The following is a 57,671-nucleotide window of genomic DNA, read 5'->3' as shown; positions in this document are numbered from 1 at the left end:
TCCGGGTTCTGCTCGTAGGTCACTGCGAGCGGATCCGTGCCGCCACCACTGCGCTGGGCCAACGCATTGAGTGCATCGCCCACGTTGTGATAGGTCGAACCGTCGACGGTGTAAGTCGGATTCACGATGGACCCGTCCGCGCCGACCGCCGCGTTGCCGCCGAATGCCGCCACCGCGTCCTTCAACTGGCTCACGTTCACCGCATCGGTGTCGGCCGTACCGCGCGACACGTAAATGATCTGGCGCTGCTGGGCCGTCGAACCGACCGCGATCGAGTTCAGGCGATCCGCGACCGAGTTCGCGCCCAGCGCGACCGAGTTCTGCGCCGCGCCCGTTACGCTGGCCGCACGGCCAATCGCGACGCCGTTGGTCGCACCCGCGTCGACGCGCGCCAGCGTGCCGAACGCCAGTGAATCCGCTGCGGCTGCCGATGCCGTGTTACCCAGTGCGACCGCGTTCGCTGCCAGCGCACGGGCGTTGAAGCCCATCGCAACGGCATTGTTCTGCGATGCGACGGTGCCCGCGCCAAGGCCGATTGCGTTGGCGCCAGAAGCGCTGCTGTTACCGCCCAGCGCGACGGCATTCGAATTCGTCGCGGCCGCGCCTGCGCCCAACGCGACGGACGACGTGCCCGTCGAGGTTGCCTGCGCCCCCATCGCAATCGCGGTCGTACCGCTCGCGTTCGCGTCCGCGCCGATCGCCACGCCGAACGATCCAGCCGCAACGCGCGCGTCGTCGCTGCCATCGTGCTGGCCGTCCACCTTCACGTACGGATTGTCGACGGCGGCAATGGCCGCATTCAGCTGACCGAGGTTGACTGCATCCGTAGTCTGGGTGCCGGCGGCCAGGTTCGTGATCTGGCGCTGCAGCGTGTCGCTGCCGACCGATACCGCGTTACCCCGGTTTGCAATGCTGTTCGCACCCAGCGCCAGCGAGTTGGCCCCGCTAGCCGTGGCACCGCTGCCGAAAGCCGAAGCCCCGCCACCTGAAACCAAGGTATTGGCACCGACAGCCGTTGTGTTGGAGTTGGCGTTCTTGCTGTTCGTACCGATCGTGATTGCGTTGGATCCGGACGCGCTCGCGGAACTGCCGATCGCGATCGCGCCTGAAGCGCCAGCGACGTCGCCGTCGGTCACCGATGCATTCTGTCCGATTGCGAGACCATTGGTCGGGTTGTACCGACCAGTCTGACTCACGGAAGAGCCAGTCCCCACTGCAATGTTGGTACCCGATGCGGTACCGCCGTCCAGCCCACCCATCAGTCCGATGTCCGACGTCGAGCCCCCGATTCCATTGCCGAGTGCGGAGATACGGTTATTGACATCGTCGATCGCAGCCGACATGGTCGACGTCGCGCCACCGACCAGGCTGTTCACCTGGCCGATCGTCGCCGCATCATTGTCGTTCTGGCCATCGGCCACGTTCGTGATCCGGCGTTGCAGGCCGGTCGTGCTGTTACCCACCGAGATCGTGTTGATTTCGTTCGCGAGCGAGCCGAGGCCCAACGCCACTGCGTTGATGCCCGTCGCTTGCGCGGCGACGCCCGTGCCGCGGCCGCCGATATACGGGTTCGGACCGCTACTGTTCGCAACGGCCGCGTTCAGCTGGTCGACGTTCACCGCATCGGTGCCCGCAACACCTTGCGCGACGTTCGACAGCACCACCGGGTTCGATGCACCCGTGCCGCCCAGCGTCACGTGGTTCTTTGCCGCGCTGTCGTACACCACCGCCAGCGATTCGCCTGTGATCGGATCGATTGCGCCGCCGTTCTTGAGCGAGTCTTCCAGCGAACCGACGCGCGTGTTCGTCGCAAACAATTGCGAACCGTTCACAGCATCCGTGCTCGTCGCCGACAGATTGCCCGCAGCCACGTTGTGGATTGCCACCGGCGTTGCCGCGCCCTCGCCGCCCAGCGTCACCGAGCCGTAGTTCGGCGTGCCGTCCGCATTCTGATCATAGGTCACCGCAGCCAGCGTATTGCCATCGCCACCGACGAGCCCGGTGTCCGCCAGCTTGTCCTGAAGGTCGGAGATATCGCCCGTGTTCTGCGACGTACGACTGTCCAGGTTCGTCAGCGCATCGCCGACGTTGTTGTAGTTGACCCTGCCCGGGCCACCAGCCGGGTTGGCCAGCGAGTAGGTCGGCCCGGTCACGGCACCGGTAGTCGCGTTGATCGTCGCGCCACCGCCAAGTGCGTTCACGACGGGCGTGAGCTGGGACACGTTCACCGCGTCAGTCGCTTGTGAGCCAGCCGCCATGTTGGTGATCTGGCGTCGCAGAGTCGTGGAACCGACCGAAACCGTATTGGTACGGTCGGCGACGGCACCATCTCCCAGTGCAACCGACTCATTGGCCGAAGCGACCGCGTAAGTTCCCAGTGCAGTTGCACCTGCCGCGGACGAAGTCGCGCCGCGACCCAGCGCAATTGCATTGTTGGCCAATGCGCCGGCCCCCACACCGACGGCCACAGTCTCTTGGCCCGCCGCTCTCGAAATCGTACCGAGCGCCATTGCGTTTTGATTGCTCGCGACCGCCCCACCGCCGAATGCGACGGAAGACAGTGCGCCGGCGGTAGCGGCAGCGCCGATCGCGGTCGCGCCGTCCCCCACTACAGCTGGCGTTGCAGGCGCGTATACACCGGATCGAATCCCGATATACGGATTATCCGCTGCTGCGATCGCGGCATTCATCTGCGACAGGTTAACGGCGTCATTCGCCTGCGTGCCGGCCGCCACGTTCGTGATTTGCCGCTGCAAAGTCGCGCTGCCGACCGAAACCGTATTGGTACGGTTGGCCACGGAGAAACTGCCGATCGCGGCCGAATTAGCAACACTGGCAGCGGCTCCATCGCCAACGGCAACGGAACTGTTACCCGACGCACTGGCGCCCACCCCCATTGCAACAGCACTGGTACCGCTGGAATTTGCGGTATAGCCCACTGCAACCCCGTACGCGCCCGAAGTCGCTGCCCCACGCCCCAGTGCGGTTGAAGCGTTACCTGAAGCCGCGGCCCCAACGCCTGCTGCCAAGGTGTTGAAATTCGTTGCGCTAGCAAGCGCACCGAGCGCCGTTGCGTTTTGCCCGGTTGCCGATGCGTTACCGCCGAGTGCAACGGCAGATTGAGCACTAGCGTCGGCGGAAGCACCGATCGCAACTGAACCATCTCCAGCGACCGCGGCAGTACCGGGTGCGTAGTGACCGACTCGAACCTTAATATACGCATCATCAAGCGCCGCCATCGTCCCGACCGAATCCGTGCTTAACGTACCCGTCGTGCCCATCGGCATCAGCGACTTCGTGCCCGTGATCGGTACCTGAATCACGCTGTCGTCATCGGTCTTGCCATCCGCGCTTTCCGACGCACCGACGACATCCGCCGCCGATGCGCCGCCGATTGCCATGCCGCCCAACGCGACGGCGACGAACGCCTTGCTCGCCGCGCGCGACGATCCCTTCGATTTCGAGCGCGCCGTTTCTTCGGCTGCAGCCCACGTACCCGTCGTCGCATTCCAGACGGTCCGATAAGTCTTGTTCATGTTGATTGCCTCTGTGTGCAAAAGAGTGAGACGAAGCTTTTGTTACATCAGGCAATATATTTTTCGCGGGCGCTTTCGATAATCAGACGTCGGGACAGGCCCAAACTATTTTTGTAGGACCCGTCCGAATATGACGAAGCCTGACAATTCCGCGAGGAAAACGCGACACGCACGCTGCTCCGCATCGTCGTTTCGTTTGACATGCGCCCGCTTCGGACCGTATAAACGCAGCTCTCGATGACTTTAAAAAAATAGGACTGGTCCTAGCTATCTCCGTCAATTGTTTCGGACTGCCCTACATACCGATGGCATTGCCATCTCGATAATTGGCTCGTTCCCCGAGCCGGCAGCGCAATCGCCTGCCTTCCCACACGGCTTACGGATATCGCTGCGCGTCACGGATCGCACCCGGCCTCCGCCGGACGAACCGCGTGCGTCACCCGATTTGTGCATTGATTTCACGGTATTCGTCCCATGCCCATCCGAAAACTCTTTGCGTCCGTCACGGACGCCGGCGCGCCGTTCGCGTCGGCCGATGGCGAAGCGCGCGACCTGAGCCTGCTGAACCGTTACCAGCGCTTCACGCTGTACGGCGGGGCCGCGGTGCTGTCGTGCGTGATCCTGTTCGCGACGAGCATCCTCGTCGCCGGATCGGTGCGCGACTACATCTCGAAACGGCGCGAACTGTTCGAGACGCACAAGGCGCTCGTGCAGCTCGAGATCGACGCGAAGCAGGCGTCGATGCGGCGCGCGGTCATCAATGCGGAACTGCTGTGGAACAGCCACCCGCGCCATGCGCGCAGCGCCGTGGACGCGATCGTGCGCGACGGGCACGTCGTGCTGTCGCCGCTGAGCAACGTGAGCGAGATCTTCGCGGCCGCGACACCGGCCGCCGCGGCCAGCGGCGAAATCGAAGCGTACGTGCAGCTGATGGAGCGGCTGACGATCTCGGTGGCCGCCGCCGAGCGGCAATCCGGCCGGCCGATGTCCGGCTACGCGTATAGCCCCGATCGCGGTGTGATCGCGATCACGCCGCCGCCATCCGTGCCCTATCGCGACGTGCTGGCCCGCATCGGGGTGCGCGACACGCAAGCGCTGATCGACCGCCTCGCGTTCGACGTCGCCGATTGGTCGAACCCGACCGTCGCGCGCTACTGGCGCGACACGCGCCGCATCGCATGGCAAGCGCCCGCGATCGATCCGTTGACGGGCAAGACGGTATTCCGCCTCGTCGAGCCGGCCTTCGAAGGCCAGCGGCATTTCATGACGTTCGTGAGCGACCTCGACGTCGACGTGATCGACGACCGGTTGAAGCAGGCGCCCGAGGACGCCGTCGTGATGCTGGTCGATCATGCGGGCCACATGCTGCTGAACGAAGATCGCACCCGCGCGTCGATCGACGGCGGCGCGCTGATGCGCCACGCGCTCGCCGAGAACGCGTGGCGGCGCGGCTTCGACCGCTTCGACGAAAGTTACCTGCACGGCGTGTTCACGATCAGCGACCGGCTTTCCGGTTCGGGCCTCGCGATCGTCTACGCGTATTCGTGGCGCACGATCGCGATCGCGATCTGGCCGACGATCGTGCGCGAGTTCGGCGTGGCCGCGCTGATCCTCGCCGTGCTGTGGACGCTCGTGGTGGCGTTCGACGTGAAGGTGCTCGCGCCGCTGTTTCGCCGCTCGCGCCGCGTGTTCGACAGCGAGCAGATGAGCCGCGCGATCATCGCGACGTCGCCGTTCGGCATCGCGCTCGTGTCGCTCGGCACGCGCGACGTGCTGCTGCGCAACCGGATGCTGGAGCTGTACGAGCGCGAGGCCGGCCTGCCGCCGCTGCACGAGCGCCTGCTCGCGTGCTACCAGGCGCGCGCCAACGGCGCGCCGGTGCTCCTCGACATCGAGCTGCCCGTGACGCTGGGCGACGGCCGCACGCGCGATCTCGTCGTCAATTTTGTGCGCGGGCGCTACCGGGGCAAGGACACGCTGCTGTGCAGCTTCTCCGACATCACGACGCGCGCTGACGCCGAGCGCGCGCTCGACAGCGCGAACCGCGCGAAATCGACGTTCCTCGCGACGATCAGCCACGAGATCCGCACGCCGCTCAACGCGATGCTCGGCAATCTCGAACTGCTCGACAAGGCGCCCGATCCGAGCCGGCAGAAGCTGCGGCTGCATGCGGTCACGTCGGCCGCGCGCATGCTGCTCGACATGCTAAACAACGTGCTCGACATGACCAAGATCGAGGCGAACCGGATGATGCTCGAGGCGACGAGCTTCCGCATCGACGAACTGGTGCGCGACATCGTCGACCTGTTCGAGCCGATCGCCGCCGCGAAGGGCGTCGCGCTGCATGCGGAGGTCGATCCGCGCATCGCTCGCCCGTACGTCGGCGACCCGATGCGGGTGCGGCAGATCGTCGTCAATCTCGTCAGCAACGCGATCAAGTTCACGGATCGCGGCTCGATTGCGTTGTCCGTTTCCGCGCCGGGCGCCGACGCGACGCCAGTGACGATCCGCGTCAGCGACTCGGGCATCGGCATGACGGCCGCGCAGCTCGAACACGTGTTCGAACCGTTCGCACAGGCCGACGCATCGACCGCACGCCGCTTCGGCGGCACCGGCATCGGCCTCGCGCTGAGCTGCAAGCTCGCCGAGTCGATGGGCGGCAGCATCGCCGCCGACAGCGTGCCGAACGTCGGCTCGACATTCGTCGTCACGCTGCCGCTGCCGTGCGACGACGCGCCCGGCGCCACGCAGGCCGGCGCCGAGGCCGAGGCCCCGAACGTGCGCGTGCTGTTCGTCGACGACAACCCCGTCAACCGCGCACTGGTGCACGATCAGCTCGACGTGCTCGGCTACCGCGCCGATCTCGCCGCGAACGTCGCGGATGCGCTGGAGCTGATCGGGCGCAACGACTACGCGGTGGTGATGACGGACCTGAACATGCCGGGCCTCGACGGCTATACGTTCGCGCGGGTGCTGCGCGGACGTGGCCACCGCGCGCCGATCCTCGCGGTCACGGCCCATGTCGAGCCGGACGAGCAGCATCTGGCGCTGGAAGCCGGCATCGACGAAATCGTCACGAAGCCGACTTCGCTGCGCTCGCTCGAACAGGCGATCGCCCGATACACCGGGGCGCGGCGCGATACGCGGCCGGCGGCGAATGCGCTGTCGTCGGCAAACGGGCCGCTGCCGGGCGAATTGCACGCGGTGCTGTCCGACGCGATGCGGCGCGCGAACGCGGCGATCGTACGTGCGCTCGAACACCGCGATCTCAAGCTGGCCCGCACCGAAATCCACAGCATGCGCGGTGCGTTCGCGATGATCGGCGAACGCGATATCGCGGCGTGCTGCGCGACGCTGGAGCAGTATGCGATCGCCGGCGACGCCGCTGCGTTCGCGCGGGAATTCGAGCGCTATCGACGGGAAGCCGGCGACGCGCTGGCGCGGCGGGCTTCGGCAAGAATCGAAGCGATGTGACGTCGTGCGGCCGGCAATCGCGCCGGCCGCGCGCCATTACGACTCGGTCTTGCCGTAAAGGTCGGCGATGAAATCGATGAACGCGCGCAGCTTCGGCGCGACATGACGTGCTTTGGGATAGAGCGCGTAGTACTTGCGTTGCGCCAGCGTGTAATCGGGCAGCACGTGCACGAGACGACCGCGCTCGAGGTCGCCCCGCACGGTGAGATGCGTGAACGCGCCGATCCCCAGGCCGGCAACCGCCGACGCGTGAATCGCCGTGATCGCGTCGAGCCTCAGATAGCCGTCGAGCTTGACGGAAACGGCCGCGCCGCGTGACGGCGTGAGCTGCCATGCGCCGCCGTCCTCACGCCCGCTGTAGGGCAACAGCGCGTGTGCGTCGAGGTGCGCGGGCGTTCTCGGCAAGCCATGGCGCGCGATATAGGCGGGAGAGGTGACGAGAATTTCGTCGGAGACGGCGAGCGTTCTCGCCACCAGGTCGGAATCGGGGAGATCGCTGCTGATGCGCAGCGCGACGTCGAAGCCTTCGCCAATCAGATTCGAGAAGCGGTCGCTGCACGACACATCGAGACGAATGTCGGGAAAGCGCCGATGGAAGGCAGGCAACCAGTCGGGCATCTCCAGCGTGCCGATCGACAGCGGCATGCTGACGCGCAACGTGCCCGAGGGCTTGCGCGGGCTCTCGGCGACGGCGTCCGCCGCCGCGTCGACCCGTTCGAGGATTTCCACGCAGGCTGCGTAGTAGCGTTCGCCGGCCGCCGTCAGCGCGACGTTCCGGGTATTGCGATTGACCAATTGCACGCCGAGCGACGCTTCGAGCAGCTTCAACTGACGCGAGACCGTCGAATGGGTCGTGTCGAGACGCGCGGCGGCCGCGGAAAACCCCCGGGCTTCCACGAGACACCGATAAACGCGCATTGCGAACAATTGATCCATGGCGAAGCGCAGCGTGTTGGCGGAACCGGCGCAGGGTCCGGCCGTGCCCGCATGCGGGCGCGGCCCCTTGCGCTTATTGAGTCCGCAGCGCGACGATCTTCGCAGTGGACATCACATCGCCGAAGGTGTCTTCGATTTCCGCGAGCGCCGCGCGATGCAGCGTGTCCTTGTCGACCGTCTCGCCGTTTGCCCGGACGATGCTCCGGGTGGCGGAGGCGTCCGATGCTACCACGACCTGATAGCCGAGCGGCACCGCGTCCCGCGCGGCGCCGGCGACACAGGCGTGCGTCATCAGGCCGGCGATCACGATCGTCTTGATGCCGTCCGCCTTCAGGCGACGGTCGAGATCCGTGCTGGCGAACACGCTGACCGTCTCCTTCTGCAGCACGGTGTCGGTGGCGCGCGGCGCCATTTGCGGGATGAACTTGACCGTCTCGCCGTCGCGCGCGAACACCGCCGAGCCGGCCGGCGTCACGTGCTGCACCTGGAAAACGCGGATGCCGTTCCGGTCGGCGAATTCGATCAGCTTGCGGGTATTGGCCATCGCGCGCTGCACGTCCGGAATGGGCATCTTGCCGTTCAGGTATTCGTTCTGGAAATCGATGACGACGAGCGCGGTCGATTTCGGATCGAGGTGATCGATCGGCTGCGCGCCCGCCATCGCGCGGATCGTCGGCGTGGCCGGGAGCGCCGGCGCGGCTTCGCTCACGGGCACGATGGTGGCTGCCGAGGCAAGGAGGAGGGTGCGGGTAAGCGTGCGAAGGGAAAAGGCAAACATGAGACGTTTCTCCGAAAGTGAACAAGGTATGCAGCGAATTTAACGTCGATTGCGCCGCGCCACGAGTCCGTCCGGACGACATATCTTGTGCATTCGATGCACAAATATGCCGTGCATCATCACGGCCGACGCGGTCGTGTGAAGTTGCCATGCGTTGACGCGCCGGCAACGGCCGCGCCTGCGCAGCTGCGCTCATGCGAGCCGCGGATATGGCGGAAAGAAAGGTGCGTGGCGCTCGAAGGACAGCCATCGACGCTCGCATAAGGCAGCGTGAGGAGTAGTGCTACGTAGAGGTAGCGGGGAATGCGACCGCGCCCACCGGCCGCCGTCGATTTGGCTTCGATGCCACGCATGACGAGCATAGCGGCGATCGCGCCCCGAACCAATCGGACTGGACTGATTCGGCAAGTGGCGCCGCGCATGCGTGTGCGCGCGGCGGGCCTCGCCGCCGCGTGCTGACTGCGTTACTGCTCGATCTTCGCCTGCGAAGCCAGCTTGTCGACCAGCGAGCCGAGCGCACGCTCGGTCGCCTGCGCGTCGAGCTGCTGACGCAACACGCCCTTCGCCTGGTCGAAGGTCGGCACGGTCGTTTTCCGCTTCTCGTCGAGCTTCACGATGACGAATGCGTTGCCGACCTGGATCGGGCCGGCCGTCGCGCCGGCCTGCATCGACGCGATCGTCTGTGCCAGCGGCAGCGGCAGGCCGCCGGTGTTGCCTTGCGCAAGCGGCGTCTTCAGCGAGACCCATTGCGCGACGCCGCCGTTGGCCGTCGTGTTGAACGCCTTCGCGACGTCGGCGAACGCGGCGCCCTGCTTGAGCTGCGCCTGCGCGGCGTTCGCCTTGGCCGCATCGCCGACGGCGATGACTTCCGCGCGATATTCGAACTGGCCGGCGGTCGCGACGATCGCGTCGTAACGCGCCTTCACCTGCGCATCGGTGACCGGCTGCGGGCGCAGCGATTCACGCACATAGAGGTCGGTCGCGGCGTCGTCGCGCACGCGCTTGACGATGCCGAGCACTTCGGGGCGGCTGGTGTAATTCGCCTTGTCGGCGGCCTGGCCGAGCAGTTGCTTGACGATCAGGTCGCGCTTCACCTGCGCACGCAGCGCGGGCGAATCCGGCTGACCGGTTGCCTTGAGCACGGCGTCGAACTGGCTTTGCGGGATCGGCACGCCGTTCACGACGGCGACGACGCCGGCCGGCAGCGGCGTTTCCGCGGCGATTGCATGTGTTGCGCCGGCCGCACAGGCCAACACGATCAGGGCGCCCATGGCGCGAAGTCGGGTTTTCATTTGAACTCCTTGACGATGAGAAATCCGGAGCACCGAACAAAAACGGCACGATGCGTCCGCAGACAGGAAGGAATGCCCTACGCTCGCATATGGCAGCGTGATTCCGTCAATCAACCGGAAAGTCGTCAGTCGATAAGCGGCCGCGCCCACCGGCCGCCGCAGGGCATTCGTTCGTGCCGAATCCGAATCGCGATTCGGGTCGCGCCGATGCGCGACAGGCAACCGGAAAAAAGACGCCGCCCACGCAGGGCGGCGCATCGAACGAAGACTAGCTTCGGATACGAGGTATCGAACGGAAAAACCATACACCCGTTCGACCCCGCCATTGTCCGGCCGCCGCTGTCGCTCGCACAATCAGCCTGGTCCGATTTCGTTCGATGTCTTGCCGCGCCGGATGCAGCGTCCATCCGACCGACGCGGCGCGCCGCCGCGTCAGGTCTGGATCGTCGACGTACGATGGTCGTTCATCGTGATCGCCAACGGTGGAAACGACGCCACGCTGCGCATCTCGCCATAACATTTGTTCATCGCCACATCGATGCCGAAGTTCGATATGGGTCGGTCGAGCCCGTGCGAAAACAGTACCTCCGGCTTCAGCGGAAAACAGCGGTCGAGCAGAAAACGCGCACCCGCCGGTGAAACGGTATAGGCGCAAATCCCGTAGAACTCGAGCAGGTTCATCATGAGCACCGCGCTGCGGTCGCTTCTAAAAGCGTCGACGGACCGGGTCAGCGCGACTTCGTCGAAGCGCATCGTCACGGGCGTCCTGGAATTGAAGATCGAGCCGCGCAGAATCGAATCGAAGTTGTAACCCCACGCGATGAAATCGTGGCAACCGGCGTTCGCATGCAGGAACCGCGCAGTGATCTCGTGAAAATCCGGCCGGAAGATCGCGTCGTCCTCGGCAATCGTCACCAACTCGTCGCCGGACGCGATCTCGGTCCACAGGCGATGCGCGGTCATCGCGATGCCGTATGCGCCGCGGGTATACGGCAGCCCGGGCGCGAACAGGCCGCAGTTCGAGATGTCGGCGTCCGACAGCGCGGCCCCGTCGACCGCATCGACGAATTCGACATCGAGACCGGGATTGCCGGCGAGAAATGACGCCCTGCGCGAGCGGCTGCCCGTCAGCGAAATGACGCTTACCGCACGCCGCACCGCGGGGGGATGAATCCGGGGTGCCGCGGCGATGGACTGGCCTGCGCGTCGGGCAGGCATCCGAACGGAATTCATCACCAACCCGCCACGACCGAGATGCCGAACACGACACCGAGCACGATGCCGATCGCGCGCCCCTGCAGTATCGGCTTCAATGCGTCGGGATCGAAGAATGGATCGGCCACCGCCGTTCGGTTGCGCCAGGCATTGACGGTCGGTGGCACGAGCAGCCCGACAGCCATCAGCAGTACCGCCGCGATCGTCACGACGACGCCGTCGGCAGGCCATCGCATGGCGACGTTTATTACGAAATGGACCAGCGCGACGGTCGCCGAACTCGCAATCATGCCGGTTATCGCGCCTTTCACCAGAAAATCCGCGTTGCTCATCGCCAGTACTCCACATAGTCAGATTCATGCCGAGCGATATCGGCCGGGATGTCTGGTATTAGAGACGGACTCGACGCCGGTCTCTATCGGACAGGTCCGATTCCTGAGTCGCAATGCACGGAAGGCGGAACTGGCGCTGCACGAAACCCGCCATGAGAAGGCGGCGGTCCAAGTCATACCGGAGCTGGAGGACACGCGCGTCTGGCGGCAGACTCACGGAATCAGACCGGGCTGATTCCACGTGCGCCCCGCGTTCGCCACAATGGCGGTGCTGGATGGCTAAACCCTGTCGCCCGGCTTTCGCGAGCATTACCGCGATGTCTCCGTTTCGCGCCGCCCGTCTCGGGCGGCGTTTTTTTGCGTGCCGTCATCGCAAAGCGCCTGCCCCGCACGCGCCGTTCGATCCAAAGGTCAGATTTGGTCAAGCCCGCTTGCCGCTAAGCCCAGTCCGATCCGAATACGCTCAGGACTGCCTGCTGTCCGATGGTTTCGACGCGACATCGCTCATAGACTCGTTTCATACCCGGATGCACGCCGAGATCGTCCGGGCGAAACGCCGCGCATGCGATCACGGGCACGAAGCGTGCACTCCGCGGTATCGCACGTGCGCTCGACAGGCACGGATAGGTAAATGACATGAAGAAGAACAAGGTCCCCGGCAACGAGATCGTCGTATGTGCGATCGACGTCGCCGTGATCGTCGCGGTCGCGGCGCTGGCCCACCAAGGATCGATCGGCGATTTCGCGACACTTCGAATCGAAGCGATCCTGACCGGCGTCAGCGCCCTGCTTGCCGCGTTCCTGCTTCGGCTGGCAGGCATCGGCCTCGACGGCCGCAAGCTGCCGGCGACGCGTCATGCGCTGCGCACGCTCGCGCTATGGCTCGTCGTGCAGGGTTTCGTCTTCGTCAAGATGGTTGCGCTGACAACCGTCACGATGGTTCTGACGAAATGGTTTCTCGACTGGACGATCGGTGTCGCGGTCGCGCTCGTGGTGTTCCGGATCGCGCTCTGTGTGGCGCGCCGCCGCAGCCTGCGCGCGCCGGCCAGGCCCGCCACGGTCGCGATCGTCGGCAGCGGAGCGCGCATCGCGCAGATCCGCGCCGAACTCAGTGCGAGCGCGGCGGCCCGCTACCGGGTCGTCGGCGTCTATCGCACGACCGGCGAGGCGGCAACGCTCGGCGACGATGTGCCGGTGCTGAACGAGCTTGCCGCGTTCGCCGCATGCGTGCGTCGCGAGCATGCGGACGAAGTGTGGATCGCGCTGCCGCTGGACGACGACGCGACGGCCCGCACGGTCGACGAATTCCGCAGCGATTTCGTCGAGCTGCGCCTGATGCCCGACGTCAGCAAGCATGCGCTGTTCGGCAGCCACGTCGGCGAGATTCTCGGCGAGCCGGCCATCTCGCTGGCGGCGCCGCCGCTGTCGCGCGGCGCGCTGGCGCTGAAGGCCGTGTTCGACCGCGTGTTCGCCGCCGTCGCGCTGATCCTGCTGATGCCGGTGCTGCTCGCGATCGCCGTCGCGGTCAAGCTGTCGTCGCCGGGGCCGGTGCTGTTCACGCAACGGCGGCGTGGCGCCGACGGCCGCACGTTCGACATCTACAAGTTCCGCACGATGCGCGCGCACGTCGAACAGGCGGGCACGGTCGTGCAGGCGACGCGCGGCGACCCGCGCGTCACGCGAGTCGGCGCGCTGCTGCGCCGAACCAGCCTCGACGAATTGCCGCAGTTCATCAACGTGCTGCTCGGCGACATGTCGGTGGTCGGCCCGCGCCCACATGCGGTGGAACACGACGCGCAATACCGGACGCTCGTCGACGGCTATATCCACCGTTACCGGATCAAGCCGGGCATCACCGGCTGGGCGCAGGTCAACGGCCTGCGCGGCGCGACCGAGCGGGTCGAAAGCATGCAGTCGCGCATCGAGTATGACCTGTACTACCTGCGCAACTGGTCGTTCGCGCTCGACCTGCGAATCATCTGCGCGACCGTGCTGAAAGGGATCGTGCACCCGAACGCGTACTGAGAGGCGCGCCGCTCGCCGGCATGGCGAGGCGGCCGCCGCATTTTCGATTGACCCCAGGCGAGCCCGCGCGAGCGGGCCCGCCGCGCTGCCGTGTCGAACCGCGCCGCGCAACAGGAAGGAATCCATGAACATCCCGATCGCATCGACGAGCGCGAGCCGTCGCCGTGCGCTCGCGCTCGTTCTGACGGCCTGCATAGGGCCGTCCGGATGCGTGCTGGCGCCCGGCATGAAAATGAACCCGAACGCCCCCGGCGCGCCCGTGGGTCACCCGCCCGCTGCCGCAACGCCGGTCGCAGGCGCTCCAGCGACCGCGACGGCGGGCGCCGCATCACCCACGGCCCGGACGAACGTCCCGATCGTCCCGATCGATCCGGCGCTCATCGCGCATCAACGTGCGGCCCGCGACGCGACGGCTGCATCGTTCGACGCCCCGGCCCCGACGCGCGCGCCGGCCTACCGGATCGGTCCCGGCGACGTGCTGCAGATCACCGTCTGGGATCACCCCGAACTCGCCGCCGCGCAAGCGGGTGCGCAGCAGACGCCGCCGCGCGCGGCCGACCCGATCGCCGGCTTCGTCGTCGACGATCGCGGCAATCTCACGTTCCCCTATGCGGGCACGCTGAAAGTCGCGGGCCTGACCGCCGCCGACGCGCAAGCCAGCGTGAAACGCGCGCTCGGCACGATCTACCGCGATCCGCAGGTGACGCTGCGCGTGGCGTCGTTTCGCTCGCAGCAGGTCTACGTCGACGGCGAAGTTCATACGCCGGGTGCACTGCCCGTCAACGACGTGCCGATGACACTCGCCGACGCGATCGCGCGCGCGGGCGGCTTCACGTCCGCCGCCGACCAGAGCGACGTGACGGTCGTGCGCAACGGCGTGCCCGTGCGCATCGACCTGGCACGCCTGATCGAGCGGCACCGCGATCCGTCGACCATCGCGCTGCGCGGCGGCGATCTGCTGCGCATCGGCGCGCGCGACGACAACGGCGTGTACGTGATGGGCGAAGTGAACCGCCCGCTGCGGGCGCTGCCGAAGCGCAACGGCAGACTCACGCTCAGCGATGCACTGCTGCAGGCCGGCAGCATCAATTCGAACACGGCCGACGCCGCGCAGATGTTCGTGATCCGCGGCGCGCAAGGCCGCGCGCCGACGGTGTTCCATCTCGACGCTCGCTCGCCGGTCGCGATGGTGCTCGCGAACCAGTTCGAGCTGGAGCCGAAGGACATCGTCTACGTCGACGGCAACGGGCTTGTGCGCTTCAGCCGCGTGCTGAGCCTGCTGCTGCCGAGCGTCAACACGGGCGTCGCCGCCGGGATTGCCGCGAAATGAGCGCGCGCCCGTTCCTGCTCGTCGTGTGCGAGGGCAACATCTGCCGCAGCCCGCTCGCGGCCGCGCTGCTCGGCGCGCGCCTGCCGCAGGCCGACGTGCGCTCGGCCGGCCTCGCGCCGCCGCCGGGCCGCCCCGCCGATCCGCTCGCGTGCGACATGGCGCACGCACGCGGCCTGACGCTCGCCGGCCATGCCGCCCGCGCCGTGACGACCGACCTGTGCACGCGCGCCGACCTGATCCTCGTGATGGACGACGGCCAGCGCCGCGTGCTCGAAGCGCGCCACCCGTTCCTGCGCGGCCGCGTTTTCCGGCTCGGCGAATATGCGCGCGCGTCGGACGATGCACGCCCCGGTCTCGACATCCCCGACCCGTATCGCGGCACGCGCGCGGATTTCATCCGCTGCGCGGCGCTGATCGATCTCGCCGTCGCCAGCTGGCTGCCGCGCCTCGCCGTGCGCTGGCCGGCCCCACCCGTTTCCGCCCTCCCGTCATGAACACTGCCGCTCCCCCCGAACGCGAGATCGATCTGATCCGCGTGCTCGATACCCTGCGCAACGCGCGGGGAACGATCGTCGCGATCGCGACGGCCTGCGTCGCCGCCGGCGCGCTCTATGCATTCGTCGCGCCGCCGACCTATCAGGCCGATCTGATGATCCAGACCGACGACGCGACCGACACCGCGTCGAAGAACCTGCTGGGCGACGCCGCATCGTTCTTCAACGTCGGCTCGCCCGCGTCGGCCGAGGCGCAGATCCTGTCGTCGCGACTCGTCGTCACCCGTGCCGTGGAAGACTTGCGCAGCTACATCGTCGCCAAGCCGTCGCGGGTGCCCGCGATCGGTGCGTTCGTCGCGCGGTTCAACGACGGCGCGGTGTCGCCCGGTCTCCTCGGCTTCGGTGGCTATGCGTGGGGGCAGGAACGCATCGACGTCGCGCAGTTCGACGTGCCGACGCGCGCCGAAGGCGACACGTTCCACGTCGTGCGGCTCGACGCCACGCGCTACCGGCTGACCGGCGCGGACATGCTGGCCGACGCCGTCGGCACCGTGGGCACTCCGGAAACCTTCGCAACGCGCTACGGCCCGCTGCACGTCGAGATCGCGGGTTTCGATGCGCTGCCCGGCACGCGCTTCAAGCTGATCCGGCAATCGCGCGCCGAGACGATCGACGCGCTGCGCACCGCGCTCGACGTGCAGGAGAAGGTCAAGCAATCGGGCGTGCTGGTCGCGTCGCTGCGCGGCAACGATCCGGCCGAGATCAGCGCGACGCTGAACGCCGTCGCGAACCGCTACGTCGAGCAGAACATCGACCGCCGGTCCGCCGAGGCAGCCCAGTCGCTGTCATTCCTGAACGCGCAGTTGCCGATCGTGAAGCAGCAGCTCGAACGCGCGGAAACGCGGTACGCATCGCTGCGCAGCCGCACCGGCTCGGTCGATCTCGCCGAGGAAGGCAAGCTCGCGCTCCAGCAGGGCGCCGACCTGCAGACGCGTGCGCTCGAACTGCAACAAAAGCGCGACGAACTGTCGAAACGCTTCCTGCCGACCCATCCCGACATGGCCGCGCTCGACGCGCAGCTTGCGACGCTGAAGCGGCAACAAGGCGCGCTCGACACCCGCATCGCCAGGCTGCCTGCGCAGCAAGGCGAAGAGGTGCGCGCGCAACTCGACGTGAAGGTCAACACCGACCTCTATACCGCGCTGCTGAACAACATCCAGCAGCTCGAACTCGTGCAGGCCGGCAGGACGGCCAGCGTGCGCGTGGTCGACGCGGCCGTCGCGCCCGCCGATCCGGTTCGGCCGAACCGGCCGGTCGTGATCGCGGCCGCCGCGCTGGTCGGCCTCGCGCTCGGCGTGATCGCCGCGTTCGCGCGGGAATTCCTGTACGGCGGCCTCACGGCCGTCGACGAGATCGAGCGCCATACGTCGCTACCGGTGCGCGCGGTGTTGCCTGCCGCCGCACGCCAGCACCGGCTGATGCGCGCGGTCGAGCGGCACGACGCCGGCCTGCACGTGCTCGCGTACGACGATCCGTACGAACCGGCGATCGAAGGGCTGCGCAGCCTGCAGACCGCGCTCCATTTCTCGCTCGCGAACATCGCGCACCCGCTCGTGTTGATCACCGGCCCAGCGCCCGGTACCGGCAAGTCGTTCGTGTCGGTCAACCTCGCCGCGGTGCATGCGTCGAGCGGCCGGCGCGTGCTGCTGATCGACGGCGACCTGCGCAAGGGCTATCTGCATCAGTATTTCGGCCTCGATCGTGGCCCCGGCTTCGCCGAACTGCTCGACGGCCGGGCCAGTGCCGACGACGTCGTGCGGCGCGGCGGCGCGCCGAACCTCGATTTCCTGCCGACCGGCGAACTGCCGTCCACGCCGACCGCGCTGCTGCAACACGCGCGCACCGGCGCACTGCTCGCGTCGCTGCGTGCGCGCTACGACCTCGTCATCATCGATTCCGCGCCGCTCCTCGCGGCTACCGACGCCACCTGGCTCGATACACACGCGAACGCGACGCTGCTCGTCGCCCGCGCGGGATCGACACGCGCCGGCGAACTGATCGAATCCGCAAAGCGGCTGCCGCAACGGCCCGACAGCACACCGGGCGTGGTGCTCAACGGCCTCGATCCACGCTCGGGCGCAGCCGCGTTCGGCTCGAAATATGGCGGCTACCGCTACGAAGCGTATCGCTACACGTGCGATACGCGCTGCACGCACCTCGCGCGCCTGCGCGCGGCGCTGCAACGTCTGCTGCGGAGGTCCGCATGAGCGATACCGATTTCGCCCCGACGCTGGCCGATCGCCCGGCGAACGTCCATGTCGCGGGCCGGCCCGCGTCCACGGCGCCCACCGCGCGGCCGCTGCGCATCGCGTTGGTCGTCGAGGCGGCCGGCGGCGGCGTCGCCGTGCATCTGACCGATCTGATCGCCGGCCTGCGCGCCCGGTCGGATGCGGAAATTCACCTGATCGCGCCGCTCGGCGAGCGTTTCGACGATGCGATGCTGCACGGCGCGGCCGCTCGGTGCGACTCGTTCCATCGGCTGCCGCTGCGGCGCGCGGTCGGCCTGCACGACCTGCGCGGCGTGCTGGCATTGCGAGGCCTGCTGCGCCGGCTTCGGCCCGACATCGTGCACAGCCACAGCTCGAAGGCCGGCGCGCTCGCGCGGCTGTGTCGCGGGCCGTGGAAACAGGCGTACACGCCGCATGCGGTCTATACGCTCAATCCGACGTTGTCGCCCGCCAAGCGCGCGTTCTACGGCGGCATCGAGCGCGTGCTCGGCAACATCTGCTCGGACGCGGTGATCGCGGTGTCGCACGACGAAGCCGATCACCTGCACGGGCTCGGCATCGCGCGCCAGCGGATTCGCGTCGTCGAGAACGGCGTGTCGCCGCCGCACCTGCTCGAGCGCCACGCGGCACGCGCCGCGCTCGGTCTGCCCGACGACGCGTTCGTCGTCGGCTTCGTCGGGCGCTTCGATCACCAGAAGGGCGTCGATCGCCTCGTGCGCATCGCGCGCCTGTTGGAGCGCCGCCATGAGCAGCGCCTGCGGGTCGTCGCGATCGGGTCCGGCGATTTCGACAGCGCGGCGGGCGACGAAGCGCGTGACCTGCCGACGAACCTGCACGTCGCGGGCCGCGTCGACGACGCACGCCGCTATTTCTCGGCATTCGACCTGCTCGCACTGCCGAGCCGCTACGAAGGCTTTCCTTACGTGTGCCTCGAAGCCGTCGCCGCGCACGTGCCGATGGTCGCGACGCAGGTCGCCGGCGCGGCCGAACTGATCGCCGCGCATCACGTCGGCCTGACCGTGCCGAACGACGACGATCCGGCCGCCTTCGCGGCAGCGGTTTGCCGGCTCACCCGCCATCCGGCCGCCTTTCAACAGATGCGCGATCAATGCGCGCGCGCGTACCCGCATTTCTCGGCCGACGCGATGGTCGATCGCACGCTCGCCGTCTACCGCGATCTTCTTCAGGAGCAAGCATGATGAATCGCCCCGTTCACGTCGCGCTGCTGCATGCGTACAGCGCACGCAACTCCGGCGACGGGCTGCTCGTCGACCTGTCGGTCGCGCTGCTGCGCGACGCGTTCGGCCCCGACACGCACGTGTCGGTCGTCGCGGCCGATCCCGCGTCGTTTCCCGGCCATCCCGACGTGCAGCCGGCGCCGGTGCTCGCCGCCAGCGGCGCGCGGCGCCTGCTCGGCGCCGCCATGACGGCGCTGCCAGTCGGCGTCAACCCCGCGCTCGCGCGCCTGCACGCACTGCTGCGACGCGCCGACCTGATCGTCGGCGTCGGCGGCGGCTACCTGCGCGCGCGCAATGCGCTCGAAGCGCTCAAACTGGAAGCCGGGCATCTCGTGCAGATGCGTGCAGCCCGTGCGGCACGCAAGCCGACCGTCTATCTTCCGCAAAGCATCGGGCCGGCAGCGGAAAACCCGTTGCTCACCGAACATCTGACGTCGCTGCTCGGCGGATTCGATACCGTATTCGTGCGCGACGACCGCTCGGCTGCGTTGCTCGCCGAGCATGGCAACACGCGGCGCGCGCCGGATCTCGCGGTGCTCGAATTCGCCCATCGGGCGTCGGACCTGCGCGACCGGGTCCGCTCGGCCGCGTCGACGCCCGCGCACGTCGCGCTCGTGCTGCGCCGTCCGCCGGCCTGGAGCGATGCGCAATGCGCGCGTTACCACGCGTCGACCGCCGAGCTGATCGAGCGGCTGCGCACGTGCTGCCGCGTCACGTTCGCCGTCCAGAGCACCGGGCGCGGCAACGACGACGCTGCGTACTACCGCGAGCGCGGCTTCGACGGCACCCGCACGCTGAAGGACGTGCTCGCCGACGACACGCCCGACGCGGTCGTGTCCGTGCGCCTGCACGGCGCGCTCGAAGCGATCCTGCACGGCGTGCCCGCGTATCACTTGAGTTACGAGCGCAAGGGATTCGGCGCGTATGCCGATCTCGGAATCGGCCGCTGGGTCGCGAATGCAGCCGACTTCGACGCGAGCGCGGTCTGCGACACGCTGTTCGCGCCCGACGCGCTGAGTCGATTCTGGATCCAGGCCGAAGTCGGGCTCGGGCGGCTCGGTCGCGAACGCGAACAGATCGTCGCCGCGCTGCGCGATGCGCTTGACCATGGAGCGGCACGATGAGCGCCGCGTGGTTCCGCCTGGTGTTGCGTGTCGGCGCGCTCGGCCTGAAGTTCATGCTGACGATCGTCGTCGCGCGCACGCTCGGGTTCGATGCGGTGGCCGTCTACGGCTTCGCGCTCGCCGTCTCGGTCGTCGCGTCGAAGGTGCTGGGGCTCGGCTTCAGCACCGAGATCAATCGCCGGCTGGCAGGCCCCAATCCGCATGACGCCGTCCGGACCTGCGTGCGCTTGTCCGTGCTGTACGCCGGTGTCTACACGCTGCTTTGCGGTCTCGTCATGCTGCCTGGTCATGCGTTCGGGCCGCTACATCCCGGCGCACTGCCCGACATGTCGCTCGCGCTCGTCGCACTCGTCGCCTGCGCCGAACATGCCGCGCTCGAAGTCAATACCTGGCTGTTCTCGTTGCATCGCGCGCGCGCCGCGTCGTGGCTGCTGTTCGTTCGGACGGGCGCATGGGCCGGGGTCGCGATCGTGGCACTGACAACGGGCACGATCGGCTCGATCGACGGGCTGTTCGCGATCTGGGTCGCGGCCGATATCGCGGTCGTGGCGACCGGCTGGGTGCTGATCGCGGGCGCCGCGCGCCGGTTGCCGACGATGCCGGCCCTGTCGGCCACGCGCGTACGGCTCGTGACGGTCTGGCGCGACGGTGCGCCCTTTTTTGTCGCGCTGCTGCTGCTGTCGGTGCTGCAATATCTCGAACGCTTCGTCGCGTCCGCGCAACTCGATGCGAACGCGCTCGGTCAATATGTGTTCGTCTGGTCGATCGCCAACGCGATCCAGACGATCGCATCGGCGACAGTCGTCGCGGTGGCCGCGCCGCGCCTCGTCAGCGCACTCGACAGCACGCGCGCCGCCGCTCCAGCGTTCCGCTGCGAGCTCGCGCGGGCGCTGCGCGCGTCGCTCCTGCTGACGGGTGCCGCCGCACTCGGGATCGCACTGGTACATCCATGGATCTTCCGGCTCGCGCACGCGGGCACCGACGCGTCGTCGACCGCGATTCTCGTGGTGCTGCTCCTGTCGTTCGTCCTGCGCGCCGCCACCGACGTTCTGTGGGCCGCCGCGGTCGCCTTGCGGGCGGGGCGCACGGTCGCGTGCGTGATCGCCGCGCTGACGCTCGCCTGCGTGCCGATGTCGATCGCGCTCGTTCACGGCCAGCGCGCGTTCGGCGCGGCCGGCGCCCATTTCGTCGCCAGCGTGGCGGTGACCGCGTGGCTCGCGTGGATCGTCATGTCGCGCCTGCCCGCCGCGCGCGGCACGCGCATCGGAGCGGACGATGTTGCGTAACGCCATCGGAGGCGGGCCGCTGCTGAGTCGCGGCCTGCGCGACGCCATCGCGGCAATCGTCGCGCTGCTGTATGTCGGCGTGTATGCGAACGCGCGCGCGCTGCTGCCCGAATTCATCTTCCGCGACGCGGACAAGATCCAGACCCAGATCGGCGGAGGCTCGACCTACGACGGGTCGTCGTTCGACGCGGTCGGCAAGCTGTACCAGACGCTCGGCAACACCGGAACCGCCATGTTCGTCGTCGCGCTCGGCGTTGCCACGATCTGGATCGCCGTTCGGGACGCGCGGCGGCTCGGCGCGCTCGTCGCCTATCTCGCGCTGATCGCGCCGTGCCTGTTCTTCAACCTGTTCGTCGCCAGCAAGGACACGATCGTCGTCGCCATGTCGATCGCCGTGCTCGCCGTCGCCCGGCTGCGCGGCACGGCACGACCGATGCTGGTCGCCGCGGTGCTGTATCTCGGCTATGCGGCAACGATCCGCAGCTACTTCGCGCTGATTCTCGCGATCGCGTTCGCGGCGTGGGCGTTTCGGCGCGCGTCCGCGCTGCCCCGGCTGGCCGGTGCCCTGCTGGCCATCGCCGCGCTCGTCGCGCTGCCCGGCGCCGCCTATACGCTGCTTCAGCAACCGCGCGACCTCGCCGTCGACTATCTCGTCTATTCGTCGCCATTCGGCGCCCGGACCAGCTTCTACAACCCGTTCACGCCCGATTCCTTCGTGCATTTCGTGGGCAACTACGCGTATTCGGTCGTCCGGCTCAATCTGCCGGTGCTGTTCTCGTTCGATCCGAAGGGATTCGCGATGCAGGCGTTGATCGCACTATTTCTCGGCGCCGCGTGGCGCCGTGTACCGCCGGTACGGACGGAAGACAGCGGCGCGCCGGTTCGCGACGGCGAATTGCCCGCCTGCCTGATGCTCGGCCACGTAGCCGTTTCGATGCTGTTCGAACCTGATCTCGGCAGCTATCTGCGGCACCTGTCGAGCGTCGCTCCATTCGCGGTCGCGCTATGGTCGATCCGCACGCGACAGGCGCCGGCCTGACTACCGCGCCGGGGAGGTCGCGCGCAGCGACGCGCGGACCGCGTCGAGCGCGGGCTTGGGCGACCGGTCCGCGCGCACGAGCCCGTAGCTTCGTTGCGCCTTGTCGGCCGCATTCGCGGTATCCGCCCACTCGTAGACCGAGATCAACGGTGTCCGAAGTTCACCGCGTGCGTCGAGCAGCACGCGCAGCCGCTGCGCCTGGTGTTGCTCGCCGCCGGGGATGATCGACGCCGCGCCGTCTTCCGTGACGATCGCCGGCAGGCCGTAGCGCGCGTCGATGTCGCGCGCGGCCGCACGGATTTGAGCAGGCGTCATGCCGTACGCATGGTACGACACGGCGTCGACGCAGGACGGCGTGGCCGCCAGCATGCTCGCCAGCAGACCGTCCGGCAACGTGCCGGGCAGCGGCGGATGCGCGAATCCGAAACCGACGACCGGCACCACCGGCACCCGTTCGGCCAGTTCCCGGCACAGCGCGGCCACGAACGGCGGGAAAGTCCGCGCGACGTCGCCCGTCGGCCAGTAGCGGCCAAGATCGGGTTCGTTCCAGAGCTCGATCGCGATGAGGTCGCGCGCATGCCGTGCGGCCAATGCCGCGACGGCATCGGCCGTCCGGCTGCCCGCATCCACAAGCGCCGTCGATTTCGCCTTCGCGTCCGCGCCGTCCGCCCCCGCGAGCCGGCCCAGCGTGCGCACGGTCAGCAGCACCGGCAGGCCGGCGGATCGGGCGGCAGCGAACGCGCCGTCGAGCTGCGCGCGGTAAGCGGCTTGATCGAGGCGATCGGTCCACGCGCCGAGCCTGACAAATGCGAAGCCGGTTTCCCGAATCCTGCGTGCGTCGTCGCGCGTGAACGACTGGATCTTGACCTGCACGCCGACGAGCGGCGCGCCACTCGACGCATCGAGCCAACGTACGCGGTCGGCGGCGCAGGCGGCGACAGTCAACATGCAGCCGACGACGGAGATCGCCAGCTTCAGGACCCGGTTTGACATCGAGCGAAAGACTCCCGTTACTTACCTGAAAACCTGCACGCCGACCGAGCCTCCTCGTTCATGCACGGTGGCCAGCGACGCGCTGGCCGCACCTGCCGCATCCGACATGCGTGGCGGCCGAATTCGTTCATAGCACGAAAAATATGGCGATAGCGACACATATGGAAATGATCAGCAAGCCCATGCATTGAATCCCCTAAAGTCCGACAGCATCGTCTACATCGATCGCATCGGCAATCGGACCTGTCCGACCCGCATCGTCGTGCACGCGATGCGACCGCCAGAATCCGACCAGTCCGATTGCCGAGCCTTTCGATTGTTGGGACCATGGCCATTCAACGCGGGCAATACGTTCATGTACCCGCGGCCACATGCGCGGTGCGCACGTGCCGCCGCTCCGCTTTGTCGGCCCGCGCCACGCATTTTTCGACGCCTCTTGCGATCGGACGACGCGCCAATGACGACGCGGCCGCCGTATGACGATCGGCGATCCGCATCATCCGGCCGCGCCGGTATCGCCGCCCATCGCGAGCGAGCGGCGACTCCGATCAAACCCGATTCCATTCGGCCATGCGCCCGTGCTCTCGCACCGCTTTGGCCGATCGCCCGAATCAAACAGGACATTCTCGATGAGCGATACAGGACTGCCTCCCCCTAGCGCCGACGTTGCCGGACGGCCGGCATCGTCCGCCGCCGAGGGCCAGACGCTGCAGCGTAGCCTGACGTGGAAAGACGGCTTCTGGGTCACGAGCGGCGTGCCGGCCGGCGTGCTGTTCACGATCGGCGGCGTGTCCGCGACGATCGGCCATCCCGCGTGGGCGATCTGGATCGCCGCGATCACGATGGGATTGATCCAGAGCGCGACCTACGCGGAAATCTCCGGGCTGTTCCCGCATAAATCGGGCGGCGCGTCCGTGTATGGCGCGATCGGCTGGGTTCGTTACAGCAAGCTGATCGCCCCGGTGTCGGTGTGGTGCAACTGGCTTGCGTGGTCGCCGATGCTCGCGCTCGGCTGCGGCCTCGCGGCGAGCTATGCGCTCACGAGCCTGTTCCCCGCCGATTCGGCCATCGCGCAATGGAAGCTGACGCTCGTGGACCTGAGCTTCGTCAAGCCGGGACTCTCGCTGCGCATCAACGCCATCTTCATCATCGCGGCGATCCTGCTTTTGATCACGTTCCGGCTTCAGCACAGCGGTGCATCGAAGGCTGCAAAGACGCAGCGCATTCTCGGTATCGCATCGCTTACGCCGCTGCTGATCGTCGGCATCGTGCCGTTCGTCACAGGCGACGTGCCGATGTCGAACCTGTTGCCGCTGCTGCCGCTCGGCCATGACGCCCAAGGCAACCTCACGGCCGCGACACTCGGCACGTGGAACGGCCAAGGCGTGACGATGGCACTCGGTGCGATGTTCATGGCCGGCTGGGCGTCGTATGGCTTCGAGACGGCCGTGTGCTACACGCGCGAATTCCGCGACCCGCGTCGCGACACCGCGAAGGCGATCTTCTGGTCGGGCGCGCTGTGCCTCGTCGTGATGACGCTGGTGCCGATGGCGTTCCAGGGCGCGCTCGGCACGCAGGCGATGCTCGATCCCGCGATTCGCGACGGCACGGGCGTGGCGGCCGCGATGGCAAAGATCGTCGGCGGCGGCGCATGGGCCGCGAACGTGATCGTCGTGATGCTGATGCTGTCGATCCTGCTGATCGTGATGACGTCGATGATGGGCTCGTCGCGCACGTTGTACCAGGCATCGGTCGACGGCTGGCTGCCGAAGTATCTGTCGCGCGTGAACGAACACGGCGCGCCGACCAGCGCGATGTGGACCGATCTCGGCTTCAACCTCGTGCTGCTGATGATGTCGGACTACATGACGGTGCTGTCGATTTCAAACGTCTGCTACATGCTGTTCGTGTTCCTCAATTTGCAGTCGGGCTGGATTCACCGGATGGATCGCGGCAGCTGGGAGCGTCCTTTCCGCTGCCCGACGTGGCTGCTCGTCGCAGGCGCGATCTGCGGCTACGCGAACCTCGTCTACGTCGGCGCGGGCGCGGACCTGCAGGGCGAAGGAACGTTGCGCAACGGGCTGATCGCGATGCTGTTGATCGTGCCGGTGTTCGTCTATCGCCACTACTGGCAGGATCGCGGCCGCTTCCCGGCGCAGATGCAGCACGACATGGAGATCGAGGTACCGAAGCGCGGCAGGTTGATGAACCTCGCGCCGTATGCGGCACTGATCGGCGCGGTCCTGACGGTCTGGCTGTCGTACCACTTCGCCTGGGGCCGTTGAGCATCGATTGTCGGCCGCGTCGAATCAGCCTGGTCTGATGGGCCGGCGCGGCTTTCGACGATAAGCTCGTTTTTGCGCGGTACCGGATTCGCTGGGCTAACCGGTCCTCACCCCAGCTACGCTCCGACGATTCCGGATACCGCGCGCCGTTCGCTTGCGACGGCTTCGATGCGGGTGCTCGATGGTGGCCGGTGGGCGCGGCCACGCTTTGAAGGGCGCTGATCCTGCTGCAACTCGATAACGCTGCCATATGCGAGCGTCGAGTGCCCGCATCGAAGCCCTCCCGCGCGTATGCGATACCTATCGCGACCGGAGTCGACATGAATCAACGACAGACGACACTGCAGGACGGCGAATACTGGGCCGCCTGCAAGGAACGCAACGATCTTGCCGCAGCGGTCAACGGACATGGCGCCGTGTATCCGCGCACGCGGATGACCGTTCGCGACGGCATCGCCGTTTTTCATCGCGGCGGCGATACGCTCTGGACGTGTCGCGCGCACTACGCGCTCGAGAACTTCACGATCGATCCTGCGTAGCGCGTCGAATCGATCCGGTTAGGTGGGTTCGGCGAAACGCTCGTCTGCATCGCGTGAATCGCCCGATTGAGCACCTCAGCCTTCCCCCGAACGGGCATTGACCGACCGGCCAACGATCACAAAACGCACATAACGAGCACCTGTTCGGCCGTCGATTCCGCTAGAGTGGACACCAGTTTCCGCGCGAGGATGGATGTGCCTTCGATGGCATCCGGCATCCGATGAATCGGATTGCAAAATTCCGCGGCGTAAACGAGCGCGGGCCGTGGGTGTTGGAGCACCCACGAATCGCCCCAGGACCCGTCCCGTCACGTATCCGTGGATGAAGCTGTCCGGCCGCTGGATCGAAACGGCGGGTTTCGAGCCCGCGCAACGTGTGCGGATCGAGGTCACGCAACAGCGGCTGGTGATCACGCCCGTGAAAGAGTCGGACTGCGACGTTGCGCGCCACGGAATCCCGATGGGCAATCCCGAAACAGGCCTGAAGCGCCGGATGCTGACGGGAATGGGCGTGGGGCACGCCGGGTCGCATTGAGAAAGGCTTGAACGCGGCGCTGTTCAACGTCTCGTTGGGCAGCGCCACGTTCGGCGCAGCCCTGAAGAGGGCTGCGCCCGAGAAATATGAACGGACGGAAGGCTGCCGGAGTGGCGCGCAGCCACCGGTGTCCATGCACATCCCGCTCAACCGGCCTGCGCCCCCACGGTACGAACGAACTCCGACACCCCCGTCAGCATGATCTGCACGCCGACACACAGCAGCAGGAACGCCGACACGCGCATCGCGACCTTCGTGCCGTCGGCGCCCAGATAACGCGCCAGCGTCGTCGCGCGGCTGTAGATCTGCCAGATCGCGAGCGCGACCAACGCGGCGACGGCCAGCGAAATCACGCCCGACATCAGATAGTCCGACACGCCACGGGAGCGGTTCGCATGCAGCGCGATACCGGCCGCGATCGACCCCGGCCCGATCGTGAGCGGCACCGTCAGCGGAAAGAACGCGCGCGACATCAGGCTCTGCAGATCGCCACCTTGTGCCGGCGTGGAGCCGCCCGGCACGTCGGGCGCATTGAGCATCGACCAGCCGGCGACCGCCACCGCGAACCCGCCGCCAATTCGAAGCGCCTCCATCGAGATACCGAAGAAGTTCAGCACCGGCGCGCCGACGAAAAAAATCACGAGCAGCGTGACGAACACGTTGATCGCGAGCTTCTTCGTCAACTGCGCGCGCTCGGCCTCCGTCAGCGACTGCGTGCGTTCGAGAAACACGAAGGCCATGCCGATCGGATTGATGATGCCGACCAGGCCCGTGAAGCCGAACAGGATTTCAGGAATCAGTCGTTCAACCGACATCGCCACGATGGTTCTCCGTTGATGTAGCGTCACTTGACGTAAAAAAGCGGCCGCTCGACAGGAGCGGCCGCAATCGCAGATCGATTTACGCGAGGCGACGGAGCACATGCCCGGCACCTCGCGTAACGAAGATTGTCACGGAGCGCAACGTGCAGCGGAATCAGTCGCGTCTGATTTTGCGGCGCCGAAACATCTTGTTTCGAAGCAGGAAGCCGGGTGAAACCGGCCCGACGCGAATCGCGCGCGGCACGCGCCGCGCATCATTCACGCTTGCCGATACCGCTCGACATCGAGCGCGCCTTCCGACTGCGCGACTACAACGGCCGTCACCGAATCGCCGGTCACGTTGGCCGACGTGCAGCCCATGTCGATCAACCGGTCCACCGCCGCGATCACGCCGATCACTTCGAGCGGCAGCCCGACCGACGCCAGCACCAGACTCATCACGACCAGCCCCGCGCCCGGCACGCCGGCCGCGCCGATCGACGCGAGCGTCGTCGTCGCGACGACGGTGGCGAACTGCATCGCCGACAGCTCGATGCCGTACGCGTTGCTCGCGAACACGGCCACCGTGCCGAGATAGCACGCGAGGCCCGCCATGTTGACCGTCGAGCCGAGCGGAAGCACGAAGCTCGCAACTCCGTCGCCGACGCCGAGCCGCGCGCGGCAGGTGTCGAGATTCAGCGGCAGCGTGGCGGCGCTGCTCGCCGACGAATACGCGAACAGCTGGACCGGCATCATCTTGCGCAGGAACGGCAGCGGCGGCAGGCCCACGAGCATCAGCACCGCCGCGCAGAACACGGTCATCACAACCGCCATCACGACGTAGTTCACCGCGACGAGCGAACCAAGATGGCCGAGCGCCGAGAACCCGTGATCGGCCGTCACATAGGCCATCAGCCCGAACACGCCGAGCGGCGCGAACTTCAGCACCATCCCGATCAGCCGGAACACGACGGCCGCGAGGCTCTCGAACAGCTTGCGCACCGGTGCGCCGTGTTCGCCCGACAGGTTGACCGCCAGCCCAAAGAAGATCGCGAACACGATCGTCGGCAGCAGCGCGCCGTCGGCGAACGCCTTGAACGGATTCGACGGAATCGCGGACAGCAGCGCGTCGACGAGGCCGACCGGTTCGACGGCCACAGCGTCAATCTGTGCGGGCAGACCGAAGCCGTTGCCGACGCCGAACAGCGTGGCCGTGGCCATCGCGAGTGCGGCCGTCGATGCCATCAGCAGCGCGTAGATCGCGAGCGATTTCCACGCGATCCGCCGCATCGCCGCGAGATCGGACAGCGACATGATCCCGCAGACGAGCGATACGAATACGACGGGAATCACGCACATCCGGATCAGCGAAATGAACACGTCGCCAAGCGGTTGCAGCATCCGGGCCGGTTCGCCGACGAGCTGGCCGACGGCGACGCCGGCGATCATCGCGATCAGGATCTGCTGCCACATCGCCAACGGCGGAAGTTTGAAGCGGGTAAGCACGCGCATGTCGCCTCCTGGATTCGGTCGGCGGCGGCGCTCCGTTGAGGAGCTGACGGTGATGAAGCCGCGATGCCGACAAGATTGAGATGCAATCGATTGTCGGCATGCGCGGCGGTCGGGACTATAGGACCAGGCTGATTATTCCGGTGGCGGGAACGCGCGCAGCAGCAAGAAGGCTGGCCCGCGCTCGATACGGCGCAGCGCGAGCAGCGCTGACCGTACACCCGTTCCGATCACGCAGCGACACGCATGGCGGCGCGCCGCCGATCGACGAAGCGGATCGCGAGCAGCGTCGCGATGCCTGCGCACGCCATGCCGAACATATTGACGGCCGGTTGCGCAAGCGAGCCGCCGATCTCGGTCGGAGTCGTATCGCGGCCGAACGTCCATCCGACGTAGCCGCTCGTCACGAGGAAATCGTGAAGGCCGATGCCGATCGCCAGCGCCAGCACGTCGATGGAGCCGGAGATCGGCACGACGATGAACGATCATCGATCTGGAGCCCAAATGAAGTCGGTTTGCGGGCGCGACACGGATCTGATTCCTCGCGATATCGCTAACGCGATCGTTCATGCCAGGCGCGCCCAAGCCCGCACCGTCGATCTCAAAAAAACAGCAACGCCGCGCTCGCAACAATCGTCGGCACGATCGCCGCAGCAAGCAACCCGCCGACACTCACCGATTCGTCATGAAATCCCTTCCGAACGATCGCAAGGCCAGCCGGATTCGGCGCGTTGGCGATCACGGTCAAACCACCGCCCGCCACCGCACCCGCGACGAGCATGTACTTCGCCTCTTCCGGAATGCCAGCGATCAGCGAACCGAGATAAGTGATCGCGGCGTTGTCCATGATCGCGGTGAGGCCGAGCGCACCCGCATACAGCGCATACGCATCCATCGATTCGACCACCGGCTGCAGCCACCATTGCTGGAGTCCGCCGAGCACGACTAGGCCGCCCAGGAAGAACGCGACGAGCAGACTCTCGCGCAGCATCAGCGGCGACTGGTAGCGCTCGTACGCATGCGTGAAGCCGAGGAAGAACAGCAGCAGGCCGATGAAGATCACAGGATGATGCGCGCTCAGCACGACGCCGATCAGAAAGCCGATATGGATCAGCGTGACGCCGACCGGCACACGCACGACGGCGGGTCTGGCCGTCTGCGCCGGCAAGCCGGCGAGTTCGCCGCGCATCGACGCCGTCAGGACGGTGGCGTTGATCAGCACCGCGACGAGCGCCTTCCACCCGAACTGCGCGGCCATGAACGCGCTGTCCCAGCCCCACGCGGAAGCAACCATCAGCACGGGAGGCGCCGCGTAAGCCGTCAGCGTACCTCCGACCGACACGTTGACGAACAGCACGCCGAGCGCGAGGTACTTCCAGCGCTCCCGGATCGGCGCGCAGAACAGCCGGTCGCGCAGGATCAGCGCGGCGAGCGTCATCGCGGCCGGCTCGGTGATGAACGAACCGAGGAGCGGGATCAGCGCGAGCGACAGCCACACGACGGCCACTTCGGTGTTGACCGGCAACATGCGCGCGATGCGCAGCACGAGCCCGGTGACCGCGTCGAGGATCGGCTTGCTCGCGGCGATCACCATGATCGTGAACACGAACAGCGGCTCGGTGAATACGCGCGACTCGGCGTAATCGAGTGCGACTTTCGGGCCCGCAAGCGCCGTCATCGTGACGAGCAGCACGAGCGCCCAGAAGCCGAACACGACCTCGACCTCGCCGAGAAAGTGGAATAGGCCCGCATGGCGGGGATGGCGATGCGCCAGCACCTCGAAGCGCTTCGCAAGGAAAGTGTGCATCAGTGCGAAGGCGGAGATGATGGCGCCGGCGATTTCAACGGTGTGGGGCATGTCGGTATCCCTTTCAAGTCCGGCATGTGACGGGAGTCGCGGCCGGCGCCGGGTGAAACACGAGGGTCCGCGCAACGCATAGTCTCGTCGGGGAGACCGCATTGTCGCGAACAAGGAGGCAGACGAGTAGCCGGTACAGGCCACCCGCTTGAATCTGGCATCCGAAGGGTATCGCCAGCGTGAATTCATCCCAATCGGACCAGTCCGATAAATGACGAGACCGATCCGATTTTACAAAACATCGCCTTCCGGAAAGCCGCCCCGACGAGCCTTACTCGCGTATCGCCCGCGCATCCCCCTCCCCGCCCTCCCGCAGCGCTGTCCGCTCCGGAGCCATCTTCGGCGGCGCCACCTTCTCCACCTGCGCCCACGGCAAATTCGGAATCTCGTCGAACATCGACCGCTGCCGCTGCGCCCATGTCGTATTCAGCATCCGGTAGTAGGGATCGTGTTCGTCGAAGGTCGCGAACTTCGTCGCGCTCAACGTATCGCGCTCATACACCAGCAGATCGACAGGCAACCCGACGGACATGTTCGAGCGGATCGTCGAATTCATCGAGATCAGCGCGCACTTCGTCGCGTCCGCGAGCGACATCGCTTCGCACAGCATCCGCTCGATGATCGGCTTGCCGTACTTCGCTTCGCCGATCTGCACGTACGGGCTCAGCGTTGAGGCCTCGATGAAGTTGCCGGCCGCATAGATCTGGAACAGCCGCGGCACCTCTCCGCGCACCTGCCCGCCGACGATGAAGCTGCAGTTGAAATCGACACCGAACTCGCGCAGCGAGTGCGCATCGCGCGTATGGATGACCCGCACCGCATTGCCGACAAGCCGCGCCGCGTCGTGCATCGAGCGCACGCGCCAGATCGACTGCGGGTCGGTCTTCGGCTGTGACGCCAGATGCTGCGTCACGGCCTGCGTGATCGCGAGATTGCCGGACGATAGCAGCACAACCACCTGCTCGTCCGGCACCTCGAACAACACCATCTTGCGGAACGTGCTCACGTGATCAATGCCCGCGTTGGTGCGCGAATCGGACAGGAACACGAGCCCTTCGTCCACGCGCATCGCCACACAGTACGTCATTGCCCGCCTCCCACTTGCACATCCACCTTCACGTCGAGTGACTCTTCGCCTCCGCCGATGCGCATGCCGCGCACGGGTGCGGCTGCTTCGTAGTCACGGCCCGTTGCGACGCGGCAATACGCTTCGCCCGCGAAGCATGCATGCGTGACGTCAATCGACACCCAGCCGCTCTCGCGTACCCATACGTCGACCCACGCATGGCTCGCGGCATGCTCCACGTCGCCCGCATCGAAATAGCCGCTCACGTAGCGGGCCGGCACGCCGCTGGCGCGACAGCATGCGAGCATCAGATGTGCATGATCCTGGCATACGCCATGCCGCAGCGCTAGCGCATCGGCCGCCGTGCTCGTCGCGGCCGTGACGCCCTGCCGGTACGCAACCGTGCCCGCGATCCGCTCGGCCAGCGCGATGAACGCATCGGACCCGTCACCCGCGCCGAGCGGTGCGGCGAGTTCACGGATCGCACCATCGGCCTCGGTGAGCCGCGTCGGGCACGTGTAGTGCTCCACCGGCACCGGCCCCGGATCGAGCCCGAGCCGGCCATCGTCGAGCGGTTGCGTATCGATCGCGCCGTGCGCATGCAGTGCGATCTCGGACAGCGGGCGCGTGACAACCAGCGAGTGCAGCGCGTTGCCGTACGCGTCGCTCGACGCCTCGAGCATGCCGGGTGCGGCGATCCGCCAGCCCGCTACGTACTGCGACGGCAGAGCCGGCGGCGTCATCCGGATCTGCTGGATCGAATAGGTGAGTGGCGCTGAATAGCGATAGATCGTGTCGTGTCGGATGGTCAGGTACATGGGAATCTCGATTCAGCTCGCGGACATCAGGAAGGTGCGCGAGACCATGTTGCCGAGCGCATAGACGCGCTCGAGCGATTCGTTCAGGAACGCGTGCAGCCCTTGCGCGCGGAGCTTGCGGATGTCCGCATAGTGCAGCTCCGCGCGCAGGCGGCCCGCCTCGCGCTCGCACTCGGCCGACGCACCGTTCTTCAGCTTGTCGAGCGTCATGCAAAAATCATCGATCGCCGCGCGCAGCGAGCGTGGCATCGCGGGGTTCAGCAGCAGCAGTTCGGCTACGCGGTCAGGCGTCACGACGTCGCGATAGACCTTGTGATAGATCTCCATCCCCGACACCGATGTGAGGATCGACGTCCAGTAGTAGAACTCGTCGATTTCGTCCGGAGCATCGGTGGCGGCCTGCTCGATGTCGAGAAAGCGCACGTCGAGCATCCGCGCGACGTTGTCCGCACGTTCGAGAAACGTGCCGAGGCGCGAGAAATAATAGGCGTCGTCGCGCATCGCGGTGCCGATCGACACGCCGCGCGCAAGGTGCACGCGCGACTTCACCCATTCGAGGAACCCATGCGGGTCGGATGCGAGCGTGCCCGAGGCGAGCTGCTCGACGCACTCGATCCACGTATGGTTGATCGTCTCCCACCACTCCGTGGTCAGCAGGCCGCGCACCGCGCGTGCGTTCTCCCGCGCGCTGCGCAGGCAGGAAAAGATGCTCGACGGGTTGTCGCGATCGGCGACCAGAAACGCAATGACAGCTTCCGGCGCGGGTTCGCCATGTTTCGTCGCGAACGCGGATTCAAGCTCGACTGAGCGCAGTAGCGCGCGCAGCGTGCGGCGCTGCCGTTCGGCCTCCTGCGGCAGCAGAAGCGATTTGAGGTTGATGTCGACGATGCGAGCGGTGTTCTCCGCCCGCTCCAAATAGCGCGCCATCCAGTAGATATGATCCGCGGTGCGGCTCAGCATGCTGCCTCCTTTGTTCCGTGACTCCGGCCGTCGCCCGGTCGGGCGGACCTGTGCGCCGCGCTCAGCCCACAACCCACGTATCCTTCGTTCCGCCGCCCTGCGACGAATTCACCACCAGCGAACCCTCTTTCAGCGCGACTCGCGTGAGGCCGCCCGCGACCATCTTCACGGTGCGGCCCGACAGCACGAACGGACGCAGGTCGATATGGCGCGGCGCGATGCCGGCTTCGACGAAGGTCGGACAGGTGGACAGTGCGAGCGTCGGCTGCGCGATGTAGTTCTCCGGCTGCGCGATGAGTCGCGCACGGAATGCGTCGATCTCGGCCTTCGTCGCGGCGGGCCCGACCAGCATTCCGTACCCACCCGCGCCGTGCACTTCCTTGACGACGAGCTCGGGCAGATGCGCGAGCGTGTACGCGAGATCGTCGGGCTTGCGGCACTGGTAGGTCGGCACGTTGTTGAGGATCGGCTGCTCGCCGAGGTAAAACTCGATCATGTCGGGCACGAACGGGTAGATCGACTTGTCGTCGGCGATGCCGGTGCCGATCGCGTTTGCAATCGTCACGCGCCCTGCACGATACGCACCGAGCAGCCCGGGTACACCGAGTGCCGAATCGCTGCGGAACGCGAGCGGATCGAGAAAATCGTCGTCGAGCCGACGGTAGATCACGTCGACGCGCTTGGGCCCGTGAGTCGTACGCATGTATACGTGCCCGCCGTCGACGAACAAGTCCTTGCCCTCGACGAGCTCGACACCCATCTGCTGCGCGAGGAACGTGTGCTCGAAATACGCGGAGTTGTACATACCCGGCGTCATCACGACGACCGCCGGATCGTCGACGCCGTCCGGCGCGCTCGCACGCAACGTATCGAGCAGCAGGTCCGGATAATGCGCGACCGGCGCAATGCGATTGTGCACGAACAAATCGGGAAAGAGCCGCATCATCATCTTTCGGTTTTCCAGCATGTATGACACCCCCGACGGCACGCGCAGATTGTCCTCGAGCACGTAGAACGCACCATCGTCACCGGCCCGCACGAGATCGACGCCCGCGATGTGCGCGCGGATGTCGCGCGGCACTTCGACATTCTGCATTTCGGGCCGGTACTGCGCGTTCGCATAGATTTGCGCGGCCGGCACGATGCCCGCGCGCACGATGTCGCCCCGATGATAGACGTCGTGCAGGAAGCGGTTGAGCGCCTGCACGCGCTGCCGCAGGCCGGCTTCGAGCGTGCGCCATGCGGCGATCGGCACGATGCGAGGGATCTGATCGAACGGGATCAGCCGCTCACCGCCCGATTCGTCGCCGTTGACGGCGAACGTGATGCCGACCCGCCGGAACATCAAATCCGCTTCCGCGCGCTTGCGGCGCATTGTGTCGTCGCTCTGCTGGCTCAACCAGCGCTCGAACGCTTCATAGTGACGCCGGACGGCGCCGCCTTCGAGATGCATTTCGTCATAGAACTGCATGCGGGTCTCCGTTTATGGTTGAATGCGCCGCCGGCGCGACCATACGTGCGTGGGAAATAGGCGAGGAATGCGACCAGCAAACATGCCGGTCCTCGGAAGAAGGATGGCCGATGGCCTCAGGAATCGGTCGGGCGCGCCGGATACATGGGGTGAAGCTCGGCCTCGCCGTGCCTGTGCGGCCGCAGGATCGGGGCGGATGCCTGCCGACGGATATCAGTGAGCCACGACGCCAGCTCGGCATCGGTCATGCCGAGCGCCTTCGCGGTGTCGGACGACGCATTGGGCTTGCGCGGATAGCGCGCCTTTGCACGAGCTGCGGCCAACACGGCCGACTCACGTGCTCGTCGGCCTGAATCGTCCACATCGCTCTGTGCAGCAGCAACGGGTGCGGCGGCCGGACGCGCGATGAGACCGGGGTGCGGGGTATTCGCGCCGTCGTGCATCCCGATTGCGGCCGGCTGCCGCATCTCGTGCGCGTGGGGCGCCGCGACGCACATCGACCCGAACATCGATCCCGCTATCGCCACGACGATGGCAGGGCGATAGGCACACGGCCCCCGCTGTGGCCGCACGCCCGCGAACGGGTGCGCAACCCGTGTCGCCAACCTCCCGATGATGCGTCGATAGCCCATGATATCCATAGGAGTACGTCCCCGGCAAACCGCACCGCGCTCGTTTGAATGGAAATTCACCGATGCCAGTATCGCGTTCGGTTCGCGGGCAAGTAAATCGGACTGGACTGATTTCGCCGGGACCCGATCATGACCGATGATCGAACTTGCCCCATTGGCAAGGCGTTAATGGATAATCTCCGTCAATTGGGCGACCAGAACCAATCGTGCAAGTCGACACCTTCGGCACGCTCGTCGCAGCGTCGCTCGCCCTCTTTCCCGGTCAGGTGCTCGTGTCGCGCGCGCCGGCCTTGCCAAACCGCATGTGCCGCAGAGCGATACCGGCCGGCCTTGAACACCCGAGGAAGCAGCAGCGATGACGCCGTCCGCCTTCATCAACACATTCGCGATCGCGCTGTCGGCTGGCACTGCGATCGAATCGCTGATCCACGGTTCGAACTGCCGACGTTCGTATGCTTGCTGTTTGTCGGCGTAGTGTTCAGCAACGGGTTGTCGCTGTTCGACTGGCGGCCGTCCGAGCACACGGTGTCGCTGCTCGGCAATGTGAGCCTCGCACTGCTGATGACGCTGCGGCCGTGATAACTCTCGTCTCTCGCGGTGCCGATTCTCGCGATGCTTGCGTCCCAGACGGTGCCGATGGTCGCCTACGCGGTGTTCGTCACGTACCGCTTGATGGGCCGCAACTACGACGCGGCGATGCTCGCCGCCGGGCATTGCGGCTTTGAGCACTGTGTGACACCCAAGGCGATCGCGAACATGCAGGCCGTGACCGTGCGCTAAGATGGATATCCATCAAGCAACTTGCTGCGGACCGGCGCGAACTCATGCATGCCCCTCGTGCGCGCGCTTCTGCGACGCATCAGTAGTGGCATCGGGAACGACGTGGCGGCGGCTCGCGCGATGTCGATCGACAAAATCGAGATAAATCTCAATCCCTCTCCAATGGCGGATCGATCTCGCGGGGCTCACTGCCCATAGCTGACTGTCGCTTCGAGACATACATATTGCGCGGTCGTTCAGTCGATTGGCAACGCTGCGACTGCGCTATACCGTTATTCAGTGGCGCCACATCGGGATCCAATCGCCGTACCGGCATGCGCCGCACAAAATCTACAACACGCATCGCCATGGTCCGGTCCTCAGGCTCGACAGAGTTCGCTAATGCATGTGCGATCTGGTGCCAGACGCTCAACGATTCGATATGCGCACGCCACAACGCGCGTTGCGTCTCCTCGCTAATCGCTGAGCGGTAAAAACGCGGAGCAACCCCGCGAGAGGCCATCCGAACCACAGCCTGTTTGGGAAAGCGCTGCGTATGGCCGCGCACCAGTCTCGGCGTCGCATTAGCCTCCACGCCCTGTTCGCGCAACTGTCGTGCAAACTCGTCTCGCCAATGCCGCAAATCGGGTTTGCGCGGATTCAAGCGCCGTCCATCAGGGCCTCGCGCCTGAACGCACAGATGCACATGAGGATGCGTTCGGTCATCGTGCAGAGCGAACACATATGGTCTTCCATCTCCAAAAATTTCTCGCGCAAACGCGCGTGCCGCATTGCGCACCGCCTCACGGTCGGTGCCGGGCAGCATAGACAGCATCACATTGAAGGTTTCGCGATGTCGGCTGTCCTCCTGCATCCCCCAGCCACTCCACCTCCATTCATCGCACAGATCCTGCAAAGCAGCGTCTCCAGCAATCACGCGTGCGTCCTGATCCTCCAGATCGACGCGACCGTGGCGCGAGATATATTGCAGGTGACGACGCACCGCACGCATCCCTTGTGCGCCCGAGGCCCGATTCGTAATCTTGACCATGACTTCGGGCGCACACCGCAGCGTCAAGGCGAGCCGCTCGCGCAAGCGCCGTGCATCGCTCGGCAACGCCCCGCTCGACAAATACTGAGCACGTGCGTGCCGCAGTGGTTCGTAGAACAACCGATCCCCCCAATTGACCAGAAGCGCGTCGACATAAATTTTTGGAAACGGCATATCAGCGGCCCCATCGGTCTAGATTGCTTTGCAGATGTCTCACCACTGAGCGCAAGTGCGCGTCGATCTCGCCGCGAAGCTGCTGCCAGTCGAGTCCCTCCATGCGCTCGTTAGCGTCTGCGCGCCTCTCCAGTGCATTTAGTCGCGTACGAATCGCAGCGAGCTGTCGATTCGACTCCGCGAACAGCATTAATTCACGGTTTCCGAACTGTGGCTGCTTTGTCAGGTGTGCCCGAACCAATGCGGCAATCCATCGATTCGGCGTAAAGCCGTTCAAATAGGCCTGTGCTTTGACGCACTCCATTTCGGCGCGCGTGAGCCCCACCCCGATTCGTACGTCTCGCTCGCTCGGCGTCTCCATCAACCGCTCCATGTTCGGCTGATCGACGGCAATTTCCATGGTTTCGGCCGCGAGTCGCCGCAAGCCCTCGCCCGGCGTCACGCCATGCTGCGCGCACCATGCCGTCCAGATGGGTTTTAGCGTGCCCAGTTCGACGGCAATGCGTGCTCGAGTTCGCGATCCCATGATCGTCTACCTTTCAGGTGCTGCAGGCACGGCAACCGCATGCTCGATTTCCCGCTGCCGCAAGTGTGCTTGCCTTTGCTCTGTCTGCCCCATTCGCGTTGACGGCGCCTTCCGGTCGAACACCCGTGGCCGGGAAAGCTCAACACCTTCGGCGCGAAACACGTCGAGCATGCGCGTGGCGCGTTGCTTGACTCGCTCGATCGAGCGATCGCTGAACCCCTGCTCGCGCATAGCCGCGACGATCGCGGCAAGCTGCATTACATGAGCATCGGACGTCGACTGACGCATCGTCGCATCCTCCGGTTTTTCTGGGTGGACCGTGGATACGCCGCGAGGCGGCGCCGCGGTAGCGGATTCCGGTGCCGAGGCGAGATGCTCAAGTGTGCGCTCGCGCCGCGCTTCGGTCTGCCCAGTCAGATCCGACAGCCGTGCAAGATCGACGGCTTTCGCAGCGTATCCGCTCACCTCCATCCCAAGCAAGGTGGCCTGTAACCACACCTCCTGGCAAAAGGCCTCGTGTCCCGAGATTCGAATACGCGTCCAGGCCTTCGCCCGCGCGAGATCCATCATCGACTCGACGATATCCGCACGGATATGCTCGGTGACAAGATACTGGCCTCTATCCTCGAACGCTCGTTGGTCAGGCGCATCCTTCAGAAAATACCCACTTCCCGCACGCAAATAGCGCCTGTCTACATACTCGGGCGGCATGGCCAGGGGCGAGAGCTTCGGCACTGGCCGAGCGCCGCACCTGCCGAAGATGCCGAAGATGCCGGCAACCCCGGCATCGGGTCGATCACCCGTGCGAGGGTGGCTTCCTATAGCTTCTTTGCGCAAGGGAGCGCGGGATGCGTCAAACGCCTGTCGATGATGCATCTGTATCGCAGTGTAGCCGGACAGATCTACCTGAGATCGACCGGGCACGCACTCCAACGAAAAATCCGGCTCGATCACGTTCGTAGCGGGATTTGGGCCAGTCTCGTGCCGTGCCAACCATTCAGCTTTGTCCATGATGAACCTCGCCTATCGTTCGTCGGGTGAGGACAATCTATGCGGTGACAATGCGAGCATTGCGTTTCGCCCTATCGACTACCGCGGTGGGTCATCGGTGTCGCCACGATCTTCCACGCAGGCCTTCGCTCGTGCGAGCGCAGTCGCACGGGCTGCTTTCACACGTTCCCACGATGCAGCCTGCAACGCATCGAGTTTCGCATCCAGGTCTTCGCCCATTCCGATTTCTCGTGCAGATTTTTTCAGCGATGCCACCGCACGCTCGAGCTGATCTCGTGCGCGGTCCCACGGATAGACTTTTGCTTGCGCGCCGTCGTAGCCAACCTGCACGTCCGCGCCGTTCAAGCGATGGTTCTCGTCCATCCACCGCAGGCGATCTGACACGAACGTCATCTCTGCCTTGGCGTGAAACACCACGCTTCGTGGCGCGACCTCTTGAACGAGATAATGTTCGGTATTGAACACCTCACCGCGATAGGGTCCCCCGTGCTCGCGCGGTGTCGCCATCCTTAGTGTGGCGCCAAACCGATGTTGAGCCAATGTCTTGATTTCCTCCGGCACCGCGTCGAGCCCATAAAGCAACGCCCCAGGTGCACGACGCGACGCTTGGGCCGCGCCCTGGTCCGCGACGGATTCACTTGGCGGGCTGGACGATTGCACGGAGGATCGTGCCGGCTGCCCATCCTCGGGCGTTCGCATCGGTGCCACCTCTTTACTTGAACCTTGCGACACAGGACGTAGACTCACCTCGTTCGCACCTGTACCCTTGTCTGCTCTTGCGCGTGCCATATCCTGAACTCCTGCCACGTTAAACGACATGCTGTTTGCCACCATGTGGCCCCTACCTTCGTCAAGTGGCGTCAGCAAGGGGCCATCACGAACGGCGCTTCGTAACAGCTCACCAACCGCATCCACTCCGCTGAGCACGGCCATATCGTTGAAGTCCGTCGGTACCTGATTGTCGACACGCGATCCTGGCGTGAACTGCGGCGCGACCAATCTCGCCTGGGCATCGCGCGCCGCATGCTCGGCATGCGCGTAGCCCGCACCAAGGTCCGCCAGAATGACGAGTTCAGCCTGCGGATACCGCGCGCGCCAGGCGAGCGCCACCTTGAGCAGATTGCCGCTCGATAAGGCTGCAAGCGTGTACCAATGGGTTGCTTGCCACGCGGACACAGCCGTTGCTACGCCTTCTGCAATCATGATCGGCATGCAGACCTCGCCGCAACTTTGCATCGGCGCGACTTCCCAGCAGCCCCCCGCTTTTGCGCCACCCGCCAGTGCTGATTTACGACCATCACGGTCAATCAGTTCGAGCGTCGAGATTCGGTTTCCGATGCTAACCGGAACGATCAACACTCGACCACGGAGTGGCTCGTTGGCACGTTTTGGCACATAGCCGAGCAACGCGTGCAATTCCTCCGCTTCGAGCTCGCGCAGTGTGGGCACCAACGGGATCTGCTTACGCACCATATAGGGATGGTCAGGCGCGAGCGGCCGCGCCCAGCGCCAGATTGCTTGCGCCTCACGCGCGACGGCAGCTCGCCTGGCCTGGCTTTTACGCTCGCGTTCGGAACCACCATCGACCATGGGGGCGGGACTCGTCGCGGTAGAACCCGCGCGATTGCCGAACACGCGCGAGCCCGCCAGATCGAATCCATGCTGACTGGCCAGCCAAAACAGTGAAGCGAGCGTCTTGCCGCCTTTCTCGCTCGCCGAACGCCACGTCGCACGCGCGGCTCGTGCGTCGTAATTGGGCGCCGTTTGACTCCATGCATCCCACAAATCAAAGCCCGCGTCGCCCAATCCGTGCTTCACGGCGAACGCCATGTCAACCCACGTCGTATAGTCTTCGGCCGGGATCGTGGACAAAGCGGCGCGCACACGCTCTGCCTCGCTAACGAACGGGCCGCTCATGGATTCTCTCCGTCCGCGGAGACCTCGCCGGTCTGGACCAAAATCCGGGTGCGGCCCGCGACTTGATGCTCGTGCCGCTTACCCGTCCCCGGTGCCGATTCCGAGTGGGCTGCCGCAACGCTGTCATCCGATAATCGACGTCGAGCGCGCGCAATATCGTCGGCCTGCACGCCAAGCAACGTGAAATGCTGCTCCACATATGCGTGCGCATCTTCGCAACTGATATCGTCCCGCGGCTGCGGCAAGTCGCGCGGATCCCACGTCTGAGCAACTTCCAGATAATCCGGTGAAACATGAAGACTCGAGGAGTGGGCGTCGACTTCGTCGTCGCCCAAGTCTCTTACCCGGCGCTCGATTTGAGCGGTAAATCTCGCGATATCTAGCGCCGGTACCGTGGGCGCGCTCATCAGACGTGATGTGAAGACCGGATCACGCCAGTAGCAAATCCGATGGGCCAGAATCGGCCGGGTATTTTCAAGAAGGATGATCTCCTTGTCACGACCGAGTTCTTTGAGTTCCTGCGGCAACATCAACGGTCGGCGCTGTTCCGAGAAACTCTCGCTTGTGCCACCTCGACCTGCGAAGACGCTCCCTGAGCGGCTCGTTGTGCGCGAATGTGTCGTACGCGTGCCCAGCATCTCCGAGTACGCGTTGGCATCAGCCTGCTCGCGCGGCGCAAACAGAATCTGCATCGCATGATTCGTCACAATGCTTCTCGCGTCGGCGCGGCCGTAGACCGATTCGAGTTGGGAAACAGACTGCACAATCGAGAGCAAGCGCAGATCGTAGCCGGCCATGTAGGCCACTGCTCGCGCGAGGATCTGAATTTTGCCGATTGATGTCATCTCGTCCAGCAACAGGAGACACTGATATTTCAGATCGGGATTGTTCTGCGGCAGTTCCTTGGTATTCAGATTCACGAGCTGAGAGAAGACCAGATTCATCAGCAGCGCTGCTTCGCTCAGATGGTCTGGCGTTACACCGAGATATACGGACATTCGGCGCTTTCTCATGTCTCTCAAATCGAAGTCGCTCGCACTCGTTGCCGCATCGACGATCGGATTGGCCCAGATTGTAAGGGGCGCATTAAATGTCGCCAGGATGCTGGCCAGCACCTTGTCGTCGTTGGAGAGAAAGCGATTCAGCGCGTCAACACAGGCTCGGCTCAAAAACTGTCGATCTCGCGCCAACACCCGTTGCAAATAGACCTTAAGCGGCATCCCGTTTCCCGAGGACTGGCGTAGTACCTCACCCATTGTCACCGGATAGTCCGGCGTATCGGCCACCTCCGCGTGGCGAGCATCACGCCATTCGCACAGCAACAGTACGAGCGCGAGGAACAGATTGCGGGCCTGGTCTTTCCAGAATTCGTCGTGTCCACCCGCCGGGTACAACACATGGCTAATGGCCAGGATGTCGCCCACACGAAACACCCCGTCGCCGATTACGGATAGCGGGTTATACCGATGCGTTCGGCCATCCTCCGCAAAGGGGTTAAAGAGATATACCGCGTGCCCGTGTGCGTGCCGAAAGCCGGCAGTTAGCTGAAAATTCTCCTGTTTAATGTCGAGCACCACGACAGAATCGGGATAGCTCAGCAGGTTCGGCACGACGACGCTAACACCTTTTCCCGAACGCGCGGGTGCCGCAAGCAACACGAACTGCTGCCCCGTAAAGCGCAGATAGCGACTACGCCAGCGGCCGACGACAAGCGCTGGGTTTGATGGCGTGAGCAAGCCCTGCCTCATCACAATCCCGCCTTGCGAATATCCGCATCGGTGGCAAAACGCGCGTCGCCGTAAAGCGCCCGGCGCGCTGCCCGCTCAAGCCATACGTAGATGGCAAGCACCGGACTGCCAAAAGCAATGGCCAATCCGATAAAACCCGCACCGGCCAAACGCCTACCCATATTCGGCAGGCCGCCGTCGGACCACGCCAGAACTGCATCGACCCATGCCGACCAATGCGCGCGAAGCGGATTGAGATGCAAGCTCACGTATAGCGTGCAGGTAGCTAACCAGATCGCAACGCAAAGCTCCATCAACATCCCGATGACCACGCCAAGCGTGACGATCGTCGCGCGCCACGAGAACGAATGCCAGTCAGAGATCGGACGTGGCTGTCGCATCACGACTCCCTCCACCCTGATTATCCACCTGCCCGATTCTGCGCAGCGGATCGAACCACACTTCAGTCATCGCCCAGCGTTTGCCGATCTGAGCACCGTGCGAGTCGAGCACCGCCTGCGCCTGCATGTGCGCAACCACGTCGATCGTGAGAAACAGCAAGCGCTTAAGCGATGCAACATCCCACGCCGCCGCCTCGGGATGCTCTTTGGCCATCAACGCGAAGCGTTCAATGGCAACGCGCGCACTGGAGGCATGAAAGCTCGTCATCGATCCCGCGTGCCCGGTCGTCAGCAGCTTCAAAAAATCGTACGCTTCCGAGCCGCGCAGCTCAGCAAGCAGTACCCGATCGGGACGCATGCGCATGGCGCTGGCAATCAAGTCGGCGGGCGTGATGCGAGCGCGGCCCTGCTCGCCCTTGCTGTACAAAAGATGCACGCAGTTGTCCAGATGCCGGATGAATAGTTCGCGCACGTCTTCGATCGTCACGATGCGTTCGTTCGAGGGCAAATATCGACACAAACTGCGCATAAAGCTCGTTTTGCCAGATCCAGTGTCACCGACAACGACGATGTTCTTGTGCGCCTGCACGGCGCGCTCAAAGAAAGTCGCAAACTCGCGTGCATCAAGCCGTTCGATGAGCAACTGGTCTGCTGCATGCAAGGCCGATTTCTCCGTATCGAGGTCGCTCGGGCGATGCCACTGCGTCGTCTCAAAAAGCCCCTCGTCGCGATAGCGCTCGAGCGTCTTCCCCTCAGCGGACGGTCGCCTAATCGTTACCGAAACCGAGCCTGGAGGAACTGCCGGCGGTACAGCAATCTGAATGCGCGCGTTGCCCGGCAGCAGGGCTGAGAGCAATGGACGTTCGGCTGAAATGCCCTGATTCGTCAGGGTCGCAATCGCGACGGAAAACGCCATCAGTCGCTCGAAGTCGAGTTCCAAGCGCTCGTGCGCTTGCCAGCCTAGACGAGTTTCAGTTAGCACGTGCTGTGGGCGATTGATCACGAGCTCGGTGACCTCTGCATCTTCGAGCAATGGTGCAAACGGACGCATCAACTCCCTCACCGACGCGTCGTCGGGTAACACGGATAGTGCATCGGCTAGAGGAGCGGGCGCCACCGATGGCGTATGCACATAAGCGTTCATCGCACGCCCTCCGGTTCAAGGGTGTAGACGGAACTGAAATCAAGATCACGCGCGAGAACAATCGTGAATTCCGCGCCCTGATTCTGTTTGAGCGTGGGTGCAATATTGATGGTCTGATCGAGCACCCGCGTAGCCATGTCGTTGCCTTGTGCCTGCGTACTCTGATAAACGATCGTGCCGTTGGCGTTGCCCCCGCGCGTGGCCAGATAGCCGATTGCATCCTGGCTCAGTCCGAGCAGCATCGCCGCGCCCACACGCTCGCCCCAGTGATTGTCGAGTGCACCGGCCACGCCCATACGACCTAGCGCATCGGCCACGGGTGAGTCGATTTGCACGATCACGCCATGCGGTGTGACGATTCTGGCCGACAGAACGAATACGCGCTTTTGCCCGGGCGCGAGATTGGCACGATATTCGCAATTGATTTGCGATCCGCGCTCGATGAGCACAACGCGCCCGTCGTCAGAATAAACATTGCGAGTGACCGTGCAGGTCGAAATGCCGGCTTGTGTCGAATCGAACGCGGTGTCGCCCGCACAGTCAATCTTGGTGCCCTGACTGAGCAGCAAGCTGCGGTTGCCGATAAACGCGGCTTTCACCTTTGGCGTGCGGGTCGGAACCAGCGCCTGCGCCAGGCTCGAGAACGTTCCCTGATCCGCGCCACCGGTCTGTTCGCTCACGTGTGCCAGGACCGTTCCCGACCCACCGGAGGCTGCTTCCTTCATGTTGCCAGGCTCACTCTCACGGCCGGCAACGACAAGCAACGGTGCATCGTAATAGCTGTGTGCCGGTCCGATGCGATCCACGGCTACGGCCGCGCGTGGCGCTGATACAGCCATCGATGGCGCAGGCCCCGCACTTGCAGCCCCGGCAATTTCCGCAAGCGCTGGATCGATCTCGAATACCTTGTCGTGCGTATCCTGAGCACGAACCGCATTGCGCCGAGCGCGCTCGGCAGCATCATGGCGGCTGAGCACGCCATGAACCGTCCACACGGCGCCGGCTAGCGCGAGCATGACAATCACGAGTGGGATAAGCCAGCCGGCTATCGAGCGACGATTCTGCCCATCTAGACTGGGTAAGCCGCGATCCAGGACGGTAAACGAATCGGATCCTGACAAGTCGATTTGGTGCGACTCCAAATTGTCGTGGGGGGATCTACCGTTGCGCGAAGTCTCGTCAATCATCCTCGCTACTCCGCAAAGTACGGCGCACACCATCGACCGTTACACCGTGCCGAGGCGCTACGCCGTCAAGGTCAAATGCGTCGTTCCACAGTCCGACCGTCTCCTCGCCTAGACGCAACACGAGACGCCGAGCCAGCTCATGAACGACGATCACATCGTGGTCCATATGCTTGTCCACAACGCGCTCACTATCGTCGTCTTCAACGCGAAAGACAGCGGGTATTCGGCGATTGTTCGGAATTCGGATATAGGTGAAGCGACCGTCATCCCACGCCGCAGATGGTGCAATGTCTTCGGCATGCGGCATGACCTGCATCGAATAAGCGGTATTGCGCACGCTCGAAGGTTGGGAAAGGCGTTGTTGCAGACACGTCATGCGCGCCGCAATACGAGCGTTCGCTGCGTTGGCGTCGGGATACACAAAACTTACCCGGTACATTTCACGCGTATTACCGAAGCGGGCTTTCAGCGGCAGCACGACAAGATCGAAACTGTAACTGCGTCGATCGGTCCGAATGACGAGATTCGTGTCGTGCGCCGCAAGCTTTGGTTTCAGATAAACGTCGTGATCGCCCCGGTTGGCGACGACGTGCCATCCGTCACGATCACCTGGCGCGACCACAAGAATATGCTCGCCCGGATCCAGCGCGATATGCGTGGCGAAGCCGCGCTGTGCGATTACGCGCACCACGTCATCCGGCATGAATCGTACTTGGCGCACCCGCGTATCACGGGTCCATTCCGGTACGATATGAGCATCGACGGATTGCGCCGCCACGCTTGCTAGCAAAACTGTCGCAGATACGAGCACGTTCATCGCGTCCCTCCTGCAGCAGCAGGCTGAGCAGGTGATACGTCTTCTGCGTCCCGACTGTACGCGGTGACCTTGAAACCAAAGGGGTTTTCGATTGCCGTACGCTCGCGCATGAGCGTAGCTGGACGATACGTAAAAGCCAGCGTAATCACGAAACGTTGTGCGGGCTCGCCGCTGTCGATACCATTCTTGAGCGTCGTGCGTTCGATATGCACGACTGCACGGCCGGGCTCGTCAGGCACCAGAGTGGTGGACACAACTCGAACACGGTACTGTACCGATGCGCCAAGGCGTTGATCTAGCGCGTCAGGTCCGCTATAGATTTGGCGATATGCGCGTGCGACCGACTCGTCGCTCATTTCGAGGACGCGGTCGTAGTCCATCTGCAGCAATCCCCAGTCATAGCGCTCTCGCGATCGGACATAGACCGCGACCCAATGCCTGTCTTGTATCTCGCGCAGCGGAATGTGCTTGGCGTCAAGCACATCGATGAGCTGCGCTTCACCAGTGAGCTTGTCCACCTCAATCGGCAACGGCACCACACGGTAAAACGGCGTCATCATGGCAAGCGCAGCCACGGAGCCCATTGCAACGGCAACGGCCGCGCCCGCCACCTGCCATGCTCGGCGTTCGGAGCGCGCCTGCAGATGCGTAAGCGACGTCTCAAAGTCGAGCGCGCGTCGGTAGTCGTTCCCGCCGTTCATGGGCAGTCTCCAACTGATGGCGCAACTTTACCGGGCGGAATAGGCAACTGCTGATTGACCGGCACCCGATGAGAACCATCGGGCAGCTCCGGTTTGGGTGGCACACTGCCACAGCCTGACAGCGCTATGATCAGCATGCTCAGCGTCATCGACGACCAAACCGGCTTCATGATCGTCCTCCTTACCGTCCGAACGTCACGGGCACCATCTCGTCCTGAAGGCGATGAGTGTTGCCAGCTCGCTTGAGAATCAGTTCGGACTGCTGCTGCGCGATTAAGCGGTCCTCGGTATCTGACAGCGTCTTGAAAAGCTGCAGCTTCGTCATCTCGTTGCCGACTGCGGTGCTCTCAGATTGAATGCGCGCCTGTAGCTCTGCGATGCCTTTCGTATCCTGGGTCGCATCGATCTGCCGCATCAAGCGCTCGATTCGGTCAAGCTCCGCCAGCTCGGTCTGATACGCTTGCAGACCGAGTGCCTTGTCCTGAAATGGCTTGTTCAGCGCGCGCTGGCAAATCTGCTGATCGATACCGCGCTGGTCCTCGCAGTCATAGAGCTTGTTTTGCGCACGTAACGCCTTTGCAGGACCGGTGAGGCCCGCATACCCCCCCTGTCGAATCGCTGCATAAATGTCTTGCCAATCAGCAGGCAGCGCATTGGCTAGTCCCGGTCGGTCAAGCAACGCGCCGAACCCGCGCGCACCGCTCATCGAGCGATACAGCGCGATTTCCTGCTGCACTTGCTGCTTTAACTGTCCGACCATCGCAATGGCCTGAGCCACGTTCCGTTCGTCATAGACGGAATAAATCTCCGCGCTTGCGGGCATGGCAATCGCACCGGCGAACGCAGTCGCAGCAATCAGGATGTGGGCCGCTAATGAGTGACGCTTCATGGTTTGAACTCCTCGTCAATCCTCGGTTTGATCGAGATGAGCACGTGCTGCGCGCTGATACGCTGGAGCTCGCACGGCCCCGGTTGTGCCAGCAAGCGCGCCGGCCTCACTTGTCCGGGCACCCGACGATGCACTTCGGGGCAAGGCACGCAGTCCGGACACGAGTGCGCCGCTCATCTGCCGGGACGTGTATCCCGCGACGAAGGCGCCAAAACCGGAAAGGGTCGCGCCTCCTGCAAGCCCGGAGGCGACGGCCGGCAGCTGCCAGCCGATCATGGCCAGTAGTACGGACGTCACGAACATCCCAAATGCCCCCGCCCATGGCGCGCTCGCCTCCAGCGCCTCGCGCGCGGCCGCCGCAAGCGCATCAGCAGAAGTCTCGGGCGGTGCCGTCGTCACATGAAATGGCGCGAGATTGGCGGAGAATGCGGCAAGCGCGAGCCCCAAGAACGCTGCGACCAATATCTGAAGCAGCGCATAGTTCACCACCTTGGCCGTCCAAGCCTCAAAAAAGCGCGCGGTCGGGCTAAATGCAGCGCACGCGATAAATGCGGGTCCGAGCGCAAGCACGAGATCAAGCAGCATGCGCGCCATGAGAACTTCGACGGCCAACACCATCAGGAAAATCGCCCCGCCGAACGCAGCTACCAGACCGCAGACCAGGTCACCGATGCCTGCGACAATGCCACTCATACTCAACCCCTCGTGGGTTGCCTTATCGAAATAGGCGTCAACCACGAGGTTAAGCTGCCGGTCATAGCAATCAAGCGTGCGGTAGATGCCGGCCGCGCTTGTGTCTGATGCGCTCGCTTGCACGAAAGCCGCGCACCCCGCGTTGCCGGCACCAGCGTTGACTGCCGCGGTTTGAATTGCCTGAGCAACGCCGGTAGTGGCCCCGCTCACGGCGGTGACAACATGCGACTGATAAAGACCTGTGCCCAGTGCAAATGCGAGTGTGATTGCGACTTTCGTGCCTCGCCAGGCGAACGCAGGGACCGGTTCATGGGCCTCGCCGCGAACCACGGCCATGCCAAACGCGAGAATCCAGATCGTCACCCCAGTTGTCGCCACTGGTACAAGCGCGGAGGAAAGCGCCGACGATGCGTCTGTCACATACGTTTGCATACCATTTTCGAGTGTGCCGCCCACCGCACTGAAAAGCCCGTTCATCGCAAACCTCGCTCAGGGCTTACCACGGTGTTCACATGATCTGTTCGACGCGAACTTGATCGCGCTCGGCGCGCGGCCACTGCATCATGGAAGTGCGGCAGCCACGCTTCCGGTAACTCACCCACATCGGCTCGAATCGCATCGAGCAATGCAACGTTATCCGTCGTGCCAGACAGTACGTCGAGCACGTCGCCCAAACCGGTTAAATCCAGTCGCCCGACTGCCGAACGATGGCCTTGCTTAACCAGAAATAGCCGGCTGTGTTCGCCCATGCGCCGCACGATGTTGAATTCGGCTTCGGACAGCTTGAACCCATGAACATAGTCGTCATAGTCAGCTGTAGGGTTCGGTAGAAAGAAAAATGTGGCTGTTTGCTCGACAAGTGCGCGGGCAATAGGACTATTGAGTACATCCGCGGGCGACTGTGTGTCGAATATACCCAGGCCATTTAGTTTGCGAATCGTCTTTTGCTTGTCGTTTGCAAATTCTCTAAAAACCGGATCGCGTAGCCGCTTCCAGAACTCCGTCATCACGTAGATGAAGCGCCGGCCGTCCATCAAGCGCTCGGTCAGATACAGTAACACCATCGTCAGGGGTGTGGACGCTTCGGGATCGTCAAGAAGCTCCGTATCGTCAAATCCGAGGAGACTATGGCTGTGGAAATCAATCCGGTCCACCGGATTGTCGAGCAACCAACCGAGACGTCCACCGGCACACCATTTAGCAAGCCGCGCATGCAGACTGTTTTCGCCAACGTTCGGTAAAAGTTGTCGGACCATCGACAATCGCCGCAACGAGCGCTCCATGCGCGCGACCTGCTGGACGGCGCGGGAAATGTCGAGCTCCTCCTTGGCTGACAGCACAGAGCCGCTATCGACGAGCTTGCATACGAGACGTTCCCAAAAATTGCGCGTGGCCTCGTGCGGTTCAAGCTGGAACGGATTCACACCGGTCGGCTCTCCCCGACGAAAGACCGTATATTTACCGCCCATTGCACGAATGCCGATCTCGGCACCGCGATCCTTGTCGTAGAGCACGGCGGTTACGCCATACTTCGTCGCCATGGCGAGCAAGAATAATTCGAGCACCGTTTTACCTGCGCCCGCACGACCGATGATCTGCGTATTGGCCAAAGCCTTCTCGTCGATGGCGTCGGTCTTCTCAGGCGTCGCGTGAAAATTCAGATAGAGCGGTTGGCCACTGGGCGTCTTCACGATTGTGATGGCCTCGCCCCACGGATTGCCATTGCGCTTTCCGGTTGCGAAGTTATGCAGACTGGCCATTGCACAGAAATTGCGCGAAGTGAGCTTCGCATCGCGCGGCCGGTATCGCCAATTGCCCGGCCACTGCGCAAACCATGCGGCGTCGGCCACCAGGTCGATGAGTGCGCTTTGGAACCCGGCGTCGGCCAGGCACGTCCGTGCTTGGGCGACATGGCGGACCACGTCGTTTAACGAGTCGCCCATTACAGCCAACGTGTAGTGATACTCGCCTAGCACAAAGTCACCGTTCACAAGATCGTTTAATGCACGATCCATCGCTTCAATTTGGGAGACGGCTACATCGTCGCCAGCGACAAGTTGATTACGCTGACGCTCGAGCGTCTCCTTGGCACTTGGACGATCGAGAACGGTGAAGCTTTGCGTTTCGATATACTCGAATTCTCCATACAGCAATCCGTTGAGCATTCCTGGTTCGGTTTGCTCCGGGTAGTCCTTCAGATCGAGCATGGCCGCGTATCGGGTTTGCGCAGGCATACGGATTTCGAGCTTCTCCCGCTGAAACAGGAGCCGAGAGGTCGGCAGCGCTTCGTAGATTGGACCGGCTGGCACCGGCACCACTTCCCACGTTGCATTGACGAGATAGCCCAGCATTTCGAGCGCGGTCGAGTAACAGCGCGACTGCCCCGTCAATGGATCGGGACGCTCAACCACACCCAATGCGATAGGCGCCCAGGGTTTTAAACCCGATTCGATCTGCGAGGCGATATCTTCCATGGCTCGCAACGCGTCCTGCTGGTCGCGATGAATATCGTCAAGCGTACGACGGGCCGCACGGCTAAGTGCCCGCCCCAGTGTCGTGCGATGTGGTCGATACACCACGCTCAGATACAGCTCGTTGACCATCATTCGGTATCCGGAAAAGCTCGCGTAGTAGCGCTCAGCCAACTCCTGACAGAACCGGTTGGAGTACGATGTCTCGAAGCGATCTGCGGTGCGCCGCCGTAGCCGGTGTGTCCAAAGCGCGATGTGGCCGCCAGGAAGGTTACGTACGAGCTGATTGAATCCGATGTGGCGTGTAAGGATCTCGGCCGGATCGACCGCTTCGAACGCGATGCCTGGGATTTTCCAGATTTGCAGGTAGTCGCCCTCGCACGTACGAATAACCCGGTCTGTGACGTGCGATGAAAACGGAATAAAGTCAGCAAGCACCACTTCGCGTTGCGCGACTGCAGCAAGCGTTGATCGCATATTCATATCAGCCTCTGCGCTTGAAACGGATAGGCCCATATGCGTGAGCGTCCCAGAACGCACAATTGCGCTGACGCAACTTCATCCTGATACGCAACAGACGCTGGGCGAGCCGCTGATCGTCCTGGCGCGAGATCATTCGCATCGTCGCGAATACTGGAATGATCAGCAGCACGAGCCCAACGCCCGCGGGTGGACTGGCGACCAATACCCACACGGCAGGAATCAGCACGCCGCCGAGGACGATCAAAAGTGGCACGAGCGGCACCCCCCATAGCATTGCAGGCCGGGTGCAACCTTTGAAGATCGGGTCCGTGAGTGCGTCCATTGATCACTCCGTGCATACGTCAGCTTGTCGGAATCAGCATGCCGGCGATCACCGTCGCACAGCCGACGAATAGACCACCGATAAAGACATGTGCAATATCACCAAACCGGGCATGTTGAAACATCATCTTGAAACCTGCCCAGATGATCGAAATCGAACACACCACCCCACCGACGCCGAGCAACGTATTCTGGATCGTAATCAGCAAGGTGCTAACCTGAGTAAGCTGTGCGCTTGCTGGCACAGTCGTCATGACAAGCGCACTGGCCACTAAAACTCGAAGAGGAACAAGAGAAATTGTTCTGCAGAATATATCTGTGATCTTTAATAGATTATTATTTGATAGGATCACTACGTTTTTAACATTACCCTGTCTCATCTTCTATCACCTTTTTCGTTCAGAAGATCACAGCATCGGTTGATGACTCGCCATCTCGCTGACCGCGCACGGTCCTGTCTTCCGGGTTCTGGAGCGCTGAAGATGCCGGCGAAAACCGCGATCTAATTTCCCTTTGTGAAGCTACGGGGCGCACGGGGATCACCGGAATCGGCTTTGCCTCTGAAGTCGGAGCGGGCACGATGGCTTGGATAGCGTTCGCAGTTGTCACCACACGTTGGACGTATCCCGTTCGGAAGCCGGTGATAAAGTCACCGCTTTCATAGCATGACAACGCTGCGCGCAGTGCCTGCTGAGGGTCCGCGTAGATAACACGTGCACGTGCGAAGCACTCGCTTAGAATCGTCGCGCCAGCGGCCAAGTTTTGGCAGACATCGAACACGTTTGATGCCGTCAGCCCATAGCGAGACCAGTTCGCTCGATTGATTTGCGTGAGGCCCGCACTATAGTTCCATCCGGTTGCCTCAAGCGCGTTGAGCGTGGCAATTGCTTCATCCTGGCGCCGCGGTTGTCTTGCCAGACGGCCATGGACAACGCCAATCGCGTACGGATTGAATCCAGATTCGACGCGCACAATAGCGGCTAGCGTCGGTGGTGCGACGGCAGGTGCACATTGCTGAGCCAGTGCCATAAGGTCGTGTGCCATCATCGATCGCTCTCTATTGTTCGGCCGAAATCTCTCGACTACTTCGACATGTCACCGAAAACGGTTTCACCACAAGCCACTGAAGCTGCCGCGATCACGGCGGCACATAGCCAGCAGCTCGTTCGCGTTATGAGTCGCACGCCACCTCAGTCCTGAGTCGTACGCAAACCGTGGTGGGAACAGGAGGGAATTTATGCAGGGGTTGGCAAGAGCCCAAATCCGTCTTGTCGACGGCTCCTCCCGTCGAATCGAGACGTTGTGCTCAATGCCGAGAGTAGTAGAGACTGGCCGGCTTTCCCGCTATGTACCCGAACCATCTTTTCAAGGGCAGCGACTGCCGAATACGGCATGCGTGGTCGCCAGCCAACAAGAAAGTAGTCCTCCACATGGCGGCTCGACTCGTACGCGTTATCGCCATCGCAAGAGATCAACCGGTGGTACGGCACTTTATGGTCAGCTATGCGAGACAGAGAGGCCGCCATTCCAGATTCCGCAACTCAGAGCGGCGTGCTGTCCGCCCAGGGCATAGCCACGGCCTGTACTGTCAAATCGCGGGTTGTCTGACACTCCTCGCGGTGCGTGTTCCTATAGGGGAGTGGGTTCGGCGCGAGCGCGACGAGCATCGTATTGATCGGAATGCCCAACCACCCCGGCAGCGCAGCGACCTGCACGGCAATCGATACCCGGAGCGCCCACTTCAATGGCGCGGTCGGCGTGGTGAACACTTAGGTGACGACGGTCATACCGAGCCTCGGCGCCGGTGCTGGTTCCGATTACCACGCCGTAGTTGACGAAGTGCATGTTGATCATGCATATCGTGGAGTCGCCCGCTCATGTCGAACATGATCGACGCGTGCCCGATTTCATGGGTCATCGTCGTATCGGCGAACCCGTGTAGATGCGCGGAATGCACGGCTTCCGCAATATTTTCGCCGACAGCGTGCGCGTAACCATTGAATAGATCGCAGATTGTCCTCTGCGAACTGAATCCGTGGCCCGTGTCGGCTTCCTCGGTCTCCAACAGGGCGACAAACCGTATGCAGAGGCCGGCGACGGCTTCGCTCAATGCAGGTCGGACGTTACGTAGCGAACCCCGAATTGCTCCGCCAGTTGCGCGAGCCGCCGCTCGCGCGTCCAGAGCCAAGTGCGCGGGGTCAACAGCACCGACGCCAGCAGCGTGCAACACCGCACCGCATGCGCGCCCGTACAGCCGTTCCCGCTCGATCCAGTCCGCTACTTCCCCTAGCGTGGCGAGGCGCGTTTGGCGCAACAGCGCGAGATCTCCTAGCGTTCGGGCTCGCGGTTCGGGCGGCGTCCCCGCACGTCAGTTCAAGGATCGCGAGTGGATGTACCAAGACATCATCGGTCTGCAGCAGCTGGATAAGTGCCGGTAGCGGCCGCCGGAAATGCTCGACCCAGACCGACGTATCGACCAGAACGCTCATTGAGCAGCAGCAGTCGGGTTGCGGCGCGGCACATCAGGCAATGTCGGGCGCGCGACCGCCAAGCGCGGCAAGGCGTTGGCCGGCCTGGACACGTACGAACGTCTCCAGTGCGGCTCGGAACAGGTCAGCCGGCGAAATGCCCGGCTCGGCTAGCTTGAGTGTGCGCGCATAGAGAGTATCGTCAACGGTGACGGTGGTACGCATGATGACTCCTTTGATGCTTTACTGCATCACTTTTAGCATCAAATCGGCAACGGTACAGTTGACGGCGATTAGCTAACGCTCCTGCAGTTCCGGCACGCAGTTCGCCACGAATTGCGCGAGCGGCTTAGGGTCCCACTCGGGAGGGAAACGGGGTGGCAGTGCGAATGAAGCCAGAAGTGACGTCGTAGTCGTTCTTGTCTTCAGGAGAAAGGCGTCGAGGCAGGGTCAACAGACCACCATCGCGAATCTATGACTGCGCGGTCGGTGACATCACAAACAGGCGTTCGTCCCACACCACAGGTTGCGGATCTGTCACAACGATTCGCGTTGCGTGCGGGTGCGCGGGATTTACTAGCACGTTGAACTCTGCACGGACGACAACGGACGGGACGATCAGGAGCGCTGTACGCAATTCGGTCATCCACGTGTCACCGAACTGACGCGCTGCCTGCAGCGCCGCGGCGTCCCACCCGCTCGGCAATGTTTCGGCCGTATGGCGTTCGACGCTGACGTCATCGGGAACGCTTGCTTCGACCCATCCGTGCGTTTTCGGCACCTTGCCGATGCGCGCATGCACGAGCACCTCGAGCATCGCACCCGCGAACGTCGATGCTGCATAGATGACGGGCCGCCCCGGACTGTTGAAGCGGCCACCGACCAACATCGCGCCAGTGCCGCTCCAGATCGTGTGTCGCGTGTCAGCGATGCGGAACAACTTCATGCGGGTAGCCCGTAGAACAGCTTCCAGAGCAACTCTTCGACCCGGCGCGCACCGAGTTCGGTCAGTGCGACATCGAGCGGTGCCCGCCCCTCAAGTTCAGGATGGGGCGTCGACAGAAACTCTCGCGCATCCTCTTCGTCGTTCCAGACGTAGGTGGTCGTCGCAACGATCCGGGCCAGGCGCTCGGTTTTCTCGGATTCGTCTTGCGTCAGCCGATCACGGCGCCGCTTGTAAGTCGCCTCGGGGATGATGCGGGCGAGTAGCGCGCGGCGGGCGTCGGCACCTCGCGTCGCATGTTCGACGCCGGCGCGCAGCGCAGACTTCGGCAGGCCGTCGCGCACGAGCGCCTCTAACTCCGCCAGCGTGTGCGGGACCGGTCGCAGTTCCATGACCGCAGCCACGGCTTCAGGGGTAACGAGTGACATGGCAGCCCCCAATCAGGTATCAGTTGATACGCGATTATAGACCATTTGATACCTTAACGAGGCGGATTCGCCAACGGCAGCTTGAATCGATGCGCTTCAAGCCCCGTGCCGCCGTTAAAGTCGCTCGGCACGCCTACATGTGGCAGGCGCTCAGGTCCTGCCCCGCCTTGCGCGCCGGGTGCACGCGGACTGCGGACACGGTCAATTGCTCGCCGCCTGACGTTGCGCGAGTCTAGGTGTTCATGCCGCATGCGTGTCTGATGGCCGGGTGAAATGGCAAATCAGGCAATAAAAGGGGCTGACTACTGAAGTGACCCCGTAAAGTTGGACGGGGATGTCATGGCGCCAAGGGCTGGGTGAACCGCTTGGATTTCTTGGACAGTGCCGAGCGTTAGTGTTCGGTCTTTTTGAACCGCTTGGGATTTCCGGACCAGATCTAGAGCGAGTTTTCCGGCGTTTCGGGTTCGGTCGAACCCGATGAAGGCACCAGCTGACGGGCGAATTCGGCTGGTGCCAGCTCTTTGGGAGCCGAGTGAGGACAGCTCTCATTGTAATCGCGGCGCCACGCCTCGACGACCGCCTTGGCTTCGCCCAGCGTTTCGAACCAATGTAGGTTCAAGCACTCATCGCGGAATGATCCGTTAAACGTCTCAATATGGCAATTGTCCGTCGGCTTACCGGGCCTGCTGAAGTCGATCTTTGCTCGGTAGTGGTACGCCGTAAGCACCCGATCGTGACCGTCTTGCACTCCGCCATCAGACGTGGCCATGTCGCATTAGCCGCCTGAAAGCCGGGATCGTCTTTCCCAGGCATCGGACTCCATTCCTAAGCGTCGATCGCGACGCATGCTTTTCATTCGCGTTGGCGTATGTCGTGATGAAGCGCATGAAGATCCGAAACGCTACGACCTATCTGCACCATCACCACGGACGCGGGGGTGCGGCGGAATTCTTGGACTATCAGGAGCTAGTCCATGTACTCATACGAAGACCGCGTCCGAGCAGTCAAGCTCTACTTGAAGCTTGGAAAGCGCCTTACCGCGACCGTTCGTCAACTAGGCTATCCCACAACGAAATCGCTCGAACGCTGGTATCAGATGTACGCGCGATGTCTGGACTTACCGAAGGAACGTATCTGCCTGAGGCCGCGCTATTCGGCAGAACAAAAAAAGGCGGCCACAGACCACTATATGACCCATGGCCAGTGTCTGGCAGCAACGACAAAGGCTTCGGGGTATCCGGGACGCGGAACGCTCGTCGCCTGGCTCGACGAGTTGCATCCTGAGCGAAAGAAACGCGTTCTCGGGAAGGCGTCGGGTATTCGGTATACACCAGAGCTCAGGCAGACAGCGGTCATCGATCTATGCACTCGACGAGAAAGCGCAGAGGAAGTTGCTAAAAAGATTGGCGTGAGCCGCCAGCCCAACGCTGTACAACTGGAGAAATCGGTTACTCGATCAGGAGGCCGTTTCAGCCATGACACGCCGCAACGACCCGCCGCAAACCTCGGAGAAAGCGACGCTGGAGCAACAGATCGAATCACTCCGACGAGACATTCGAAAGCTCCAGATCGAACACGACATTCTGAAGAAGGCCAATGAAATAATAAAAAAAGGCTTGGGCGTCGACCCGCAACTCCTGACGAATCGGGAAAAGACGGCGCTGGTTGATGCCCTGAAACGGACATACACGCTGCCGGAGCTCTTTG

The 57,671-nt window shown here is 64.0% G+C and carries 46 protein-coding genes and 3 pseudogenes (2 of these 49 cut by a window edge); 14 read left to right on the top strand and 35 right to left on the bottom strand.

Going from position 1 to position 57,671, the window contains the following annotated elements; genetic code table 11:
• On the bottom strand, positions 1-3,536 hold part of the coding region annotated (locus WT97_RS33975; RefSeq protein WP_257128459.1) for an ESPR-type extended signal peptide-containing protein (this coding region is incomplete at its 3' end). 173 nt of the annotated region lie to the left of the window's left edge; 3,536 of 3,709 annotated nt are visible.
• A 474-nt stretch (positions 3,537-4,010) separates the two neighbouring features.
• Here WT97_RS33975 and WT97_RS04975 point away from each other — a divergent pair.
• Complete coding sequence (locus WT97_RS04975) at positions 4,011-7,010, top strand: sensor histidine kinase (protein WP_060353060.1); 3,000 nt, start codon at positions 4,011-4,013, stop codon at positions 7,008-7,010.
• Positions 7,011-7,046: 36 nt separating this feature from the next.
• Here the strand turns inward: WT97_RS04975 and WT97_RS04970 are convergent, their stop codons facing one another.
• The 4 genes from WT97_RS04970 to WT97_RS04955 form a co-directional block, all read right to left on the bottom strand.
• Positions 7,047-7,928, bottom strand: a complete 882-nt coding sequence (locus WT97_RS04970) for a LysR family transcriptional regulator (RefSeq protein ID WP_257128458.1) — start codon at positions 7,926-7,928, stop codon at positions 7,047-7,049.
• Positions 7,929-8,019: 91 nt separating this feature from the next.
• Positions 8,020-8,724 (bottom strand): cysteine hydrolase family protein, encoded by a 705-nt coding sequence (locus WT97_RS04965; RefSeq protein WP_060353058.1) that lies wholly within the window; start codon positions 8,722-8,724, stop codon positions 8,020-8,022.
• A gap of 464 nt (positions 8,725-9,188) precedes the next feature.
• Positions 9,189-10,016 carry a peptidyl-prolyl cis-trans isomerase gene (locus WT97_RS04960; protein WP_060353057.1) on the bottom strand — a complete coding sequence of 276 codons (828 nt, stop codon included), beginning with the start codon at positions 10,014-10,016 and terminating at the stop codon, positions 9,189-9,191.
• Between the two features lie 432 nt (positions 10,017-10,448).
• Positions 10,449-11,591 carry a glycosyltransferase family 25 protein gene (locus tag WT97_RS04955; RefSeq protein WP_257128457.1) on the bottom strand — a complete coding sequence of 381 codons (1,143 nt, stop codon included), beginning with the start codon at positions 11,589-11,591 and terminating at the stop codon, positions 10,449-10,451.
• Positions 11,592-12,199: 608 nt separating this feature from the next.
• Between WT97_RS04955 and WT97_RS04940 the strand changes: the two genes are divergently transcribed.
• The 8 genes from WT97_RS04940 (at position 12,200) to WT97_RS04905 (ending at position 22,387) form a co-directional block, all read left to right on the top strand.
• The gene (locus tag WT97_RS04940) at positions 12,200-13,588 is read left to right on the top strand and encodes an undecaprenyl-phosphate glucose phosphotransferase (protein ID WP_060353053.1); all 1,389 of its coding nucleotides are present in this window, start codon (positions 12,200-12,202) and stop codon (positions 13,586-13,588) included.
• 124 nt (positions 13,589-13,712) lie between these two features.
• Entirely contained in the window at positions 13,713-14,918 is a 1,206-nt protein-coding gene (locus WT97_RS04935; protein ID WP_060353052.1) for a polysaccharide biosynthesis/export family protein, read from the top strand.
• A complete protein-coding gene (locus WT97_RS04930) occupies positions 14,915-15,412 on the top strand; it encodes a low molecular weight protein-tyrosine-phosphatase (RefSeq protein ID WP_060353051.1) in 498 nt (165 codons plus the stop codon). The genes WT97_RS04935 and WT97_RS04930 overlap by 4 nt, the downstream gene beginning before the upstream one ends.
• Positions 15,409-17,679, top strand: coding sequence for a polysaccharide biosynthesis tyrosine autokinase (locus WT97_RS04925; RefSeq protein WP_060353050.1), 2,271 nt, complete (start codon positions 15,409-15,411; stop codon positions 17,677-17,679). Before WT97_RS04930 ends, WT97_RS04925 begins: the two co-directional genes overlap by 4 nt.
• On the top strand, positions 17,676-18,899 hold the full coding sequence (locus tag WT97_RS04920; RefSeq protein WP_060353049.1) for a glycosyltransferase family 4 protein: 1,224 nt from the start codon (positions 17,676-17,678) through the stop codon (positions 18,897-18,899). Before WT97_RS04925 ends, WT97_RS04920 begins: the two co-directional genes overlap by 4 nt.
• Entirely contained in the window at positions 18,896-20,062 is a 1,167-nt protein-coding gene (locus WT97_RS04915) for a polysaccharide pyruvyl transferase family protein (RefSeq protein ID WP_306639677.1), read from the top strand. Before WT97_RS04920 ends, WT97_RS04915 begins: the two co-directional genes overlap by 4 nt.
• Positions 20,059-21,348 carry a lipopolysaccharide biosynthesis protein gene (locus WT97_RS04910; protein WP_060353047.1) on the top strand — a complete coding sequence of 430 codons (1,290 nt, stop codon included), beginning with the start codon at positions 20,059-20,061 and terminating at the stop codon, positions 21,346-21,348. The genes WT97_RS04915 and WT97_RS04910 overlap by 4 nt, the downstream gene beginning before the upstream one ends.
• On the top strand, positions 21,338-22,387 hold the full coding sequence (locus tag WT97_RS04905) for a hypothetical protein (protein WP_060353046.1): 1,050 nt from the start codon (positions 21,338-21,340) through the stop codon (positions 22,385-22,387). The genes WT97_RS04910 and WT97_RS04905 overlap by 11 nt, the downstream gene beginning before the upstream one ends.
• Here the strand turns inward: WT97_RS04905 and WT97_RS04900 are convergent, their stop codons facing one another.
• Positions 22,388-23,380, bottom strand: coding sequence for a hypothetical protein (locus tag WT97_RS04900; protein WP_060353045.1), 993 nt, complete (start codon positions 23,378-23,380; stop codon positions 22,388-22,390).
• A gap of 629 nt (positions 23,381-24,009) precedes the next feature.
• Here WT97_RS04900 and WT97_RS04895 point away from each other — a divergent pair.
• The 3 genes from WT97_RS04895 to WT97_RS32220 all read left to right on the top strand — a co-directional run bounded on the left by WT97_RS04895 (position 24,010) and on the right by WT97_RS32220 (position 26,739).
• Positions 24,010-25,665, top strand: coding sequence for an APC family permease (locus WT97_RS04895; protein ID WP_156440207.1), 1,656 nt, complete (start codon positions 24,010-24,012; stop codon positions 25,663-25,665).
• Positions 25,666-25,985: 320 nt separating this feature from the next.
• Complete coding sequence (locus tag WT97_RS04890; RefSeq protein ID WP_060353044.1) at positions 25,986-26,204, top strand: hypothetical protein; 219 nt, start codon at positions 25,986-25,988, stop codon at positions 26,202-26,204.
• Positions 26,205-26,397: 193 nt separating this feature from the next.
• Positions 26,398-26,739 carry a SymE family type I addiction module toxin gene (locus WT97_RS32220; protein WP_082751338.1) on the top strand — a complete coding sequence of 114 codons (342 nt, stop codon included), beginning with the start codon at positions 26,398-26,400 and terminating at the stop codon, positions 26,737-26,739.
• 146 nt (positions 26,740-26,885) lie between these two features.
• Here WT97_RS32220 and WT97_RS04880 read toward each other — a convergent pair whose 3' ends face one another.
• The 9 genes from WT97_RS04880 to WT97_RS04840 form a co-directional block, all read right to left on the bottom strand.
• A complete protein-coding gene (locus WT97_RS04880) occupies positions 26,886-27,554 on the bottom strand; it encodes a MarC family protein (RefSeq protein ID WP_060353042.1) in 669 nt (222 codons plus the stop codon).
• A gap of 264 nt (positions 27,555-27,818) precedes the next feature.
• The gene (locus WT97_RS04875) at positions 27,819-29,051 is read right to left on the bottom strand and encodes a dicarboxylate/amino acid:cation symporter (RefSeq protein ID WP_060353041.1); all 1,233 of its coding nucleotides are present in this window, start codon (positions 29,049-29,051) and stop codon (positions 27,819-27,821) included.
• A gap of 227 nt (positions 29,052-29,278) precedes the next feature.
• Positions 29,279-29,521, bottom strand: a complete 243-nt coding sequence (locus WT97_RS04870; protein WP_060353040.1) for a hypothetical protein — start codon at positions 29,519-29,521, stop codon at positions 29,279-29,281.
• Positions 29,522-29,649: 128 nt separating this feature from the next.
• On the bottom strand, positions 29,650-30,906 hold the full coding sequence (locus WT97_RS04865; protein ID WP_060353039.1) for a putative Na+/H+ antiporter: 1,257 nt from the start codon (positions 30,904-30,906) through the stop codon (positions 29,650-29,652).
• A 271-nt stretch (positions 30,907-31,177) separates the two neighbouring features.
• Entirely contained in the window at positions 31,178-31,993 is an 816-nt protein-coding gene (locus WT97_RS04860) for a peptidase (RefSeq protein ID WP_060353038.1), read from the bottom strand.
• Complete coding sequence (locus tag WT97_RS04855) at positions 31,990-32,790, bottom strand: transglutaminase family protein (protein WP_060353037.1); 801 nt, start codon at positions 32,788-32,790, stop codon at positions 31,990-31,992. The genes WT97_RS04860 and WT97_RS04855 overlap by 4 nt, the downstream gene beginning before the upstream one ends.
• Before the next feature lie 12 nt (positions 32,791-32,802).
• A complete protein-coding gene (locus WT97_RS04850) occupies positions 32,803-33,750 on the bottom strand; it encodes an alpha-E domain-containing protein (RefSeq protein ID WP_060353036.1) in 948 nt (315 codons plus the stop codon).
• Positions 33,751-33,811: 61 nt separating this feature from the next.
• Positions 33,812-35,221, bottom strand: a complete 1,410-nt coding sequence (locus WT97_RS04845; protein ID WP_060353035.1) for a circularly permuted type 2 ATP-grasp protein — start codon at positions 35,219-35,221, stop codon at positions 33,812-33,814.
• A gap of 116 nt (positions 35,222-35,337) precedes the next feature.
• A complete protein-coding gene (locus tag WT97_RS04840; protein WP_060353034.1) occupies positions 35,338-35,862 on the bottom strand; it encodes a hypothetical protein in 525 nt (174 codons plus the stop codon).
• A gap of 120 nt (positions 35,863-35,982) precedes the next feature.
• On the opposite strand from WT97_RS04840, the pseudogene WT97_RS33970 reads away from it, so the two are divergent.
• Positions 35,983-36,633: pseudogene (locus tag WT97_RS33970) on the top strand (sodium/glutamate symporter).
• 148 nt (positions 36,634-36,781) lie between these two features.
• Here WT97_RS33970 and WT97_RS32215 read toward each other — a convergent pair.
• The 20 genes and pseudogenes from WT97_RS32215 to WT97_RS32200 all read right to left on the bottom strand — a co-directional run.
• Positions 36,782-37,837: a relaxase/mobilization nuclease domain-containing protein gene (locus tag WT97_RS32215; protein WP_082751337.1), complete on the bottom strand. Its 1,056-nt coding sequence runs from the start codon at positions 37,835-37,837 to the stop codon at positions 36,782-36,784.
• Position 37,838: 1 nt separating this feature from the next.
• Positions 37,839-38,363, bottom strand: a complete 525-nt coding sequence (locus WT97_RS04830) for a hypothetical protein (protein ID WP_060353032.1) — start codon at positions 38,361-38,363, stop codon at positions 37,839-37,841.
• Positions 38,364-38,369: 6 nt separating this feature from the next.
• Positions 38,370-39,374 (bottom strand): LPD7 domain-containing protein, encoded by a 1,005-nt coding sequence (locus tag WT97_RS04825; RefSeq protein ID WP_060353031.1) that lies wholly within the window; start codon positions 39,372-39,374, stop codon positions 38,370-38,372.
• A 78-nt stretch (positions 39,375-39,452) separates the two neighbouring features.
• Positions 39,453-41,291 carry a PriCT-2 domain-containing protein gene (locus WT97_RS04820; protein ID WP_060353030.1) on the bottom strand — a complete coding sequence of 613 codons (1,839 nt, stop codon included), beginning with the start codon at positions 41,289-41,291 and terminating at the stop codon, positions 39,453-39,455.
• Complete coding sequence (locus WT97_RS04815; RefSeq protein ID WP_060353029.1) at positions 41,288-43,039, bottom strand: type IV secretory system conjugative DNA transfer family protein; 1,752 nt, start codon at positions 43,037-43,039, stop codon at positions 41,288-41,290. The genes WT97_RS04820 and WT97_RS04815 overlap by 4 nt, the downstream gene beginning before the upstream one ends.
• Complete coding sequence (locus WT97_RS04810) at positions 43,039-43,419, bottom strand: hypothetical protein (protein WP_060353028.1); 381 nt, start codon at positions 43,417-43,419, stop codon at positions 43,039-43,041. The genes WT97_RS04815 and WT97_RS04810 overlap by 1 nt, the downstream gene beginning before the upstream one ends.
• A complete protein-coding gene (gene virB11, locus WT97_RS04805; protein ID WP_060353027.1) occupies positions 43,394-44,563 on the bottom strand; it encodes a P-type DNA transfer ATPase VirB11 in 1,170 nt (389 codons plus the stop codon). Before virB11 ends, WT97_RS04810 begins: the two co-directional genes overlap by 26 nt.
• Positions 44,560-45,750: a type IV secretion system protein VirB10 gene (virB10, locus tag WT97_RS04800; RefSeq protein ID WP_060353026.1), complete on the bottom strand. Its 1,191-nt coding sequence runs from the start codon at positions 45,748-45,750 to the stop codon at positions 44,560-44,562. The genes virB11 and virB10 overlap by 4 nt, the downstream gene beginning before the upstream one ends.
• Positions 45,743-46,567, bottom strand: coding sequence for a TrbG/VirB9 family P-type conjugative transfer protein (locus WT97_RS04795; RefSeq protein WP_060353025.1), 825 nt, complete (start codon positions 46,565-46,567; stop codon positions 45,743-45,745). Before WT97_RS04795 ends, virB10 begins: the two co-directional genes overlap by 8 nt.
• A complete protein-coding gene (locus WT97_RS04790) occupies positions 46,564-47,268 on the bottom strand; it encodes a virB8 family protein (protein ID WP_060353024.1) in 705 nt (234 codons plus the stop codon). Before WT97_RS04790 ends, WT97_RS04795 begins: the two co-directional genes overlap by 4 nt.
• Positions 47,269-47,449: 181 nt before the next feature.
• Entirely contained in the window at positions 47,450-48,157 is a 708-nt protein-coding gene (locus WT97_RS04785; RefSeq protein ID WP_060353023.1) for a type IV secretion system protein, read from the bottom strand.
• A gap of 15 nt (positions 48,158-48,172) precedes the next feature.
• On the bottom strand, positions 48,173-49,327 hold the full coding sequence (locus tag WT97_RS04780) for a type IV secretion system protein (protein WP_060353022.1): 1,155 nt from the start codon (positions 49,325-49,327) through the stop codon (positions 48,173-48,175).
• On the bottom strand, positions 49,324-51,798 hold the full coding sequence (locus WT97_RS04775) for a VirB4 family type IV secretion/conjugal transfer ATPase (protein WP_373558473.1): 2,475 nt from the start codon (positions 51,796-51,798) through the stop codon (positions 49,324-49,326). Before WT97_RS04775 ends, WT97_RS04780 begins: the two co-directional genes overlap by 4 nt.
• A 7-nt stretch (positions 51,799-51,805) precedes the next feature.
• Positions 51,806-52,126 (bottom strand): type IV secretion system protein VirB3, encoded by a 321-nt coding sequence (locus WT97_RS04770; protein ID WP_060353020.1) that lies wholly within the window; start codon positions 52,124-52,126, stop codon positions 51,806-51,808.
• A gap of 19 nt (positions 52,127-52,145) precedes the next feature.
• Positions 52,146-52,505 (bottom strand): TrbC/VirB2 family protein, encoded by a 360-nt coding sequence (locus tag WT97_RS04765; RefSeq protein WP_060353019.1) that lies wholly within the window; start codon positions 52,503-52,505, stop codon positions 52,146-52,148.
• Positions 52,506-52,524: 19 nt separating this feature from the next.
• The gene (locus WT97_RS32210) at positions 52,525-53,172 is read right to left on the bottom strand and encodes a lytic transglycosylase domain-containing protein (protein WP_082751336.1); all 648 of its coding nucleotides are present in this window, start codon (positions 53,170-53,172) and stop codon (positions 52,525-52,527) included.
• Between the two features lie 1,475 nt (positions 53,173-54,647).
• Positions 54,648-54,818, bottom strand: coding sequence for a DUF2191 domain-containing protein (locus WT97_RS04750; protein WP_060353016.1), 171 nt, complete (start codon positions 54,816-54,818; stop codon positions 54,648-54,650).
• Between the two features lie 247 nt (positions 54,819-55,065).
• Complete coding sequence (locus WT97_RS04745) at positions 55,066-55,539, bottom strand: RES family NAD+ phosphorylase (protein ID WP_060353015.1); 474 nt, start codon at positions 55,537-55,539, stop codon at positions 55,066-55,068.
• Positions 55,536-55,964 (bottom strand): antitoxin Xre/MbcA/ParS toxin-binding domain-containing protein, encoded by a 429-nt coding sequence (locus WT97_RS04740; protein WP_060353014.1) that lies wholly within the window; start codon positions 55,962-55,964, stop codon positions 55,536-55,538. Before WT97_RS04740 ends, WT97_RS04745 begins: the two co-directional genes overlap by 4 nt.
• A 436-nt stretch (positions 55,965-56,400) precedes the next feature.
• Positions 56,401-56,682: pseudogene (locus tag WT97_RS32200) on the bottom strand (integrase core domain-containing protein); the annotation flags it as partial.
• A 255-nt stretch (positions 56,683-56,937) separates the two neighbouring features.
• Between WT97_RS32200 and WT97_RS32195 the strand changes: the two are divergent.
• Positions 56,938-57,671: pseudogene (locus WT97_RS32195) on the top strand (IS3 family transposase); it runs 809 nt beyond the window's last position.

This window comes from Burkholderia sp. MSMB1459WGS (assembly GCF_001534535.1).
Lineage (GTDB): Bacteria > Pseudomonadota > Gammaproteobacteria > Burkholderiales > Burkholderiaceae > Burkholderia.
This window is presented reverse-complemented; position numbering and strand designations above follow the sequence as displayed.

Bases quoted from the DNA above. Each gene is read 5' to 3' on its own strand.
- WT97_RS04845 (WP_060353035.1), bottom strand. From the start codon at position 35,221: ATGCAGTTCTATGACGAAATGCATCTCGAAGGCGGCGCCGTCCGGCGT.
- WT97_RS04920 (WP_060353049.1), top strand. From the start codon at position 17,676: ATGAGCGATACCGATTTCGCCCCGACGCTGGCCGATCGCCCGGCGAAC.
- WT97_RS04905 (WP_060353046.1), top strand. From the start codon at position 21,338: ATGTTGCGTAACGCCATCGGAGGCGGGCCGCTGCTGAGTCGCGGCCTG.
- virB10 (WP_060353026.1), bottom strand. From the start codon at position 45,750: ATGATTGACGAGACTTCGCGCAACGGTAGATCCCCCCACGACAATTTG.
- WT97_RS04860 (WP_060353038.1), bottom strand. From the start codon at position 31,993: ATGACGTACTGTGTGGCGATGCGCGTGGACGAAGGGCTCGTGTTCCTG.
- WT97_RS04825 (WP_060353031.1), bottom strand. From the start codon at position 39,374: ATGGACAAAGCTGAATGGTTGGCACGGCACGAGACTGGCCCAAATCCC.
- virB11 (WP_060353027.1), bottom strand. From the start codon at position 44,563: ATGAACGCTTATGTGCATACGCCATCGGTGGCGCCCGCTCCTCTAGCC.
- WT97_RS04810 (WP_060353028.1), bottom strand. From the start codon at position 43,419: ATGCGACAGCCACGTCCGATCTCTGACTGGCATTCGTTCTCGTGGCGC.
- WT97_RS04840 (WP_060353034.1), bottom strand. From the start codon at position 35,862: ATGGATATCATGGGCTATCGACGCATCATCGGGAGGTTGGCGACACGG.
- WT97_RS04865 (WP_060353039.1), bottom strand. From the start codon at position 30,906: ATGCCCCACACCGTTGAAATCGCCGGCGCCATCATCTCCGCCTTCGCA.
- WT97_RS04855 (WP_060353037.1), bottom strand. From the start codon at position 32,790: ATGTACCTGACCATCCGACACGACACGATCTATCGCTATTCAGCGCCA.
- WT97_RS04780 (WP_060353022.1), bottom strand. From the start codon at position 49,327: ATGAACGGGCTTTTCAGTGCGGTGGGCGGCACACTCGAAAATGGTATG.
- WT97_RS04740 (WP_060353014.1), bottom strand. From the start codon at position 55,964: ATGTCACTCGTTACCCCTGAAGCCGTGGCTGCGGTCATGGAACTGCGA.
- WT97_RS04830 (WP_060353032.1), bottom strand. From the start codon at position 38,363: ATGGGATCGCGAACTCGAGCACGCATTGCCGTCGAACTGGGCACGCTA.
- WT97_RS04965 (WP_060353058.1), bottom strand. From the start codon at position 8,724: ATGTTTGCCTTTTCCCTTCGCACGCTTACCCGCACCCTCCTCCTTGCC.
- WT97_RS04935 (WP_060353052.1), top strand. From the start codon at position 13,713: ATGAACATCCCGATCGCATCGACGAGCGCGAGCCGTCGCCGTGCGCTC.
- WT97_RS04930 (WP_060353051.1), top strand. From the start codon at position 14,915: ATGAGCGCGCGCCCGTTCCTGCTCGTCGTGTGCGAGGGCAACATCTGC.
- WT97_RS32215 (WP_082751337.1), bottom strand. From the start codon at position 37,837: ATGCCGTTTCCAAAAATTTATGTCGACGCGCTTCTGGTCAATTGGGGG.
- WT97_RS32210 (WP_082751336.1), bottom strand. From the start codon at position 53,172: ATGATGGCACACGACCTTATGGCACTGGCTCAGCAATGTGCACCTGCC.
- WT97_RS04770 (WP_060353020.1), bottom strand. From the start codon at position 52,126: ATGGACGCACTCACGGACCCGATCTTCAAAGGTTGCACCCGGCCTGCA.
- WT97_RS04960 (WP_060353057.1), bottom strand. From the start codon at position 10,016: ATGAAAACCCGACTTCGCGCCATGGGCGCCCTGATCGTGTTGGCCTGT.
- WT97_RS04915 (WP_306639677.1), top strand. From the start codon at position 18,896: ATGATGAATCGCCCCGTTCACGTCGCGCTGCTGCATGCGTACAGCGCA.
- WT97_RS04790 (WP_060353024.1), bottom strand. From the start codon at position 47,268: ATGAACGGCGGGAACGACTACCGACGCGCGCTCGACTTTGAGACGTCG.
- WT97_RS04895 (WP_156440207.1), top strand. From the start codon at position 24,010: ATGAGCGATACAGGACTGCCTCCCCCTAGCGCCGACGTTGCCGGACGG.
- WT97_RS04890 (WP_060353044.1), top strand. From the start codon at position 25,986: ATGAATCAACGACAGACGACACTGCAGGACGGCGAATACTGGGCCGCC.
- WT97_RS04785 (WP_060353023.1), bottom strand. From the start codon at position 48,157: ATGAAGCGTCACTCATTAGCGGCCCACATCCTGATTGCTGCGACTGCG.
- WT97_RS04940 (WP_060353053.1), top strand. From the start codon at position 12,200: ATGAAGAAGAACAAGGTCCCCGGCAACGAGATCGTCGTATGTGCGATC.
- WT97_RS04975 (WP_060353060.1), top strand. From the start codon at position 4,011: ATGCCCATCCGAAAACTCTTTGCGTCCGTCACGGACGCCGGCGCGCCG.
- WT97_RS04955 (WP_257128457.1), bottom strand. From the start codon at position 11,591: ATGAATCTGACTATGTGGAGTACTGGCGATGAGCAACGCGGATTTTCT.
- WT97_RS04900 (WP_060353045.1), bottom strand. From the start codon at position 23,380: ATGTCAAACCGGGTCCTGAAGCTGGCGATCTCCGTCGTCGGCTGCATG.
- WT97_RS04925 (WP_060353050.1), top strand. From the start codon at position 15,409: ATGAACACTGCCGCTCCCCCCGAACGCGAGATCGATCTGATCCGCGTG.
- WT97_RS32220 (WP_082751338.1), top strand. From the start codon at position 26,398: ATGTGCCTTCGATGGCATCCGGCATCCGATGAATCGGATTGCAAAATT.
- WT97_RS04875 (WP_060353041.1), bottom strand. From the start codon at position 29,051: ATGCGCGTGCTTACCCGCTTCAAACTTCCGCCGTTGGCGATGTGGCAG.
- WT97_RS04850 (WP_060353036.1), bottom strand. From the start codon at position 33,750: ATGCTGAGCCGCACCGCGGATCATATCTACTGGATGGCGCGCTATTTG.
- WT97_RS04745 (WP_060353015.1), bottom strand. From the start codon at position 55,539: ATGAAGTTGTTCCGCATCGCTGACACGCGACACACGATCTGGAGCGGC.
- WT97_RS04910 (WP_060353047.1), top strand. From the start codon at position 20,059: ATGAGCGCCGCGTGGTTCCGCCTGGTGTTGCGTGTCGGCGCGCTCGGC.
- WT97_RS04775 (WP_373558473.1), bottom strand. From the start codon at position 51,798: ATGCGATCAACGCTTGCTGCAGTCGCGCAACGCGAAGTGGTGCTTGCT.
- WT97_RS04815 (WP_060353029.1), bottom strand. From the start codon at position 43,039: ATGAGGCAGGGCTTGCTCACGCCATCAAACCCAGCGCTTGTCGTCGGC.
- WT97_RS04820 (WP_060353030.1), bottom strand. From the start codon at position 41,291: ATGAGCGGCCCGTTCGTTAGCGAGGCAGAGCGTGTGCGCGCCGCTTTG.
- WT97_RS04970 (WP_257128458.1), bottom strand. From the start codon at position 7,928: ATGCGCGTTTATCGGTGTCTCGTGGAAGCCCGGGGGTTTTCCGCGGCC.
- WT97_RS04795 (WP_060353025.1), bottom strand. From the start codon at position 46,567: ATGAACGTGCTCGTATCTGCGACAGTTTTGCTAGCAAGCGTGGCGGCG.
- WT97_RS04750 (WP_060353016.1), bottom strand. From the start codon at position 54,818: ATGCGTACCACCGTCACCGTTGACGATACTCTCTATGCGCGCACACTC.
- WT97_RS04765 (WP_060353019.1), bottom strand. From the start codon at position 52,505: ATGAGACAGGGTAATGTTAAAAACGTAGTGATCCTATCAAATAATAAT.
- WT97_RS04880 (WP_060353042.1), bottom strand. From the start codon at position 27,554: ATGTCGGTTGAACGACTGATTCCTGAAATCCTGTTCGGCTTCACGGGC.